This is a genomic window from Microbacterium sp. NPDC087868 (assembly GCF_044900755.1).
Lineage (GTDB): Bacteria > Actinomycetota > Actinomycetes > Actinomycetales > Microbacteriaceae > Microbacterium > Microbacterium galbinum.
This window is the reverse complement of sequence record NZ_JBJDNO010000008.1, coordinates 1-49,922: the sequence shown is the minus strand read 5'-3', so window position 1 is coordinate 49,922 and position 49,922 is coordinate 1. Positions and strand designations below refer to the sequence as shown.

The window sequence follows — 49,922 nt, the reverse complement described above, 5'->3', positions numbered from 1 at the left end:
ACGGGGCCGGGATCCCGGCACCGCGCCGGCCCTGGCTCGATGATCTCTCGGCCACTGTGGACTTGCGCGAGCTCGCCCCGGATTCGGACAGCCGGATCCCGCTGGCCCTGGCCGACATCCCCGAGCACCAGGCCCAGGAAACCGCCTGGTTCGAACCCGATACCGACGGCCACCTGCTGGTCTACGGCACCTCCGGCGCGGGCAAGTCGGCGGCCCTGCGCAGCATCGCGATCGCCGCGGGAGCCAACCCGGCGGCCGGCACCGCGGCGGTATACGCGCTGGAATTCGGCACCAGCTCGCTGCGGTCGCTCGATCCGCTGCCGCATGTCGGCGCGGTGATCGGCGGCGATGACGTGGAGCGCATCCAGCGCGTCTTCCGCATCCTGGCCGAGCACCTCGATGAGCGCTCGGCCCGGTACGCGGCCGCGAACGCCGCCTCCTTGAGCGAATACCGCCAGGTCACCGGCGACTTGTCCGAACCGCGCATCTTCTTGCTGATCGACGGCTTCGGCCAGTTCCGCAGCGACTGGGAGCTGGGCCACGGCCGCGGCGAGTACTACCAGGTGTTCATGCGCATCGTGGGCGAAGGCCGCCCGCTGGGCGTGCACGTGGTCACCACCGCCGACCGCTTCGGCGCGGTGCCCACCGCGATCAGCGCGAACATCACCCAGCGCGTGGTGCTGCGCATGGCCGACGAGCAGGCCTACAACGTGCTGGGCGTGGCCAAGGATGTGCTGGGCGAACGCAGTGCCCCGGGTCGCGCCATCATCAAGGGCCACGAGGCGCAGATCGCCGTGCTGGGCGGCACCGCGAACGTGGCCGAGCAGACCGCGCTGGCCACCAGCTGGGCCCAAGAGCTGGCAGCTTCCGGTGCCCCGCAGGCGGCCGGAGTCGAGTCGCTGCCGCAGGAATTCTCCGCGGCGGCGCTGCCCGACACGGTCAACGGGCAGCCGGCCATCGGCCTGTCGGATGCCACCCTCGCACCCTGCGGCTTCGAGCCCATCGGCACCTTCGTCATCGCCGGGCCGCCGCAAAGCGGGAAGACCAACACCATGCGCGCCATGGTCACCGCGCTGGAACGCGCCAACCCGGCCACCCAGTTCTTCCACATTGGCGGCCGGCGCGCCGAGCTGCGCGGCTGGCGGACTTGGAACGGCGCGGCCTCGGGCCCGGCTCAGACCCGGCAGTTCGCCAAGGACATGCTGGATCTGGTCGCCGACGATTCCATGCCGGGCAAGATCGTGTTCGTTGTGGAGAACTTCACCGAGTTCGCCGATTCGGATGCCGAGCGCCCGCTCAAGGAACTGCTCAAGGCCATCAACCGCTCCGACCACTTCCTGATCGCCGACGGAGACATCAACGCGTTCTCCTCCAGCTTCGGACTGCTCGGCGAACTGAAGTCCAACCGCCACGGCATCGCGCTCAAGCCCGACGCCTACGACGGGGACTCGCTGTTCAAGGTGCCCTTCCCGCGCGTCAAGCGCCACGAATTCCCGCCGGGCCGCGGATTCATGGTGCAAAACGGGCAACGCACCCTGGTCCACCTTCCACTCGTGGAACAGTAGGGCCGCAGGACTCTGCGCCGGTTCAGTTTCCCGCGAACGATCCCGCACTTTCGGCTTCACGCTGCGGGCTGAACACCCCAGCGCCATGGCGCCAGCGGTAATAGGCCAAGCAGGCAAGGGTGAACGGGACACCGAAGTACAGTGCTGGACGCTGCACTGGATCAAAAGCCACGCCCACCAGCGAAGCGCCAAGCAGCACCAAGGCGATGATCGGCAGAATCGGGAACAACGGTGCCCGATAGGGCAGGGAATCGGTGGATCCATGCAGGGCAACGTAGTGCCGGCGGAACGACAGGTGCGATGCGCAGATCACGATCCACACCGCTACTACCGCAAACCCGGCAATGGATACCAAAGCCATGAAGAGCGACTGCGCCGCGATAAAGCTGGAGAACAGCGATACCAGTCCGCCGAGGATCGACAGGCTCAGGGCCAGCATCGGAATGCCCCTGCTGTTGGTCTTGGACAGGGCCTTGGGCGCCTGGCCTGCGGCTCCCATGGAATGCAGCATGCGAGCGCATGAGTACAGTCCGGAGTTGCCTGCCGAGAGCAGGGCGGTGATGATCACGAAGTTCATGATGTCCGCACCGGCTGGCAGGCCGGCGACATCCAGGACCGTGACGAAGGGACTTTCATTCGCGCCAGCCTCGGCAAACGGGATAATTGCGGCTACGACCACGATGGCACCGATGAAGAACACCGCCAAGCGAACCACGGCGGTGCGGATGGCCCGCGGAATGCTCAGCTGCGGGTTCTTCGCCTCGCCGGCCGCTACGCCGATCAGCTCGGTGCCGCTGAATGCGTAGAACACCGAGAGGACGGTGACCAGTACTCCGGTAATCCCCGCAGGGAACAGTCCCCCTTCGGTGCTGAAGTTGGACAGGCCAATCACGCCGGCGTCACTGGCCGGGTTGATGCCGATGATCGTGGCGGCGCCAACGACAATCACCAGCAGCACCGCCGCCACCTTGATCAGCGCAAACCAGAATTCGGTTTCGCCGAAGACCCGCGATGAAGTCGCATTCAGCGCAAACAGCAAAGCAGCGAAAACCAGTGAGAAGACCCAGACGGAAATCGAGGGGAACCAACGTTGCATCAGCAGCCCGGCTGCGGTGAATTCGCTGGCCAGGGCTACCGCCCAGCACAGCCAGTAGAGCCACGCCGTAGCAAAACCCCACGCTGGTCCAAGATCACGGGTGGCGTGTGCATGGAATCCTCCTGCCACCGGATGCCGCGCCGACAGCTCTCCCAGCCCGCTCATCACCATGTAGGCCACCAAGGCTCCGACTGCATAGGCCAGCACCGCGCCCAGCGGCCCGGCTTGGGCAATGGTGTATCCGGAGGAAACGAACAGGCCCGAGCCGATCACCCCGCCCAAAGCGATCATCACCAGATGACGCGAGGTCATGGTTCTTAGCAGTCCGGAATCGGCTGGTGCAGTCTCGTTGGTGCTGACGATGCTCTCGGTCATGGGGCTCCTTGTGGAATGAATGCGCTTGCAGGATATCGAGCTTGGACGGCAGTCCCGGACGGGCATGTCATCTGTGGTCACACGGCGTCAAGGTCGGTCATCCAAGCACTCGCCGTGTACCCTCGATGACGTGCATATCCCAAACCACCCCAGCAATTTCCGTGACGCATTGCGCGCCGAAGGCAGCCCGCCAATCATCCTCGACGGCGGTCTCGGCACCCATCTGGCCGATCGCGGCAATGACGTGACCGGGCACCTGTGGTCAGCGCAGATCCTCATGGACCGCCCCGAAGAGGTCCGCGCGGCACACCAGGACTTTTTCGCTGCCGGCGCCCAAGTTGCCACGACCTGCTCCTACCAGGTCAGCTATGACGGCCTGGCTCAGGTGGGCTCCGAGCAGAAGATGGAACAAATGCTGCGCACCAGCGTGCGCCTGGCGCGAGAAGCCTCCAGCGCTGGGCGCACGGACACAGCACGCTGGGTGGCCGCCTCGGTGGGGCCCTACGGTGCCGGGCCGGGCGCCGGGACCGAATACGACGGCGCCTATCGCAAGACGGCCTCCGAGCTGGCTAACTGGCACCGCAAGCGCTTGGAAATCCTGGCTGACGCCGGTGCCGATCTGGTCATCTTTGAAACCGTGCCCAGCCTGGCAGAAGCAGAAGCATTGACCGTATTGGCTCGGGAGCTGCAACTGCCGGCGTTGCTCAGCCTTGCGGTGCGCGCCGATGACCAAGGCCGAGTGGTTCTGGGTGATGGCACCGATCTGCGAGTCGTAGCCGGAATCGTTCAGGAATCCGGCGTGTGGGACGCAGTCGGCGTGAACTGCTGCCCGGTACCCCAAGCGGTGGCCGCGTTGCAGATCCTGGGAGAAGAAACCGGCTTGCCGCTGTCGGCCTACCCGAATAGCGGTGAAATTTGGGACCACGAAGCTCGTGTGTGGGTCCCAGGAACTGAAGGCAGTGATTTGCCCGGAGCGGTTCCCGAACTCGTGGCCGCAGGCGCTCGCCTGATCGGCGGTTGCTGCCAGGTCACCCCGGGACAGATCACCCGGGTCCGCGAAGCCATCCAGCTCGGCTGAGGCCCGTCCCGGCACTTCGGCTTCCGCTGAGCCAGCGGCTTGTCCGTAGCCCTGGACAGTGCGCGAAAAAGCCGGCAGCAACACGCAGTTGCTGCCGGCTTGAGACCAGTTACTAGAACTCGAAGTCGCCGAAGTCCCCACCGGCACCGCCGAGGAAGTCCCCGAACATGCCTTCGGCCTGGCCGCCCAGGCCTTCACCGGCCGCGGAGAGCTGTTCCCCGGCACCGGATACGGTATCGCCCAGGCCCTCGGCCATGGAACCGAACTCTTCGCCGATGCCGGCGAAACCATCAAGCAGCGGTCCAGCAATGGCCGTGCCGATGAACGCACCTGCCACGCCGCCGAGCAGGCCAACACCCAAGCCGCCGGCCGCGCCGGCAGCCATGCCCATGCCCCGTCCCTTGCCGCCGGAACCCAAGATCTTGTCCATGAACCCGGGACGCGACATCTCCGCGCGGGTTGCCGAACGGGCCAGGTCCCTTGGGTCCTGGCTCATCGGGCGTTCTGCCGGCGGCAACTGCTCGGAGAGTTCATGATGCAGCAGTTCGCGTTGCTGCGGGGTCAGCCGGGCGAAAGCCTCGGCGTGGGCGCGTTCCATATCCTGCGGCGGAGCGGTACGGAGCATGTAGCGGTACTTCTCGATCGCGGCCTGATCCTCGCGCGACGGTGCCGAGGCCGGCTGGTTGCCGTAGCCGCGCTCGCCGTAGTTCTGGTGCTGCGGCTGCTGCTGGTAGCCGCCGGGATTCTGCTGGTAGCCGCGTTGCTGGTTATTGGAGCCGCGCTGATTGCTATTGGAGCCGCGCTGGTTGAGCTGTTCCCGGACGTACTCGCCGGCCATTTGCTTGCCCTTGCGCAGCAGCTTGTCGAACATGGACATGGAATTGGCCTCCTAGACGTTGCGGGCGCGGTGCACGAAGCACCGCTCTCCCCTGTTTAAACTCCCCGGCATTGCTCCTTGTTCCCCACGTTAGACAATTCTCATAATCGCCCGTCGGCCCCGCATCTAGGCGCTGCGCACCGGCTGCTTTGCCCCGGACGTGATCCTCGCCAGCAAGTCGGCAGCCACGGACACCGCAATCACCGCCGGCTGCTTGCCCCGCACCTGCTCGATCCCAATGGGGCACTGGATCGCCGCGATCTGTTCGTCGCTGAAGCCGCTGGCACGCAGATTCTTCTGGAAGCGGGCCCACTTGGCACTCGACCCGATCAATCCAATCGATCCCAAGCCCGGGTGGCGCAACGCGGCATCGCACAGGTGGAAATCCTCGGCATGATCGTGCGTCATGATCAGCACGTGCGTTCCCCCAGGCAGGCAGCTGAGCACCTGCTCCCCGAGCACCGCCACCGCCGAATGGATCCGCGCCACGCTGGGTTCAAGGGCCGGCAGGTCCTCCAGGAATTCCGGGCGCGAATCAACCAGATGCAGCTCCAGGTCATGGCGGGCGAGAATGCGGGCCAATTCCATTCCCACATTTCCCACCCCGAAGATCGCCACCGTGGCAGGAACCGGCAAGGGCTCTAGCAGCACCGTGATCTCGCCGCCGCAGCATTGCCTGCCGTACTTGGCCGGGGCCTTGTCGCTGAGCTTCATGGTGATGCTCTGCGGCTGGTTCCCGCCCGCGCTGATCATCTGCCGGGCCCGTTCCATGGCCGCCATTTCCAGGTTGCCCCCGCCGATGGTCCCGAAGATCTCCTGGCTGGCAATCACCATTTTCGCGCCGGCCTCGCGCGGGGCATGCCCGCGCACCGCGGTGATGGTGGCCAGCACCGCGGGACGCCGTTCATTGCGCAGCGCGGTGACAGCTTCAATCCACGACAGCATGGCTACCGCTCCTCCCGCGCCGCTTCGATCGCCCAGAACACCGCTTCCGGAGTCGCCGGGGACGCCAGCGGCACCGAACGCCCGGAGCGGCCGAAGGAGGCAATGGCCTGACGCAGTGCCTCGCGCACCGAGAAGGCGAGCATCAGCGGCGGTTCTCCCACGGCCTTGGATCCGTAGACCGCGCCTTCCTCATGCGCCTTGTCCAGCAAGCTGACGTTGAAGACGTCGGGCATCTCGGAGAAGCTCGGGATCTTGTAGGTGCTCGCGGCTTGGGTGGACACCCGTCCTCGGCCCGGGCCATCGGAGGTGTCCCAGCGCAAATCCTCCAGGGTCAGCCAGCCAGCCCCCTGCACGAACCCTCCCTCGATCTGCCCCAGATCCACCAGCGGCGAGAGGGAATCGCCCACGTCATGGACGACATCCACGCGGCGCAGCACATAGGAGCCGTCAAAGCCGCTGACTTCCACCTCGCTGGCCGCCACCCCGTAGGAGAAGTACTTGAACGGGCTGCCCGTCATCTGCGACAGGTCCCAATGCAGCCCTTCGGTCCGGTAGAAGCCGGCGGCCGAAAGCTGGACCCGCTGGAAGTACGCGGCGTTGACCACTTCTTCCCACCCCAGCGATTCGCTCTTGCCCAGCGCGGTGACCCTGCCGCCGCTGAAGCGCAGGTCTTGCGCCGGAACCCCCAATTTTCCGGCGGCCACCTGCGCGAGCCGGCCGCGGATCTGCTCGCACGCATCCTTGACCGCGCCGCCATTCAGGTCGCTGCCCGAACTGGCTGCGGTGGCCGAGGTATTGGGCACTTTGTCGGTGCGCGTAGGGGCAATGCGCACCTTGGATAGCGGCACGCCCAAGGCGGTGGCGGCCACCTGCAGCATCTTGGTATGCAGGCCCTGTCCCATTTCGGTGCCGCCGTGGTTGACCAGCACCGAACCGTCCTTGTAGACCAGCACCAACGCGCCGCCCTGGTTGAAGGCGGTGAGGTTGAAGGAGATGCCGAATTTCACCGGCGTCATCGCCAGCGCCCTTTTGGCGTGCTCGTGCCCGGCATTGAATTCTGCGATCTGCTCCTCGCGTGCGGCGATATCTGCCGAGCCGAGCAGCTGGGTCCAAGCAGCCTCCAAGCGCTCGGGATGCCGGACCGGCTGGTAGTACGGGGTGTCCTGTCCCTGGGTGTAGAAATTGCGGCGGCGCAGTTCCCGGGCGTCCAATCCCAGCTGCGGGGCCACCCGGCCCAGGATGTCTTCCATGACCAGCATGCCCTGCGGACCGCCGAAGCCGCGGAACGCGGTCTGCGAGGTCTTATGGCATTTGGCGATGCGCCCGTTGACCCTGATATTCGGGATCCAATAGGAATTGTCGATATGGCACATCGCGCGGGTCAGCACCGGTTCGGACAGATCCAGGCTCCACCCGCCGTCAGCGGTCAGCTGGGCCTGCAGGGTCAGGATCTTGCCCTGCCCGTCGAAGCCGATTTTCCAGGTTGCATGGAATCCGTGGCGCTTGCCGGTCATGGTCATGTCCAGGGTGCGGTCCAGCCGCACCCGCACCGGCCGTCCGGTGAGCACCGCACCGAGGGCCGCCACCGCGGCATAGCCATGGGGCTGCATTTCCTTGCCGCCGAAGCCGCCTCCCATGCGCAATACCTGCACGGTGACCTCGTGGGCGCCGATGCCCAGCACATGCGAGACGATGTCCTGGGTTTCGGTGGGATGCTGGGTGGAGCAGTGGATCATGATCTGCCCGCTCTCATCCACGATCGCCAGCGAGTTCTGCGTTTCCAGATAAAAGTGCTCCTGGCCGGCGAACTCGAAATCGCCCTCGAAAACATGGGCCGCCTGCGCGAAGGCTGCCTCCGGATCTCCCTTGGAGATCTCGGGCTGGATGCCGTGGAAGCTGTTGGCCCCGATCGCGTCCTTGATGGTGATCAGCGAATCCAGTGGTTCGTACTCCACGCGCACCGCCTTGGCCCCGGCCTTGGCAGCTTCCAGGTCTTCGCCCAGGACCCACGCCACCGGCTGGCCGAAGAACATGACTTCTTCCACCGGGAGCAGCGGTTCGTCGTGCTTGGCGCCCTGGTCATTGACCCCGGGGATGTCTTTCGCGGTGATGACCCGGACCACCCCGGGTACCTGCTGCGCCGCACTGGCATCCAGGCCCAGGATTTTTCCATGGGCGCAGGTGGACTGCACCGGGTAGGCATGCAGGACCCCGGCCAGACGCGCGGCCAGGTCGTCGGTATACAACGCGGTGCCGGTAACGTGCGCGGCGGCGGATTCGTGGCGGTGGCGCTGGCCGACTACCGGAGCGTCGGGGCGTTGGGATAGCTGGCTCATGAGTTCTGCTCCTGTCCTGCTTCCAAGCTGCGTTCAAGCTGCTGGGCATAGAACCGTTCAAGCGAGGAGGCCAGCATGGCCTTGCGGTAGTTGGCGCTGGCCCGGTGGTCATCCATCGGGGTTCCTTCGGTGCCCATGGTGCGTGCCGCGGCCCGGATGGTTTCCAGGTTCCACGGCTGGCCTTCCAACAGTGCTTCGGTGGCCACGGCGCGCAGCGGGGTTGCGGCCACGCCGCCCAGCCCGATCCGCGCCGTGGTGATCATGCCGTCCGACACCGTGAGCGCATAGCCGATGGCTACCGAGGAGATGTCATCGAAGCGCCGCTTGGAAATCTTCTGGAAGCTGGTCAGCGGTGCTAGCGGCAGCGGGATGCGGATCGCGGTGATCATCTCCCCCGGCTCGCGCACGGTCTGCCGGTAGCCGGTGAAGTAGTCCGAAAGCGCCACCATCCGGTTGCCGCGGATGCTGGAAAGCACCAGCTCGGCCTCCAGCGCCAGCAGCGCCGGCGGGGTGTCGCCAATGGGCGATCCGGTCCCCAGATTGCCGCCGATGGTTGCGCTATTGCGGATCAGCCTTGACGCGAACTGCCCGAAGAGCTGAGAGAGCAGCGGAACCTGCCCGGCGAGCTTGCGTTCCAGTTCGCTCAGGGTGCAGCCTGCACCCAATTCAAGGTACTGCTCGTTCCAGTGGATCTGGCGCAGCTCGGGCAGCCGGTCGATGGCCAGCACCGAGCGGGCGCGGGCGCCCTTGATGTTGACCTCCACGCCCCAGTCGGTGGCACCGGACACCAGTACGGTCTGCGGTTCGGTTGACAGGATCTGCAGTGCCTGGTCCAGGTCCGCCGGCCGGCGGAAGCGGCCCAGGTCCCCGGTAGGGGTATCGGCGCGCTGGATGTCGGTGGCCACCGGTGCCGGGGCCCGGTGCTGGGTCCGGGCAGTCAGCGGGTCATCCGGCTCGGGCTCGCCCAGCGCGTAGGCGGCGTCGCGGATCGGGCGGTATCCGGTGCAGCGGCAGAGATTGCCCGACAGCGCGTGCAGGTCGAATCCATTCGGTCCGCACTCGTGCTCCCCGCCATCACCCGCGCTGACTGCGGGATTGGCGGTCCGCTCGGGGCGGTAGTATTCGGCGGCCATGGAGCAGACGAATCCGGGGGTGCAATAACCGCACTGGGATCCGCCGCGGTTGGCCATCTCTTCCTGCACCGGATGCAGCGCCGCGACGCTGCCCAGCCCTTCGGAGGTGATGATTTCCTGGCCGTCGAGCGCCGCGGCCGGCAGCAGGCAGGCGTTGGCCGCCGTCCACCTGCTGCCTTCCCCATCGCTGCGGGCCACCAGGATCGAGCAGGCGCCGCACTCGCCCTCGGCACAGCCTTCCTTGCATCCGATCAATTGCTGCCCGCGCAGGAAATCCAGCGCGTTGGTATGCGGCGGCCCGTCGAATTCCCGGACCTTTCCGTTGACCGTAACCTGGCATTTTGTCTCTTGCGTTGCCTCGGCGCTCATGCCGTTGACACCTCCTGCGCCCGGGTATCGCCGGACGCACCATGAATGAATTGGATGATGGGTGGGATCTGGCGCCCTGCCGGAGGTTCCAGGCTCGTCCAGGGCGCCGCCGCGTGCTGCGGCGGGATCAGTTTCCGTGCGCGATCTGGCCCTTGGACCAGGCGAGGCATCCGCCCATGATTACCCTCCAGAATTCGGATCATTCACTTCCATGCAAACCATCAAGGTGAGCCACCTCACCTCAGTGGATCCTTACTATAGCCCGTATCAGCTCAGGCCAGTAGGGCCGTAATCGGGCCCCGTGCGAAGTACACCAGGAAGCCCAGCGCCACCACCCACAGCAGCGGGTGGATCTTGGCATACCGCCCGGCCGCGGTGTTCACCACCACCCAAGCGATGAACCCTGCGCCAATGCCATTGGCAATGGAGTAGGTCAACGGCATGGTGATCAGGGTGAGGAACGCCGGCATGGCGCTGGAGAACCGCTTGAAGTTGATCTCGCGGATCTGCGCGCACATCAAGGTGCCCACCAGAACCAGTGCCGCGGCAGCCACCTCGATGGGAACCACGGAGGTCAGCGGCGTGAAGAACATCGAACCCAGGAACAGCACGCCGGTGATGACCGAAGCCAGCCCGGTGCGCGCTCCTTCCCCGATGCCGGCCGCCGAATCCACGTAGACGGTATTGGAGGAGGACGAGCCCATGCCTCCGGCCACCGCGCCCAGGCCCTCGACCACGAACGCGGCCTTCAGCCGCGGGAAGGTTCCGTCCTTGCGCGCCAGACCGGCATTCTTGGCCAGTCCGGTCATGGTGCCCATGGCGTCGAAGAAGTTCGTGAACACCAAGGTGAACACCAGCATCGTCGCCGCCAGCGCGCCGATCCGCCCGAAGGATCCGAACAGGTCGAACTCCCCGGCCAGCGACAAATCCGGCAACGAGACGATATTTCCCTGCAGCACCGGCATGTTCAGGTGCCAGCCATGCGGGTTATCCGCGCCGGCTGGCCCGATCCTGAACACCAGCTCGGCGATCATCGCCAGCACCGTGGAGATCACGATGCCGATCAGGATCGCGCCCTGCACCCCGCGGGCCACCAGCGCACCCATGATCAGCAACCCCACCACGAAGACCATGGTCGGGATCGAGACGATCGACCCGCCATCGCCCAGCTGCACCGGAGGCCCGGCGGCGGTACGGGTAACGAAGCCGGAGTCCACGAACCCGATGAAGGTGATGAACAGCCCGATGCCCACCGTAATGGCGGCCTTCAGATCCTTGGGGATGGCCCGGAAGATCGCGGTGCGCACCCCGGTCATCCCGAACAGGACGATCAGCACGCCGTTGACCACCACCAGTCCCATGGCCTCGGGCCAGGTGACGTCCTGGATCACCGAGACGGCTAGGAAGGAGTTGATGCCCAGCCCGGCGGCCAGGCCGAAGGGCAGGTTGGCGATCAGCCCGAACAGGATGGTCATGGCCCCGGCAGTCAGCGAGGTCATGGCCCCGACCTGCGCGGCCGGAAGCCAGTTGCCGGCCACATCCACGGGTGCGGCCTCGGCGCTGAATCCGCCGAGGATCAGCGGGTTGAGGATCACGATGTAGGCCATCGTGAAGAAGGTGACGATCCCGCCGCGCAATTCCCGCGCCAGCGTGGACCCGCGTTCGGTGATGCTGAAGAACGCATCCAGGATGCCGCCCGGCCCACCCGGCCGGCGCGGCTTGCTGCCGCGCTGCGCGCCCTGGGGGCCAGCTGGCAAGCGACTTGTCGTGGTCATGGTCCTGGACCTTTAGTAGTCGGTCCGGGATTCTTGCGAATCCCATGCCTTGAACGGCAACAGGTGCTCGCCGCCTTCGGACTGGAAGCAGTTCACCGGCATCAGCGAGCGGTTGGATTTTGCTTCGAAGTAGTCGTAGAACACCGCGTCGTCGAATCCGGCGGCAGCCGCATCATGCCTGTTGGCCGCGAAGAAGACCTTGCCGATGCGGGCCCACAGCGAGGTGGCCAGGCACATTGGGCAGGGTTCGCAGCTGCTGTAGAGCACGCAGCCGCTCAAGTCGAAGGTCCCCAAGGCGGCGGCCGCGGTACGGATGGCCACCACTTCGGCGTGCGCCGATGGATCATTGTTGGCCGTGACGCGGTTGACCCCTTCGAAGACCTGGCCGTCGGGGGCGACCACGACGGCGCCGAAAGGCCCGCCGGCGTTGTGGACATTTGTGGTGGCAATATCGATGGCCATCGAAAGATAGTCTTGGCCAGTGGTAGTAACGCTCATCGCGTGGCTCCTCATGCTTTGGACAAGAGAACCGCAGCGCGCTGCTTGGCGCTAGCTACCGGTTGCGCTTGTCACCTGAAATCGATCAGTTGCATGCCCGGTAGATAGCGACCCATCAGGTGGGTGCCCGCCATAGACAGCTACGAGATTATCAGCGGATTGTGACGCACGCAACAATTCTTTTGAAATCTCTTTTTCGCATCATGAACAAAAACTTGCCGTCTTGCCGCTCATCCCCTCTCCCACTAGCAGCGATCCGACGGGACTGGCCCCTCCCTCCAGCGCCGCGACTCCCGAAGCTGGATCCTTGCCCCGGCGCTCGGGTTTCCAACACATTACAGCCGCCTATCGGCGCACCGATCCGGCGGGTGAATTTAAGTTCCCTTCGGCGCAACAACCTGAGCACCTAGGCGAAATACCTCTTTGAGAAGCTCAGATGCATCAAGTGCTAGAGAAGGGATCGGATAACGTGAGCGCACAGCTAGAAGCATCTGACACATCGCAGGCACTGCAGGTGCAACCGGGACGCTGGGTCAGCAACTGGACCCCGGAGGATCCAGAATTCTGGAAGCGCACCGGATCTGCGGTAGCCAGCCAAAACCTCAAGTGGTCCATCTTCGCCGAGTTCCTCGGATTCAGCGTTTGGCAGCTTTTCGCCATTGTCGTGGTCTATCTTCCAGTAGCGGGATTCAGCTACAGCACCACGCAGCTGTTCTGGCTGATCTCCATCCCGAGCCTCGTCGGCGCCACCCTGCGCATCCCCTACACGTTCATGGTGGCCCGTTTCGGCGGGCGCAACTGGACGGTCATTTCCGCGCTGCTCCTGCTGATTCCGGCCGGCGGCATTTCCCTGGCCCTGGCTGATCCGTCCACGCCATTCTGGGTCATGCTCAGCCTTGCGGCGCTGACCGGCTTCGGCGGCGGAAACTTCGCTTCCTCGATGGCTAATATCACCTACTTCTACCCCGCTTCCCGCAAGGGATGGGCATTGGGCCTCAACGCCGCCGGCGGCAACCTCGGCGCGGCGGTCGCCCAGCTGCTTGTACCGGTCATTGTCACGGTCTTCGCCGCCGGGGCGTTGCAGCTACCGCTGGCAGGGATGCTCTGGATCCCGTTGATTCTGCTCTCCGCATGGGGTGCCTGGAAATACATGCACAACCTGTCATCGGCACGCTCAGATATCCGCGGCGCCATTGCCTGCCTGAAGGTAAAGCACCTGTGGATCATCTCCGCACTGTATGTGGGAACCTTCGGCTCCTTCATCGGATTCTCGGCAGTATTCCCCAAGCTGATCGTTGACACTTTCCCCGAATACGCGGCCTTGCCGTTGGGCACCGCAACCATCACCTTGGCCTTCCTCGGCCCGCTGGTCGCGTCCCTGGCCCGTCCATACGGCGGCAAGATCGCTGACAAGCTCGGCGGCGCACGCATCTCCGTGGCGACCTTCGGAGCCATGGCCTTGATTACCGCTGCGCTAGTGCTCAGCCTGCCACGGGCCAACTTCTGGATGTTCCTCTTCCTGTTCTTGCTGCTCTTCACCGCAAGCGGCATCGGCAATGGCTCGACCTACCGCATGATCCCGGCAGTCTTTGCCCTGAGCGACGAGGGAAAACAGGCAAGCCAGGTGGATTCTTCGCGCAAGGCGGCCGCAGCCCTCGGTTTGATCTCGGCCATTGGCGCCTACGGCGGCTTCCTGATTCCCCAGGCCTTGGGCCTGTCCGTATCCAGCACCGGCGCCTACACCACGGCGTTCATCATCTTCATCGCGGTCTACCTGCTGCTCATGGCCACCGCATGGTTCGCCTATGCACGCTCAGGCACCCGTTTCGCCCAGCACGGAGTCTAGGATGACCGACACTCATTGCCCCTATTGCGCCCTGCAGTGCGGCATCACCTTGGAACCCAACCAGCAGGATCACGGCACCGAACCGGTGAGCCTGAAGGGACGGGACTTCGAGACCAATGGCGGGGCGCTGTGCCGCAAAGGCTATAGCGCCGCCACGCTGCTCGATCACCCAGAACGCCTGCAATCACCCCTGCTCCGCCAGCCCGATGGAAGCTTTGCCCCGGTTAGCTGGGAGCATGCGCTGGATCTGGTTGCCGAAAAGGCGCTAGGCATCCGGGCCGAATCCGGAGCCAACGCACTCGCGGTCTTCGGTTCCGGGTCGCTGACCAATGAAAAGGCCTACCAGCTGGGCAAGTTCGCGCGGCTGGCCCTAGGTACCTCGCGGATCGACTACAACGGACGGTTCTGCATGTCCTCGGCAGCCGCCGGCACCAACCGCGCCTTCGGCTTGGACCGGGGATTGCCTTTCCCGCTGGCTGATCTGGATTCGGCCGGGATGATCCTGATGCTCGGTTCCAACGTGGCCGATACGATGCCGCCCTTTGTCCGGCATCTGGCCGGAGCCCGTGAGAACGGCGGGCTGATCGTGGTTGATCCTCGCCGTTCAGCTACAGCCAAGCTCTGCGCCGATAATGCTGGCTGGCACCTGCAGCCGACCCCGGCCACCGACCTACCGCTGCTGCTGGGCTTGGCCCACGTGCTGGTGGCCGAGTCCCTGGCCGACACCAGCTACGTGGCCGCCCGCACTAACGGTTTCGATGCAGTGAAAGCGTCCTTGGCCAGCTGGTGGCCAGAACGCACCGCCCAGGTCACCGGCGTTCCTGCCGAGCAGATCCGGCACACCGCCCGGGCCTTGGCGCAGGCGGCCAGCGAAGCGAAGGCCGGCGGCAAGCCCGTCTACATCCTCACCGGCCGCGGCATCGAGCAGCATTCCAACGGCACCGATACGGTCACCGCCGCGATCAACCTCGCGCTGCTGCTCGGCTTGCCCGGAACCTTGGCCGGCGGCTACGGCACCATCACCGGCCAGGGCAACGGGCAGGGCGGTCGGGAACACGGGCAAAAGTGCGACCAGCTTCCCGGCTACCGCAAGATCACCGACCCGGAACACCGTGCACAGGTTGCCCGCGTCTGGGGCGTTGCCCCGGAAACCATTCCCGGTCCCGGGCTTCCCGCCGTTGAACTCCTCGACGCGCTAGGTACCCCCACCGGTCCGCGCATGCTGATGGTCCACGGGGCCAACCCGGTGATCTCCGCACCCGATGCGTCGCGCGTGATCCACGCACTGTCCAGGCTGGATTTCCTGGTGGTCTGCGACTTCTTCCTCTCGGAGACTGCAGCCCGAGCGGACCTGGTCTTGCCGGTGCTGCAATGGGCTGAAGAAGAAGGCAGCATGACCAACTTGGAGGGGCGGATCCTGCGCCGCCGCGCTGCCTTGGCGGCACCGGAACATGCGCGCGGCGAACTGTGGATCCTCGCCCAGCTCGCCCAGCGGCTGGATGCTCCCGGCCACTTCTCCCCCGATCCGCGGGAAGTTTTCGAAGAACTCAAATTGGCTTCGGCCGGTGGCCTGGCGGACTACTCGGGGGTGCGTTGGGATGACCTCGATGCCGGGGCGGCCATCTACTGGCCGTGCCCTGCAGGCACCGAAGTGAAGGCCGGGCGCGGCATCCGCAATGGAACCCCTCGGCTATTCCTTGACGGTTTTGCGCATGCGGATCGGCGTGCAGTGCTGGTGCCAGTTGCTTTCCAACCGGAACCCCGGAAGAACAACGCGGCCGTGTCCCTGGTGACCGGCCGGCTGCTGGAGCACTACCAGTCTGGCGCCCAGACGCGCAGGGTCCCCGAGCTGGCCCAGGCCGCACCGGAACCGCTGCTGGAAATCCATCCGGCAACCGCGCTGGCCCACCGAATTGCCCAGGGGCAGAAGGTCATGATCAGTAATGAACGCGGTGCAGTCACCGCCCGCGCGCTGCTGACCGCTGATGTCCGGCTGGACACGGTCTTCCTGCCCTTCCACTACCCGGATTCCGGTACCGCAAACCTGCTGACCGAGGCGAAGGTCGACCCGTACAGCAAGATGCCGGAATTCAAGCACGCCCATGTTTCGCTGAGCGCTGTGAAAGAGGAACAATGAACGAGCAACGCCCGCAACGCATTATCATCATTGGCTTCGGCCCCGTCGCCGCGTCCCTTGTCGAAGGGCTGCTCCCGGCAGCGGCGGCCGGCCACTGCGCCATCACCATCATCAGCGCCGAAGACCACCTGGCCTACAACCGTGTGCTGCTCGCTGAACTGGCAGCCGGAGCCGCCGAGTTCGGGCATTTGGGCATGGTGGATCCGCAACGCCTGGCCGATGCCGGAGTCGACGTGCGCTTGGGCGTGCAGGCTACCGGCATCGATCGCTCACGGCGCCGGATCCATCTGGGCGGCAACGACTATGTGTCCTACGACCGGCTTGTTTTCGCCACTGGCGCCCGAGCGGTGATCCCCACGCTCAACGGCCTGAATTTCGATCCGCACGCTGATGCTTCACTGCCAGTCGGAGTTTTCGCCCTGCGCACGGTGGATGACGCCCACCAGCTGCGCAAATCTATCGATCTTGGCCAGCGCATTTTGATTCTCGGCGGCGGTGTTCTGGGTATCGAGGCGGCCTTGGCCATTGCGCGCACCGGGGCGCAGGCGGTGCTGGTGCATCATGGTCCGGCGCCCTTGGGACGCGTCGTGGATGCGGATGGAGGGGCGCTGCTGACACGTAATCTGCGTGAAGCAGGTGTCGAGGTGATCCCCGGTGCGAAGGCCAGTGGCATTCAGAAGGATGCACAGGGTTTCACCGGCCTGATGACTTCCACCCACGGACTGATCCAGGCTGATGCCCTGCTCATTTCCACGGGTGTGAGAGCCAGAACAGAGCTGGCCTCGGGCTGCGGATTACCGGTGGGCCGCGGTATTAAGACTGATGAATTCCTTTGCGCCGATACCGAGCAGCGAATTTTCGCCCTCGGTGACTGTGCCGAAGTTGCAGGACAGCCACCGGTCGGATTGCTGGCCCCGGGCTGGGCCCAAGCCGCATGGTTGTCCCAGCAATTGTTGCTGCTGGCTGGTTCCTCTGGCTCCGAGCCGCTTGCTGCCCCGGACTTCTCTGCTTCTGATGTATTGATGCTCAAGGGACAAGGCATCGAGCTGACCGCCGCCGGCGATATCAGCGCCGGTTATTGGGACGATACCGATCTGCAGGCAACAATCTATGCGGACCCTGCGCGCGGACGCTATCTGAAGATCGTCACCCGGCAGGATACGGTCACCGGATTCCTGGCCATGGGATTGCCGCAAACCAGTGCCGAACTCGTGCTGGCCTATGAACGGGCCACCGCCTTGCCTGAAGACCGCTCCAACCTGTTGCGGCTGGATGATCCGGCAACGGATCAAATCGCTGCTATCCCCAGCGATGATGATCAGCTGTGCCGCTGTTCGGGCGCTACCTACGGCCAGGTCGCCCATGCTGTAGGCGCTGGTTGCACCACCGTCGCCGAGGTCGGCGAGAACTGCCGTGCGGGCACCGGATGCGGCGGGTGCAAAGCGAAGATCGAAGAGTTGCTGGCCAAGGCGCCTGCCCTGGCGCAATGACTCCAATGGGCGGTCGGCTCCCAGCGAGCTGGCCGCCCTTGCCTATGCCCGGCCGGAACGCCAAGACGCAGGGACGAAAGCCATGAGCTTTCGTCCCTGCGTTTGGATGATGATGCGAGTTGCCTTATTCTTGCACGCCACCGCTGGAAAATGCGATAGCCGGAGCTAATTGGTTGCAAGCGAATCCGTCTCGTCGTTCAGTTCGTACCAGCCTTGCCAGGCCGAATGCTCGACGTTCAGGCTGCGATCTGATTTGATACTCATTTGCTCTGCTCCATCCATAGCTGTCCCTCGATTTCCATGAGCCGCTGCACTGGCAGCGGCAGCGAATCGGCGTTCAGGCATTCGCCGGTATCCAGTCGGTACACTTCCTTGTGCAGCGGGCAGGCAACGGTGGCCACGCTGGTTCCTTCGACCATGGTGTCGCCCAGAATGCCGCGGGCCATGACCTTCGCGCCGCTGTTCGGGCAGTGATGCGAGGTTGCGTAGAAGGCATCTTCTTCGGTACGGAACAGGGCTAGCTGTGTGGCCTCAAGCCACAGCGCTTCTCCCCATCCACGCTCCAGCTCTGCACTGCGGCAAAGCGGAGCCAAGCTCAAAGTAGCTTCACGGGTGTCTTCTGCAATTTGCGTGCTCATGAACGTAAGCCCTTCGTGGTTGGCATCTGCTGACATACCGAGCTTAGAAGCCGCATGTTTCGCCCGATGCTTCCAGTCGTTGCCAGTCCGTAAAGCATGCCTAACAGCAAAAATGGGCACCGTGAATCCTGGATTCTCCCGTAAATCCGCTGGTTTATCCTGTCCAATTGCCTTTGCGCAACGATTGCCCATTGCGAATGATTCGAATATGTTTCAGCCGCTTCACCTGGCTTTCGTCTGATGGTGGAGAGAATTGCTCCGGCCGAAACACAAGGGTAATTGCGGCGCAAAGCATGCTTTCTACAGTGGACTCATCAGCCTGAAACTCACCGTTTCCCAGCGAAAGTCGAAATTGATCATGGGTACTCCACACAATGCACGCAACATCCTGGTTATCGGCGGCGGTCCCGCAGCCCACCGCTTCACCGAAGCCCTGGCCAGCCGCGCACCGCAGGATCTGAGCATCACGGTATTGACCGAAGAAACCCACCTTCCCTATGATCGCGTGGCGCTCTCCCAGGCGTTGACCAACCCCGGAGTCGATCTCACCCTCGGCGATCCGAAGCTCTGGGAAACCGAGCATGTCACCTTGGAAACCAACGCCAAGGCCATCGCTATCGACAGCACCAAGCGCACGGTCACCACGGAAGACGGACGCATTTTCAGCTACGACGAATTGGTGCTGGCCACCGGTTCCAACGCGGCCACGTTGCCAATCGCCGGCAACGAGCACACCTTTGTGTACCGCACGCTGGAAGATGTCTGGTCCATCGCGCAGAAGGTCAAGGAACTTTCAGCTTCCCTGGGCCGCACCCCGGTGGTAGCTACCATCGGTGGCGGGCTGCTCGGTTTGGAAGCTGCCGCGGGTGCCCAAGCACTGGGTGCGGAGGCAGTGGTCATTGATGGCGGCAAATGGCTGATGGGCACCCAGCTGGATGAAGGCGCTGGCCAAGCCATGGGCCGGCTCATCGAGCAAACCGGATTCACCGTCCACAACGGCGTTTTCCCGCAGGAAATCCTGACCAGCCAGGAGTCCGGCAGCACGGCTGTCACCGGCGTGCTGATGGCTGATGAACGCACCATCGATGCGGATATGGTGGTCGTTTCGATCGGTGTTCGTCCCCGCGATGAACTGATCCGCAATTACAACGCGGCCCTTGACGAAGCAGGAAGCCCGGCACCCCGTTTCGGCATGGGCCCACGCGGCGGCGTGGTCATCGACGCGCATTGCGCCACCGATATCGAGCACATCTGGGCTATCGGCGAGGTCGCGAACTACGAGGGTTTCTGCATTGGCCTGGTCGCTCCGGCCAACGCCATGGCGGAAATCGTGGCCGAACAGCTGGCCGGGGGCGAAGCCGAATTCGCCGGCTTCGACACCGCCACCAAGCTCAAGCTCTCCGGTGTGGATGTGGCCAGCTTTGGCGATGGCTTCGCCCGCGCCGAGGGGGCGCTGGAAGTGGTCTATGCCGATGCCCCGCGCGGCCTGTACCAGAAGCTAGTGGTGTCCTCCGATGCCAAGACACTGCTCGGCGGCATTTTCGTTGGAGATGCCACCCCGTACCAGTCGCTGCGTCCTTTACTCGGACGGGAGCTGCCCGGCGAACCAGGCGCGTACCTCAGCGCCTTGGGCGGCGAAGCGCCGGAGGGCGAACTGCCCGATGATGCGGTGCTGTGCTCCTGCAATTCGGTCACCGCCGGCACCATCCGCGATGCAGTCTCCGGTTGCGGCTGCTTCGAGGGCGAAGCGCCGGTGACCACCGTTTCCGGGCTGAAGGGGTGCACCCGTGCCGGCACCCAGTGCGGGTCATGCGTGCCGATGCTCAAGAAGCTCATGGAAGCGCAGATGCTCAAGGACGGCGCGGAAGTTTCCACCGCCCTGTGCGAGCATATTTCCTTCTCCCGTCCGGAGCTCTACGAAGCCATCCGCGTGGCCGGGTTGCAGGCCTTCGGCGAGGTGATGGAACGCTTCGGCACCGGCCAGGGCTGCGATATCTGCAAGCCGGTGATCGCCAATATCCTCTCCTCGCAGACCAGCGCCCACCCGATGGATGCAGGTCTTGCCGGCGCCCAGGACACCAACGACCGCGTGCTGGCCAATATGCAGAAGGACGGCACCTACTCGGTGGTGCCGCGCATCCCGGGCGGGGAGATCACCCCCGAGAAGCTCGGCGTGATTGCCGCGGTGGCGCAGAAATACGGCCTGTACACCAAGCTCACCGGCGGCCTGCGCATCGACATGTTCGGCGCCCGCTTGGAGCAGCTGCCCGAGATCTGGCGCGAGCTGGTGGACGCCGGCTTCGAATCGGGCCAGGCCTACGGCAAGTCGCTGCGCAATGTGAAGACCTGCGTCGGTTCATCCTGGTGCCGATACGGCATGCTCGATTCCACCGCGCTGGGCATCGAAATGGAGCTGCGCTACCGGGGCCTGCGGGCACCGCACAAGCTGAAGATGGGCGTTTCGGGCTGTGCCCGCGAGTGCGCCGAAGCCCGGGCCAAGGACATCGGCGTGATCGCCACCACCGATGGCTGGAACCTGTATGTGGGCGGCAACGGCGGCGCCAACCCGGCCCATGCCCAACTGCTGGCCGGCGGGCTGGATGATCAAACGCTGTTCAAGTACATCGACCGCTACCTGATGTACTACATCCGCACCGCTGACAAGCTGCAGCGCACCGCGCATTGGCTGCAGGACCTGGATGGCGGATTGGAACGGGCCAAGCAGGTGGTGATCGAGGATTCGCTGGGCCTGGCCGACGAGTTGGAAGCGGCCATGGAAACCCACGTGGCCAACTACGAGGACGAGTGGGCCGCCACCTTGGCCGACCCGGTGAAGCTCAAGCGCTTCCGTTCCTTCGTGAACACCGCCGCACCGGATACCGAGCTGGAATATGTTTCCGAGCGCGGACAGCAGCGCCCCGCCGAGCCGGTGGCACTAGGTGCCAGCATCCCGGTCGGGGCGCCGCAAGGCTAGGAACGGCATCCCACCCGTGCTGCTACCAGCGCGGGTGGATCTGTTCGCGCAGCTTGGCGTCGTAGAGGTCGCGGACCGAGGTGTTGAAGCCCTCGGAGATCTGCAGCGAGCCGGCAGCCGCGTTGGCGCGGGCCTGCTGCGCATTGCGGGCTCCGGGGATGATGGTGCTCACCCCGTCCTGGGCGGCCAGCCAAGCCAAAGCCACCTGGGCACTGGTGGCTTCGGGCGCCTCGGCGGCAGCTAGCTTGGCGAACTCGCCAGCGGCTTGAAGACCGGTGGCGTAGTCCACGCCGGAGAAGGTCTCCCCGACATCGAAGGAGGAGCCATCGCGGTTGAAGTTGCGGTGGTCGTCCTTGGCGAACTCGGTCTGCAGGGTGTAGCGGTTGGTCAGCAATCCGCTGGCCAGCGGCACCCGGGCGATGATCCCCACCCCTGCCTCGCGGGCTGCCGGAAGCACGGTTTCCAGCGGCTTGTGGCGGAAGGCGTTGATGATGATTTGCACGGTGGCGATGTTCGGGCGGGCAATAGCCGCCAGCGCCTCGTCCACGGTTTCCACCGAAACGCCGTAGTTGGCCATCCGGCCTTCATCCACCATGGTGTCCAGCGCATCGTAGATCGCATCGGTGGAGTACACCGGGGTTGGCGGGCAGTGCAGCTGGACCAGGTCCAGGGTGTCCACGCCCAGGTTCTTGCGGGAGCGGTCATTCCACGCGCGGAAGGCATCCAGGTTGTAGTTCTCCGGCAGCTGCTCGACACGGCGGCCCATCTTGGTGGCCACGGTGACCCCGGCGTCCGGGTTGGCCTTCAGCCAAGTGCCGATCAGCTGCTCGCTGCGGCCATCGCCGTAGACATCGGCGGTGTCGAAGAAGCTCACGCCGGCTTCATAGGCGGCATCGAGTACGGCTAGCGCGTCGGTCTCGTCTACCGAGCCCCAGTCAGCGCCTAGCTGCCAGGTGCCCAGGCCAATGGCCGACACGTTGCGGTGGGTACGTCCAAGTTCTCGTTTTTGCATGCCTCCGAGTCTAGTGCCCGAAGTGCCTATTTCCGGTCGATAGCAGATCATATTTCTGTGTTGCGGTGTCTGAATTTGTTCTCAATTATCTAAACGATAGAATATAAATTACCGTCACACCATCGAGGAGATCATGTTCCCCACTATTCTTGCGGTCATTTGCGCCGTCGTTGGATTGCTCGTCATGCTTGCCAGCAAATCCATGAAGCCAGAAAACAAGAACCGCTCTTCCACGCGCTTCACCGGAATCAGCATCTTCATCGTCTCGCTGATTGTGCTGGCCATTATGTCCACCACCATCGTGCAGCCACGCACTGTAGGCGTGAAGGTCGCGCTGGGCAAGCCGACCTCCGTGGTGAGCAACGGCTTCCACCTGAAGTGGCCATGGGAAAAGGTCGAGAAGCTGGATGGCTCGGTGCAGAACGACGTCTACTCCGCCAGCAGCGCCATCCCGGTTCGCCTGGGCAACAACGGCCGAGCCGACGTTGACGCCTCGATCCAGTGGCAGCTGAAGACCGACGATGCGATGGACGTGTTCCTGGATTACCGCACCTTCGAGGGCATCCAGTCCAACCTCGTCGACCGCAACTTCCGCGCCGCTTTGAACGAGGTCATGGCCACCTATGATCCGCTGGAATACGGCGAACCGGCCAGCGGCGGCCAGGACCTGGAAGGCCTGGCGAAGTCCGTCCAGGAAAAGATGCAGGCCAAGGTCAAGACCCAGATCGAGATCCGCTCGGTTACCTTGCCGATCATCAACTTCGACGAGCCGACGCAGAACCGCATCAACGAGCTGCAGGCGGAAACCGCCAAGACCCGCGTGGCCCAGCAGCGCAAGCAGACCAGCCAGGCTGAAGCCGAAGCCAATAAGATCCTGGAACGCTCGCTGACTCCGGAAACCTTGACGTCCAAGTGCCTGGATATCGTCGCCGAATCCGGCCAGAGCCCTATCGGCTGCTTCCCGAATTCAGGGGTCCAGCCCATTACGATGACTGGCGACAAAGACAGCAAATAGCCCCCTTTGATCATCGCCCCCGTCCACAGGACAGGGGCGATGATTAGCTTAATTTTGGACCTGCACCAATGAACTACGTTGCGCTGGTGTTTAGGGGGTGACTCGTGGGGAAAAGTTTTATGGATCGCTACTTGCTAATGAGATGAGCGGGTCAAGTTTCTGAAACAGAGTCGTTGATGATCCCTCAATACTTTCAAGCCGCGAACCTGTCGGCGATGTCTGAGGCGTTTTCCACTGGCTGTTCAGCCGAGTCGTCTTAGAAGGTCTTGTCGTGTTTTTCCGAGTCTCTTTCTATCAATTGGTTGGAAGTCCTACACAGTTCATCTGGCTGGCTTCGCGCGAGTGCAGGCATGGTTCAGATCCATCTCGCGTGAAAGTGCTGAAAGGGATCATCGAGACTGCTCTCTACAAGAACTCAGTATTTGATCTGGAGGAAGACCTGCTCTCCGCAAGCCGGAGCAGGTGGCAGCCGATGAGGTCAATGAATTTGAGCACGCCCCAGTGCCAAGTTTCTACGACACCGAAAATCGGCGTGACTCCTATGTGTTCGCGTCTGAAACTGAACGGTCAATAACCGTGCGGGCGCGCTTCGAATTTGACTACACAAATTCTGCACTGATCTAGTCGGGTTCCATTAGGAGCAACAGAACCCCTAACCGTATTGGCCAGGGGATTCTGTTGTTCTCAACCACGTGATAGCTCAAGAAACTTTGGTCACACAGCGGTCACTCGCAGCTTTGAGCTCGCCACTCGTAGCGGATATTTCCGACAACAGAAAAGCTTTTCGATGATTTCAAATCTGTCTTATAAATAACCCGAAGCTGTGAAACTTCAGCGTTTTCCACACCATTCTTCACGGCACCTTCGAGACCTACCTGCACATTTTCCCCGGCAGGGACTTCGATGGGACTATCTAAAGGTGCTAATCTCTTAGCGATTTCTTTGAATTCTGCCTCTTTGAGGCTCTCATTAGTCCATGCCATCAAGCTAGTCTCACCTTCGGGTAGCAGTGCTGCCACGGATCGCTTTGACTCCCAGCCCGTAGCCTCTACAGCTTGCACGTCAGTGATCCATAGCAGATCTTCTGAAGTGCTGGATGCTACATCGCCGACAAAGTTCTGCTCGTGAAATACTCCGCACAAAGTGTTTTCGACGTCGCCTTCAGGAGCGCCTAGGGCCAATGCCCCAGTCTGCGTGGCTTGAACCCCGCCGCAAGCGGAAAGGGCACAAATAGTTGCTAAAGCAAGACAACCTGAATAGATCTTACGTATCATCATTTGAGCTAATGCTACCGGGATTCTGTCCCGGCCAATCGCGATGACCGCACGCGATTTACCTTTGATTAAAGTCATGTTCTTGTCGAATTTTAAACGTGGCTAAAATGTCCCACATTCTAGGCGAGCGCCAACGCGTCTGAATCCTCAGAATCTACCAGAATCCGACCGATGGATGGCTTGGAAACTGTTCATATTCAAGGTCAGGATGAACGGCTATGCGCCCAATCCTCGATTCAGATTTGGGCTCGGTAGACGAATGCTTTCGCGGGGCTAGCCCTGCGGCATCGGACGGTCACCGGCGTGGCCTGGCTGCTCCGAGATGACCTGGATTTCCAGGCCCTTCGAGTCGTACAGCTTGCCATCGATCAGGCGGTCGCCGTCTTCAAGGCCGGCCAGCTGGTACTTGTAGACGGTGCGCAGCGACGTTTCCTTCTTGCCCCAGTTCAGCTCGTTGAAGATGATGTTCAGCAGCACCGCCATGATGGTGGCCGAGGAGATGCTGGACTGGAAGATGGTGCCAACCCAGGCAGGGAATTCGGCGTAGAAGTCGGGCTTGACCATGGGAATGCAGCCGAAGGCCAGCGAGGTCGCGATGATCAGCATGTTCATGTTGTCATCCTTGGCCTTGGCCAAGGTGCGGATGCCTGCGGCCGCTACCGAGCCGAACAGCACCACGCCGGCGCCTCCCAGCACCGGGGAGGGGATGGAGGCGACCACGCGGCCAAGCACTGGCAGCAGGCCGAGGACCACCAGGATGCCGCCACCGGCGGCCACCACGAAGCGGCTCTTCACACCGGTAATGGCCACCAGCCCGACGTTCTGCGCGAAGGCCGACTGGGTGAAGGTGTTGAAGATCGGGGCGACGGTGGAGGAGAGCATGTCGGCGCGAAGGCCGTTGGCGATGCGCCGCGAATCCACCTTGGATCCGGTCACCTCGGCCACGGCGAGCATGTCTGCGGTGGTTTCGGTATAGGTCACCAGGATGACGATCATCATCGAGATGATGGCTCCGATCTCGAAGACCGGGGCGCCGAAGGCGAACGGAGTGGGAACCGCGAAAATGTCGCCGGTGAGCACCTGCGAGAAATCGGCCATGCCCATGAACACTGCCACCAGGGTGCCAAGCGCAATGGACAGCAGGATGGACAGCCGCGAGAGCGCAGGGATGCCGGACTTGGACAGCGCCAGCAGGATCAGCAGGGTAATGGCGGCCAGGGCGATGTTCTTGATCGAGCCATAGGAATCCCCTGCGCCCGCCCCGCCCATGGCCCAGTCGGCGGTGACCGGGAAGAGCGAGACGCCGATAATCGTGATCACCACGCCGGTGACCACCGGCGGGAAGAAGCGCAGCAGCTTGGCGAAGAACGGGGCAATGACGATGCCTATGGCGCCCGAGGCGAGCACCGCGCCGAAGACTGCCGGCATGCCTCCCCCGCCGTTGAGGATGGCGATCATGGTGGCCACACCGGAGAAGGACGTGCCCTGGACCAGCGGCAGCTGGGCGCCGAAGAATGGCACGCCCAGGGTTTGCAGGATGGTGGCCAGGCCGCCGATGAACAGGCAGCTGGCGACGAGCACGCCCATTTCGGCCGTGTCCATTCCCGCAGCCCCGCCCATCACCAGCGGCGGAGCGATGATGCCGCCGTACATGGTCAGCACATGCTGGAAACCGTAGGCCACGGTTTTCGGCGCAGGCAGGCGTTCGTCTTCGGGTCTGATGCTCTCAGCGGATTGGCTGCGGGCAGCACTCATGGGGAATTTCCTCTTCGGTGGACTGCGGATTGGCGCACCCCATGCGTTCGGGATGCGCCCCGCCGTCAATTCTCCCGCACAAGCCCGCCAGGTTGACAGCTGGTGAAGCGCAGATGGCTGCGAGGTGCATTACGTCAAGCGCTTAGCACTGCTCCACGTCAGCTATCCAGCGTGCGTCCAGGCTGCTGGGTGTGCTCGACGAAACGCACCATCATCGCCTTGAAACCCGGGGTGTTGGACTCGCGGGCCACCAGATCGCGGTGCACCAGCGCGTTGGCCTCCGGGTAGTAGGCCGCCACGCAGCCCTTGGCCGTCGGATAGGACACCAGGCGGAAGCGGTTCGCGCGGCGCTCGGAGCCGGCGAAGGTGGAAATCACGTCCACCAGGTCCCGGTCGCTGTACCCGGTCTCAGCCAGGTCCTCCGGGTTGATCAGGATGACCCGGCGGCCGTCCTTGATCCCGCGGTAGCGGTCATCGAGCCCGTAGAAGGTGGTGTTGTACTGGTCGTGGCTGCGCATGGTCTGCAGGATCAAGTGGCCTTCGGGAGCTTCCAGCGCTTCAAAGTCCGATACGGTGAAGCGGCCCTTGCCGATGTCCGTGGCGAAGGAGCGGGTATCGCGCGGCGGATTGGGCAGCACGAAGCCGTTCTTCTCCCGCACCCGGGTGTTGAAGTCCTCGAAGCCGGGCAGCACCTTCTCGATGTGGTCGCGGATCACGTCGTAGTCCTCGGCCATGGCACGCCAGTTGACCGGGTGCCCATCGCCCAGGATGGCCTGGGCCATGCGGGCAACGATGACCGGCTCGGCCAGCAGGTGCTCGGAGACCGGGGTGAGCCGGCCGCGGGTGGACTTGATCACCGACATGGAGTCCTCCACCGAAAGGAACTGCGCACCGGTGGGGTGCTTGTCGTCCTTGTCGGTGCGGCCCAGGGTCGGCAGGATCAGCGAGGTCTTGCCGTGCACCACATGCGAGCGGTTGGGCTTGGTGGAGATGTGCACGGTCAGCTTGGCACGCTGCATGCCCGCCTCCAGCGCTTCGGTGTCCGAGTTGGCCAGGGCGAAGTTGCCGCCCATGGAGACGAATACGTCCACTTCGTCCTTCTCGAAGGCATGCAGGGCCTCGGTGGAATCGTAGCCGTGGGCGCGCGGGGATTCGATGCCGAATTCGGCGTCCAGCGCTTCGAGCAGCTGCTCGCCGGGCTTCTCCCAGATGCCCATGGTGCGATCGCCCTGCACATTGGAGTGCCCGCGCACCGGGCAGGCGCCAGCACCTGGCTTGCCGAAGTTGCCCTGCAAAAGCAGCAGGTTGATGATTTCCTTCAGCGTCGGCACCGAGTGCGGCTGCTGGGTCAGGCCCAGCGCCCAGCAGATGATGGTGGCCTTGGACTTGGCCAGCAGCATCGCGATCTCGGTGATCTGGGTGCGGGTCAGTCCGGTGGCCTCCTCGGTAGCTTCCCAGTCCAAGGTGGCGCGCGCGGCCTGGTAGGCCTCGAACCCGTCGGTGACCGCGGCGATGAACTCGTGGTCCACCACGGTGCCCGGATGCTTCTTCTCTTCTTCGAGCAGCAGGTGGCCGAAGGCCTGGAACAGGGCCAGGTCGCCGCCGACCTTGATCTGCAGGAAGTCGCTGGAAATCGGGTCGGCCTTGCCCAGCATGCCGCCCACGGTCTGCGGGTCCTTGAACCCGAAGAAGCCTGCCTCCGGCAGCGGGTTCACGGCAACGATGCGGGCGCCGCGCTTGCGCGCATCGGCCAGCGCGGAGAGCATGCGCGGATGGTTGGTGCCGGGGTTCTGGCCCACCACGAAGATCAGGTCCGCATGATCGAAGTCTTCCAATGACACGGTGCCCTTGCCGATGCCGATGGTCGGGTTCAGTGCGCTGCCCGAGGATTCGTGGCACATGTTCGAGCAGTCGGGCAGGTTGTTGGTGCCCAGCGAGCGGGCGAGCAGCTGGTACATGAACGCGGTCTCGTTCGCGGTGCGCCCGGAGGTGTAGAACACGCACTTGTCCGGGGTGGTCGCGTTCACGTGCTCGGCGATGGTCGAGAAGGCCTGCGCCCAACTGATCGGGGAGTAGTGGGTCTCCCCCTCGCGAATGATCATCGGAGCGGTGATCCGGCCCTGCGAGCCCAGCCAGTATTCGGTCTTGTCGCGCAGGTCCTCGATGGAGTGCTGCGCAAACCACTCCGGGGTGACGGTGCGGGCGCTGGCTTCCTCGGCGATGGCCTTGGCGCCGTTCTCGCAGAACTCGGCGGGCTTGCGCTTGCCGGTGATGGATTCAGGCCACGCGCAGCCCGGGCAGTCGAAGCCGTCGTGCTGGTTGACGCGCAGCATCGAACGCAGGGTACGCGACGGGCCGGCTTCGGCGAAGCCGCGCTCCATGGATACCATCACGGCCTTCAAGCCGGCGGCGGCGTGCTTGGGTTCGCTGACCTTCAGTTCATCTTCGTTGATGTCCTTTTTGGGTGCCGAACGATGCATGAGACCCTCCTATTGGTAGCGCGGCCGGTACTGATATCCAGCTCACATATTACAAGGCTACGCCCTGATCACCCGATCCGCATGTGTATAAATGTTCACGCTGTGCCTGCGGGAAAAAGCGGCCAGCGTCAGACCCGATTCTTCGGCCAGGTCAGCGGCCAGCGACGAGGGCGCACTGACCGCTGCGAGCACCGGAATTCCAGCCATCGCGGCCTTCTGCACCAGCTCGAAGGAGGCGCGTCCGGAGACCTGCAGGACGGTGTCGCCCAGCGGCAGCAACCCGTCGCGCAGGGCCGCTCCGATGACCTTGTCCACCGCATTATGACGCCCGACGTCTTCGCGCAGGATCAGCAATTCCCCGGCGGTGGAGAACAACCCGGCCGCGTGCACTCCCCCGGTGGCGGAGAACAGCTGCTGCGATTCGCGCAAGGTGTCCGGCAGGCCCAGCAGCGTTTCCAGCCCAACCCGCCCCGACTCAGGGGAGGGTGCGAAGGCGGCTTTCTTGCGCACTTCGTCAATGGAGTTGGTGCCGCAGATCCCGCAGGCTGAACTGGTGACCACATTGCGGGCAGCCAGGAGATCAGGATGCTCCGCCCCCGCGCCCAGCTGCACCTCGATGACGTTATAGGTCTGGTTGCCTGCTTCATCGGTGCCGGCGCAGTAGCGCAGGGAGGCCAGATGCTCGGGCGCGGAAATGATTCCCTCGCCCACCAGGAATCCGGTGACCATGTCGAAGTCGTCACCCGGGGTGCGCATGGAGGTGGTGTAGGAGGTATGGCCGAAGCGGATCTCCAGCGGCTCCTCGCCAGCCAGCTTCTCCTCGCGGACGCGCGATCCCTCCAGCGTTGCCCTGACCACGCGGCGGCGCACGATCTTGCGACCCATAATCTTCTCCTGCCTGCTGCTTTCCTCCCCTGAGTGTGGCACCGTTGGCGACCCGAGGCAAAGTGGAGGGGTCGCGACCGTAAACTATGCAGATGGATACCGATCATGACCGCTTTCTCCGGCTCTACGACGAACAGCTGCGCACTGATGCCGAGACGCCGGGCGCACTTTCCGTTGCCCGGCTCGGTCCGCTGCGCTTGGCAACCTATGCCGGCGGGCGTGGTTTCATCACCTACCCGCACTTCAGCGGGCAAGAGCCCCAGGCATTAGCCCAGCTGGCAGGACCGGCACTGGAGCATTTCTCGGCGCAGCCGCAGATCCGCGAGGTGGAATTCAAAACTCGCGGGCACGATCACGCACCTGGCCTGGCCGAGCGCCTGCATGCCCTGGGCTTCATTGCCCAGCCGAGCGAATCGATTATGATCGGGCCCCTTCAGTCGCTGTTCAGCGATGGGCCCGATCCGGCAGGGCTGGAATTGCGGTGCGTGAGCACTTCGGACGAGATCGAAGAAATGTGCCGGATGGTCGACCGGGCCTTCGGCGAACCCTACGATCCGGCGACAACCCAAGCCCTGGTTTCGCGCATGTCGAGGAATGACGGGATGGAGCTGTGGGTCGCGTGGGCCCAGGGGCGGATGGTGGGCGCTGGCCGCCTGGAGCCGGTGGCCGGCACCGAATTCGCGGGCCTCTGGGGTGGCGGGGTGCTGCCCGCATTCCGCGGACGCGGCGTCTACCGGGCCTTGGTCGATGCCCGGGCGCGCAGCGCGGTGGCCAAGGGCTGCAAATACGCGCACAGCGACAGCACCGAGTACTCCCGCCCGATCCTTGAACGCCAGGGGCTGCTGAAGGTTTCCGCCACAACCCCTTACCTGTGGAAGCGCACGGAGACCGGCAGCCAACTGCCGCCAGCTAATTGCGCGACGGGGCGATGATCGCGAACTCTGCGCCGGTGACGTCGCTGAGCACGGCCATGCGGCCAAAGTAGGAATCATGGGGCTCATGGATGATCGTGCCGCCGAGCTTCTCGGCGAGCGCCACGGTCTGCTCGGCATCCGCCACCGCGAAGTAGGCGCGCCAACCGGCCTTGGACTCCGGATAACTGGAGATGTCGAAGATTCCGGCCACCGCCTCGGAACCTTGGCCGTAGGTGTGGTAGCGGAATTCATCCGTGTCCGAGACCGGGGACAGGCACCAGCCCAGGGCCACACGGTAGAAACGGGCCACTGCCTCGAAGTGCCTGGTGTGCAGCTCGTTCCAGATGCGGGTGCCCGGTGCACGGCTGGCGGTTGTGTCTGCTGATTGGAATGCCTGGAAGAGTCCAACGCCGGTTCCCGCTGGGTCCCCGATGATGGCCATGGTTCCCTGGCCGGGAATGTCGATGGGCTTGAGGTAGACCTTGCCGCCGTGCATCTTGGTGGCATAGGCGGCGGCGTGCACATCGGTCACATTCAGGTAGGTGGTCCAGGCATCTTGCACCTCGGAATCCGGGTCATTGGCAATGAAGCCGGTGACCATTTCCCCGTTGAGGTAGACCTCGGCATATCCTTCGTCGCGGGTTTCCTCGTCATGGCGGACTTCCCAACCGAAAAGCTGCCCGTAGAACTGCGTGGAGCCCTCCATGTCGCTGGTGAGCAAATCGACCCAGCACGGCTCGGCTCGAGGATCCCTTGGTGCCGGCATCGCTTCCCCATTCCACAATTCATCCAGCTCGTTTGGGCTGAGTCTATGTCCTTTTTATCCAGATCAGCAACGGAAATTTTCCATCGGTCAGGATATTGCGAAACTCAATACCTCGCACTGAACCGCAGTTCCAATATGGTTTAATGTGACACGGCACACAATGCACTGCTGGGCAACCCGAGGAGTTCACCATGAGCGTTTCCACATCCAATCTCACTGTTTCAGTGGCGGCCATCCTCGCAGAAGGGGCTGCCCGCTACGGCGAGCTGAACGCCATCACCGTCGATGGCCGCAGCACCACCTATGAGCAGCTGTGGGAGCAGGCCCGGCAATACGCCGGAGCCCTGCAAGCCCAAGGCATCGAGGCGGGCGACCGGGTGGCCTTGCTCATTCCCAACGTCACGGACTTCGCCCGCGCCTACTACGCGGTTCTGGCCCTGGGCGCCGTAGCGGTACCGGTCCACGCGCTGCTCAAGGCGCGCGAGATCTCCTACATCCTGGAGGATTCCGAAGCCAAGCTGATGATCTGCGCCGCACCGCTGCTCGCAGAAGGAGCAGCGGGGGCCGCCGCTTCCGGGGTGCCGGTGCTCAGCGTGCTGGCTCCGGAGGAATCGGGCGCCATCCGGTTGGAAGACCTGGCCCGGCACGCCGCGCCGATTGGCACCTACCTGCCGCGCCGCCCCGAAGACCTGGCCACGATCCTGTACACCTCGGGCACCACCGGCAAGCCCAAGGGGGCGCTGGGCACGCATCTGGCGTTGATCGAGCAGACCCACACCACGTTGCTGAACACCATGGAATTGCGCCGCGGCGACAAGCTCTTCGGCGGGTTGCCGCTGTTCCACACCTTCGGCCAGACCTGCGTGCTCAATACCGGGCTGCGGGTGGGGGCCGAGGTCATGCTGCTGCCCAAATTCACCGCCGAAGGGGCCCTGGAACTGTTGCTGGAGGCTGGCATCGACGTCTTCTTCGGGGTGCCCACGATGTATGTGGCCCTGCTCGAAGCGGGCAAGCAGCGCGAAGGGATGCCGGAAAAACTGCGCTACGCCATTTCCGGAGGGGCCTCGCTTCCGGTATCCATCCTCACCGCCTTCGAGCAGCGCTTCGGCGCGCGGATCCACGAGGGCTACGGGCTGACCGAGACCTCTCCGGTGGCTTGCTTCAACCATGTGGGCGTCGACCCGCGGCCCGGAACCGTGGGCACCCCGGTCTGGGGCGTGGATGTGGAAATCGCCGATCCTGCCTGCCCCGATGAAATCCGGCTGCTGCCGCGCAGGGAGCTGGGCGAGCTGGTGGTGCGCGGGCACAACTTGTTCTCCGGCTACCTGAACCGGCCCGAGGCCACGGCCGAAGCGGTGGTTGATGGCTGGTTCCGCACCGGGGATCTGGGGACCAAGGACGAAGATGGCTACCTGCGCATCCTGGACCGGACCAAGGACATGATCCTGCGCAACGGCTACAACGTGTACCCGCGCGAAATCGAAGAGGTGCTGGTTTCCCATCCGGAGATTTCCAACGCCGCCGTGTACGGGGTGCCGCACGAAACCCACGGACAGGAGATTGCCGCATCGGTGACCTTGGAGGCCGGCTCCACGCTGGGCGCGCAGGAGCTGGTGGCGTGGGCCAGCAAGCAGATGGCCGCCTACAAGTATCCGCGGCTGATCGAGATCGTCCAGGAATTCCCGCTGGGTCCCAGTGGGAAGATCCTCAAGCGCGAACTGGTTGCGCAGTTCACTGCCGAGCAGGACTAGCGAACACTACTGGGGCAGTCCACCGTAATCCGGTGTGCGGCGCGAGCAGAACGCGGATCTGCCTTCGGCCAGGTCCGCGTTCGCCCCGTTCTCTTCCCACATCGCTTCCCACCAGCCCTCGGTGGCTTCTCCCTGGCGCACCAAGTTGATGGCCTCATTGGTGCGCGCAATGGAATATGGCGAGTTCGCGGACAGCTTGCCCAGCAGTGCGGCCAGCTCTTCTTCGAGCTGCCCATGGGCAATCACGCGGGTGAACATGCCCCAGCGTTCCGCCTCGGCAATGGAAATCTCCGCGCCGGAAAACAGCAGGTACTTGGCCCGGTGCTCCCCCACGGTACGCACCAGCCGTTCGATGCCCGGCCGCGGGAAAACCAGCCCGATTCTTGCTGGGGTGATCGCCAGGCGCACGTTATCCGAGGCCAACTGGATATCGCAGGCCGAGGCCAGCTGCCAGGCCCCGCCAAAGCAATGGCCTTCCACCACCGCGATGGTGGTTTTCGGGCAGCCCACGATGATCTTGTCGAGCAGGTCGAAATGGTTGATCAGCTCGCCGTCGGCGTCCCGGTCGAAGAGCACCTGGTCCATCTCGTCGATGGCAATTCCAGCGCAGAAGTTCCCTTCCGCGCCGCGAACCACAATGGAACTGACCTCGTCGTTGGTCGAAAGGCCGGCAAAGGCGCCCACCAGCTGCAGGCACATGTCCTTGGTGAGCGCGTTGAGTTGGCCCGGGTTATCCAGCAGCACTACGGCAGTGGACCCGGCTATTTCTACGCTGACCCGTGCTTCATTGTCCTTGCCCATCAGGTTCCTCCCAGTCGCGTGCAAGCCGCAGAAGTTCGAGGGGCAATAGCAATGCCCCCACTTCGCAATCTATCGCGAAATGGGGGCAAGCTGTTGTCCAGGCTGGAAATTATTACTTCCCGGTTCGTTGTACGCGAATTGGAGCTAGGTGGCTGGATACGGCTCAGGGCCCGGTACGCTAATACCGGGCCCTGGGCCCTTCCCTTCCGGGCTTAATTTCGCCGCAAGGTAAGAATTCGTTGCAAGACCACGAAGATCAGCAGCAATCCGCCGATCACGATCTTGGTCCACCAGGAACTCAAGGTTCCCTCGAAGGTGATGATGGTTTGGATCAGTCCCAGCACCATCACGCCAACCACCGAGCCGAGAATGAAGCCCATGCCGCCGACCAGCAGTGTTCCACCGATAACTACTGCGGCGATCGCGTCGAGCTCCATGCCCACACCGGTCAGCGCATAGCCCGAGCGCGAGAACATGGCGAAGAGGATTCCGCCCAGCGCCGCACAGGTGCCGGAGATGACGTAGACAACCACCTTGGTGCGTGCCACACGCAATCCCATCAAGGTGGCTGATTGCTCGCCGCCGCCCACCGCGTAAACGGTGCGGCCGAAACGGGTGCGGTGCAGCACCCACCAGGACCCGGCAATCACCAGCACGGCGATGACCACGGCCGCGGTCAACCGCCAGCGCCCCGCAGAAACGCCCCAGCTCGACAGCGCCACGAAACCCTCATTGCGGATCGGCACGGATTCCGGGGCGAAGATGAAGCACAGGCCGCGGGCCAAGAACATGCCGGCCAGGGTAGCCACGAAGGGCTGCACCTCGAAGTACTGGATCATCACTCCCATGCCCAGGCCGATGATCGATCCGCTGAGAATCGCGATAGGCAGCACCAGGGACAACGGGATCCCGGCATTGAGCATGGTTGCGGTGATGACCGAGGACAGGGCCAGCACCGCACCGACGGACAGGTCGATGCCGCCGGTGAGAATCACGAACGTCATTCCTGCTGCCAGCACGATCAAGTGGGCATTGTTGATGAACAGGTTGGATAGTACAGCGGGTGAAAGGAAATTCTCGTAGCGCACTCCGCCGATGACGAGCATCAGCCCGAAGACGACCACAGTGCCCAGAACCGGCAGGTAGCGCCGGTCCACATTCAATTTGGATATGGACTTGTGCGGAACACTGAGGATGCTCATGCTCCCACCTCCTGGTAGCGGCGGCGTTCGCGCAAGGAACCGAGCATGGCGCGCAGCCGGGTTGACATCATCAAGGTCACGGCAATGACCACGATGGCTTTGAATAGCGAAGTGACCAGCGGTGAAACGCCCAGAACGGTCACAGCCAGGCTCAGGGTGGTAATGATCAGCACGCCAATCATGGTGCCCGCGAGGTTGAACTTGCCGCCGGCCAGGGACGTGCCGCCGATAACCACGGCGAGAATGGCATCCAGCTCTATGAACAGCCCCGCATTGTTGGCATCAGCGGCCATGGTGTTGCCGGCGAAGATCAGTCCAGCCAGGCCCGATAGCAGGCCGCACAACACATAGACGGTGAATACCAGAGTTCTTGATTTCACCCCTGAAAGCCGGCTGGCTTCCGGGTTGATGCCTACCGCTTCGAGCAGCATGCCCAGCGCAGTACGCCGTACCACGAGGGCCACCACCGCAAACACGCCGTAAGCGATGATCGCGGCCACCGGCAGGCCCAGCACATAGCCCGAGGCCAGTTTGCTGAAAGGTGCGCTATTGACCGTGGTGATCTGGCCGTTGGTGATCAGCATGGCCACACCGCGGCCGGCAGTCATCAGGATCAGCGTGGCGACGATCGGCTGGATGCCGAAGTTCGCCACCAGCACGCCGTTGAATGCGCCGAGGATCAGGCACAGCCCCAAGGCCACGATGACGGCGCCGACGGCTGTACCTGCGGATCCCGGATTGGCCGAGCTGGCGATGAATGTCAGCGCCACGGCTCCGGAGATCGCGACGGTGGCACCCACCGACAGGTCGATGCCGCGGGTGGCGATCACCAGAGTCATGCCCAGGGCAACCAGCAGCAGCGGCGAGCTATTGCGCAGGATGTCTATGGGGGCACCGAACAGGTGCCCGTCCAGCACGCTGATGCCCAGGATGTCCGGGCGCTTGATGGTGCAGGCTAGCAGCAGCGCGAGCAGCGCAATCGCTGGCCAAAACAGGCGATGCTTGTAAATACGGGTCATTTGTTTTCTTCCCCGGTGGCGATGATTTCGATCAGGCGTGGCACATCCACATCTGGAGTGCTTGGAATTTCGGCAACCTTGGCGTGATCGCGCATCACAACGATGCGATCCGAGAGGCGCAGGACTTCTTCTAGCTCAGCGGAGATGAAGACCACCGACATGCCCTGTTCAGCTAGTTCGGAGACCAGGTTCATGATTTCGGTCTTCGCGCCGATGTCGATTCCGCGGGTGGGCTCATCGAGGAGCAACAGCTTCGGCGCGGTGGCGAGCCAGCGGGCCAGCAGAACTTTCTGCTGATTCCCGCCCGAGAGGTTCTTGAGCAGGGCGTTCGGATTGGCCGGACGGACGCCCAGTGCCTTGATATAGGCGTCCACGATTTGGGTGGCTTTGGTCTTGGGCAGCGGGCGGATCCATCCGCGCGCTGCCTGCAGGCCGAGGATGATGTTCTCGGCCACGGTCAGCTCGCCCACAACCCCTTCACCCTTGCGGTCTTCGGATGTGTAGGCGATTTTGCGGCCCAGGGCCTGCCGGGGAGTTCGCAGCTTCACCGGTTTCCCGCCCAGCTTGATCACCCCGTCATCTGCCTTGTCCGCTCCGTAAAGCAGGCGCGCGAGTTCGGTACGGCCTGAGCCCAGCAGGCCGGCCAAGCCGATGACTTCCCCGGGATAGAGGTCCAGATCGAAAGACTGCACCGCTCCCTTGCGCCCGAGTCCCACTGCCTGCAGCAACGGTTCGGCGTCGGCCGCGCGTTCGGTTGCGGCGGTGCGTTCGTTGGCGCCGCCCACTTGGGCATCGGAGGTGCCAGCGATCATCAGCGAGACCAGTTCACGTTGCGGCAGCTGGTCCTTCTCTCGTTCTTCCACCAATTGCCCGTTGCGCAGCACGGTAATGCGGTCGGCAATGGCGTAGATCTGGTCCAAGAAGTGCGACACGAAGAGGATCGCCACACCATCATCACGCAACTTCCGCATGACTTCGAAGAGCTGGGCCACCTCGTCGGTATCCAGGCTCGAGGTCGGTTCATCGAGAATCAGCACCTTGGCGTCGACCACCATGGCGCGGCTGATGGCCACCAGCTGCTGGACGGCCAATGAATGGGACCCCAGCGAGCTGGCCGGGTCTATCTTCAGCCCCATCCGTTCCAGATAGGTTTTGGCCTGGCGCCGCATGGTTCGCCAGTCAAGACCACCGAAACGGCGAGGCTCGCTGCCGAGCATGATGTTTTCGGCCACGGTGAGATTGGTGCAGAGATTCACCTCTTGGTACACCGTAGAGATGCCGCGCTCGCGGGCATCGGCGGGGCCTGTGAAGCGGGTGTCGTTGCCGTTGACCGTGATGGTTCCGGAAGCGATCGGATTCACTCCAGTCAGAGCCTTGATCAGGGTAGACTTTCCAGCGCCGTTCTCCCCCATCAGGGCGTGGACTTCACCGGGAAAAAGCCGGAAGCCAACGTTGTCCAATGCTTTGACCCCGGGGAACTCCACGGAAATTCCAACCATTTGAACGATGGGCTTCGTTGTAGGGGAATGCTGCACGGTGATTTCCTCAGTCCGTGACATGGGTGTTGAATCAATCATTAACTTGCCTCTGCGAGTTGCTTGTCCTGCCACCTGGTGGTGAACCGGCGGGCCAGCTTGTGGCCCGCCGGTTCGTGCTCTTGCCTGCGTTTCTAGTAGGTGCGATCGGCCAGGACCTCGGCCGCTTCATCCTGGGTGAAGGCGGCGTCTTCAACGACGATGCGCTTCTCCACAGATTCGCCGGCTACAACCTTCTTGGCGATTTCTGCCAAATCCTCGCCCAGCAGCGGGTTGCATTCGACGATGTAGTTGATCTTGCCGTCAACCAATGCCTGCATGCCGTCCTTGACCGCGTCAATGGTGACAATCTTGATGTCCTCGCCTGGCTTCTTGCCTGCTGCCTCGATGGCTTCAATGGCGCCCAAGCCCATGTCATCGTTATGGGCGAAGACCAGATCGATATCGTCATGGGAGTTCAGGAAACCTTCCATGACCTGCTTGCCGCCTGCGCGGGTGAAGTCACCGGTCTGCGAGTCGATAATCTCGATGTCCGTTCCCTCAATGGCCTTTCCGAAGCCTTCCTTGCGGTCGATGGCCGGTGCCGAGCCGGTAGTTCCCTGCAGTTCGACAACCTTCAGGTCCTTGTCCAGATTCTCTACAACCCAATCCCCGGCCCGCTGTCCTTCTTCAATGAAGTCGGAGCCGATGAACGAGGCAAAGAGCGTGTCATCGGTGGTGTCAACGGCGCGGTCCGTGAGGATCACCGGGATATTGGCGCTCTTGGCTTCTTGCAGCACAGCATCCCAGCCCGTTTCTACCACTGGGGAAAACGCCAGGACGTCAACGCCCTGCGCGATGTACGAGCGCAGAGCCTGGATCTGGTTCTCCTGCTTCTGCTGGGCATCAGAGAAGCTGAGCTTGAAGCCGTTTTCTTCGGTCAGGGTGTCTTGGATGTCCTTGGTATTCGCCGCGCGCCACCCGGACTCGGCGCCAACCTGCGAGAAACCGATGGTAATGGTCTCAGAACCGGATCCTCCGCCTTCGCTGCCACTGGAATCCGAGCCGGCGCATGCGCTCATGGCTGCCATAGCTGCGATGCTGAGCGTTGCCAAGCCAGTGCGCAAAAAGGTCTGTCGTTTCATCGTGAGTTCCTCCTCGTAGGTCCCCGCCGGATAATGGTGGAGTGAATGGTCTCCGGCACCAGAAAAATGTGTTGATGGTCACAATGTTAGCGCTAACAATTTAGGGTGTGAAGAGCCTTCCGGCTTTTGATTTCTTTTTCCATTGCCAACGGGCGACGGTTTTCAATCTAAATCGATATCCGACTAGGTAAAAAGGAATCAATGAGAGAAGGGAAATTATCCGGATTTAATCAATTGTTTGTTCGTCAGCTCGGCATTCGGAACAAATATCCCTGAATTCTTGTCCTGCTTGACGGTGCGCCTCATGTAAGGATGCAGTGTGCGAAACTGGGCATGTGGATGCACAAATTATTTACACGATTATCGCCGGGCTGCTGCTAGTTGTATCGGCATTGGGCACCATCTTCCCGGTGCTGCCCGGCTCGTTGCTGACGATCGGCACGCTCTTGGGCTGGGGCTGGCTGCTGGGTTCCGGCGCTTCCTGGTGGGCGGCCGGCCTGGGCATGGCGATCGCCCTGCTGGGCTGGTCCGCCTCTGCGATCCTGACCGGCAAGAAACTCAAGGAACATCAAATCCCCAAGGGTTCCATTCTCTTTGCGGTCGTGGGTGCCATCGCCGGTGCTTTCCTCATTCCCGTGATCGGCATGTTCGTCGGTTTCGCAGTGGGCCTATTCGCCGGTGAAAGCGTGCGCCGGCGCGAAGTCTCCGGCGCGCTCGGCTCATCCTGGGCCGCGTTGAAGGCCATGGGCCTGGGCATCGTCGTGGAATTCGGCTGCGTGCTGCTGGCCTCCTCAATTTGGGTCATCGGCCTGATTACCCACTTCGTAACGCGCTAGATCCAGCCCATCTCGCGGGCGTAGCGCGCGGCCTCGATGCGGTTGGCAGTGCTGGTTTTGCCGATCGCATTGGACAGGTGGTTGCGCACGGTTCCCACCGACAGGTGCACCGCCGAGGCAATCTGCGATACCGGCGAGCCGGAGGCGGCCAGTGAAAGGATCTCGCGCTCACGCCCGGTCAGCGGGTTGCTGCGGCTCTCCACGCTGAGCATGGCACGCTGCGGATCCACTACCTTGTCCCCGCAATAGACCCTGCGGATGGCGGCAATCAGCTCGGCCGGCGGAGAATCCTTGACCAGGAAGCCGTGCGCTCCGGCTTCGAAGGCCTGGCGGAAATATCCGGGACGGTCAAAGGTGGTCAGGATCAGCACCTTAACCCCGGCGTGGCTGGCCTTGAGTTCTGCTGCGGTGCGCAGCCCGTCGTGCCGCGGCATCTGCACATCCAGCAACGCGATGTCGGCGGGGTGCGCATCCAGTGCGGCGGCGACCTCGTCACCGTCGGCGCATTGCGCAACGACGTGGATGTCTTCTTCGAGGCTCAGCAAGGCTGCCAGCGCGCCCCGGACCAGGTGCTGGTCATCGGCGATGAGAATCCGGATCACGCTGCATTCCCCTCTGCCTCGAAGGCTACTTGCACGCTGGTTCCGCCCAGCCGCGATGCCCCTACTGTACAACTGGCACCGAATTGCTTGGCGCGTTCCTGCATTCCGCGGATGCCGTGGCCTGGCGTGCTGGCTTGCAGGCCATCCCCGTCGTCATCGACGCTGACTTTTCCGGGTTCCAGATGCAGCACGATGGTGCTGGCGTGCGCGTGGCGCAGCACATTGGTGACCGCTTCGCGCAGGATCCATGCCACATGCGAACGCAGCTGCATCGGGACTTGCTCGGCGGTTCCTGCCACCGTGAATTCGAGGCTGTTGTCGTCGCACGCCTGCTGCAGCTCGGCCAGTTCCCCGGCCAGGTCCTGGCGGCTGAGCCCCTGCACCGTCGTGCGCACGGAGTCCAGCGCGTCCACGGCCAGGGCGCTGAGTTGTTCCAGTTCCCCGCGGGCCTGGGCGTACTGTTCCTGGTCCATCAGGCGCAGGGCCAGCTGCGCCTTCAAATTCAATGCGGTCAGCGAATGCCCGATGCCATCATGCACGTCCCTGGCCACGCGTTCCTGCTCTGCGACCAGCAGGTAGTCGCTGCGGATCTTTTCTGCTGCGGCCGAGCGCCGAATGGCGGCCACGGTAATCGCGTACACCACCATCAGCACGAGGTTCAGGCCGATCAGGAAGATCGCGTCCATGAACTGCCCGAAGATGATCGGCAGCGCGAAACTGAGCACCAGCACCGCGGCGTAGGCCGCGATGGCCCACTTCCTGCTGAGCAAGAAGATCGCGAAGGAGGTGATGAAGGGGAAGAGCCCCATGGTGGTCAGCCCGATGACCGGGATGCCCAGGGCGATAATCGCGCAGAGGACCAGGAAGTTCGCATGCGCCCTGCGAGCGCTGGTTCCGCCTTGCCCGATGTTCTGGGAGAATTTGGCGTACGACTGCAGGTAGACGGCGGCGAAGAGGGCGATCAGCGCCAGGCCGATGATCCGGGTGGGCAGCGTGTAGTCTTCCACGAGAAGGTCCAGCACCGGGAAGACCAGGAAGATCACCCAGACGCCGGCGATCAGCCAGCCTCGGCGATCCCAGAATTTCTGGTCCTCGTCGATCTCGCAGAGCGGATCGTCCGCTGGCGCGGCGCCGGGCAGGTTGCGGCTCACTGGCGTGCCTTGGCCTTCCTGGTGGCGAGTACCGCGAAGAGAACGAAGATGAGTGCCCATGCCACTAGGTTAGCGGTTGGGATCCACAATGCGTCCGGGGCCATTTCGACTCCGGCGGGCATGTCCTTGAGCAATGGGTAGCGGGCCAGTGCTACGTAGCCGTACATCGGGGTGAAGCGGGCCGCGTCGAGCATGCCTCCTTCCAGGGGCATGAAGACATTGCCGAAGAAGGCGAAGAACACCATCAAGCCTGAGGCCAGGCCCAGGGCCGATTCGGATTTGAACACCATGCCCACCCCGATGCCGTAGCAGGCGAAGACCATGGCGCCGAGCAGGATGATCAGGTAGCTCGCTCCCCAGATCCACCCTTCTTGCACTTCGGCTCCAGTCGCGGCGCCCAGGGCGAAGACTACTGCTGCCGAGGCACCGGCTACCGTGGCCGCGACGATCATCTTGCTGCTGACGAACATGGCCGGCGGCATTTTGGTCAAGGCAATTTGCCTGCCCCATCCCTGCATGGTTTCGGTGGCCACGGTCCCGGCGATTGCCACAGTGCTGACCGCCGCCCCGTAGGCTGCCATGGAAATCATCAGATAGAACTTCACGTTGCCTGCGCCCAGCTCGAACTCGGTGTAACTGGGGATGTTGCCGAACAGGATGTACATGGCTGCGGGCAGCAGCAGGGCGAAGATCAGGTTGTACCCATCGCGGAAGTGCCGTGCGAATTCCACGCGGATGTAGGTGCTCATCATGATGCGTCCTTGGTCAGCTGGATGAAGGCCTCTTCCAGGCTCGGTGAGGAAATTTCCAGGTCGTAGCCCTGGTAGTCGGCGAGCAGGGCGGCCGCGAAGCGGTCCGAATCGGCGCTGTGGAAAGCGAAGCGCAATCCGTTGCGTTCGGCTACCTGCACCGAATTATCAAAAGTCCCGGCTCGTTCGGCATGCTTCGCCGAGGGGAAGGAAGCGCTGACGGTGCGTCCGGAGATGAGCTTGCGCAGCTCTTCGGTGGCGCCGTCGGCGACAATGCGGCCTTGGCTCATCAGCACAGTGCGTTCTGCGAAGTTCTGGGCTTCTTCCAGATAGTGCGTGGCGAAAATGACGGTGCGCCCTTCGGTGGCTTCTTCTCGCATCGTGGCCCAGAAATCCCGGCGGGCCATCACGTCCATTCCGGCAGTTGGCTCATCGAGGATCAGTACATCCGGGTCGGGCAGCAGAGCCAGAGCGAACTTGATGCGCTGCTGCTCGCCGCCAGAGCATTTGCCCACGCGCCGCTTGGCGATCTTATCCAGCCCCGTGCGTTCCATGACCGGCCCAACGCGATCTGCTTGCTCATGCATGTGGGCGATGACTGACACTGTCTCCTTGACGGTCATATCGCGCAGCAACCCGCCGGTTTGCAAGACGGCAGAGACCCGCCCAGCGGAGATGGCTTGGCGCGGATCCAAGCCGAGGATCTCCACCGACCCTCCGGTGGGTTGGGTCAGGCCCAGGATCATGTCCACGGTTGTCGTCTTGCCAGCTCCATTGGGACCCAGGAAGGCCACGATCTGTCCGGTCTGGATCTGCAGGTCAATGCCCTTGACTGCTTCAACTTTGCTGCGCGGCGTTGAGAAGGTCTTCTTCAAGCCGCTGAGCGAAACTGCATTCGTTCTAATCAGCGTTTCCATGCTTCATAGTCTTCACCCTTTGCCGGGTGTGCAGAAGAGCAGAAAGTCATGCGTTGCCCATGACCGTTGTCATGGACCGATTCCAAGTGGCTCGATGCAACCTCGCCGACTTTTACGTCGAATCCCGCTGTGAGCTTGGCAACTTGCCGCTTCCCATTGTTCCCCCGGCTCTCGTTGCTGGCCCCGTGAAAAGCCATGATCACTACGGGTCAACGAACAACTTGGAGATTTTCGCCCTTGTGGCCGGGTTGTCCCCCATCAGAGATTACGGATGGCACTCTGGGAAACTCACAGCGTACTCACGTAGGATTTTTGCTGTGCTAGATCATTCTTCGTTTCTTTCCCTTGTGACCGATTATGCGGCTCCAACCATGGGCGCGGCTTTCCTGCCCGACTGGTTGAACCCAGTCGTCTTCCTGAACAACCCCGCGCTTGGCCCATGGGTCTTGCTGCTGGTTTGCGCCATTGTCTTCGCCGAGACCGGCTTGCTGGTGGGCTTCTTCCTGCCAGGCGACTCGATGCTCTTCACCGTTGGCATGCTCATTGCCACCGGCACCATCCAGATTCCGTTGTGGCTCTTCGCCGCCGCGATCTTTGTCTGCGCCTTCGCAGGTGACCAGACCGGCTACATCATTGGCAAGAAATCCGGACCTGCCATCTTCAAGAAACCGGATTCCCGCTTCTTCTCGCAGAAGAACGTTGAGCGGGCCCACGAGTTCTTCGAGAAGTTCGGCGGCCGCGCGGTGATCCTGGCACGCTTCGTTCCAGTGGTCCGCACCTTCGTCCCGGTAATCGCTGGCGTAGCGAAGATGAACCACAAGACCTTCATCCTCTACAACCTGATCGGTGCCGCCCTGTGGGGAATCGGCGTCACATTGCTGGGTTATTGGCTGGGCCAATTCACCTGGATCGAAGAGAACATCGACCTGATCTTCATCCTGATCGTCCTCATCTCGGTGATCCCTATCGGTGTTGAACTGCTCAAGGCCCGCAAGCCGAAGAGCAAGACCCCGGAAAACTGATCTTCAAGCACTTCGGCGGCGGAACTGACCGCCGCCCCACTGTACGCCGCGGCGCATCAACCAATGTTCACATGGTTGGATTGTGCCGCGGCGTACTCCTTTGCAGACAAGATTTTCGTCATTATCCACGGCTTGAATCGCTTCACGCGTGATCGGGCGGATGGCATTGGCCAGCACTTCGCAGTCGCAGAATCCGCCCAGCAGCTGCATTTTCCGGTCAATCGCGGTAGCTCGCGGAGCGCTCGCATCGCGATAAGACAAGAGGAAGAGATGGGTCCCGTCGCATCCTTGCGCGCAGACCGCACGATACAAATAGCACGCAAGGCATTCATGTTCTACAGGTTCGAGTACTGCAGGCATTGGTGGCTCCTTGAAACAGTGGATGGCAGTAACGAAGCGTTACTGCCATCCACTGTCCATTTTGAAGCGCCGCGCGCAGCGCATTGCTCACCCAATGTGGAAAACTAGCTCCCTGCCAAGCTCTGCCGGAGGAAAGCCGCAACGCGTTCCAGCGCTTCTGCCACACGCTCATATCCGGCCGCGAAGGACAAGCGGATAAACAGGTGGCCTTCGAACGGATCAAAATCGCCGCCAGGGGTCAGCGCCACATGCGCATGCTCCAAAACCGCTTGGCAGTACTTGCCCGCAGAACCGAAATGCTCCAAGACTTCGGGGGCCAACCGGCCGTAGAGGTAGAAAGCCCCATCGGCGGGAGCTGCCTCGCTGATGCCCAAGCTGCTGAAGTGCTCCAACACGTGGCCTCGGGTGCGGGCGAACTCGGCCACACGCTCATTAGCTTCATCGAGGCTCTGCTGTTCAAAGGCAGCTACCACCGCGCGCTGTGCTGGCGCTGGAGCGCACAAGGCGAGGTTCGAAGCCAGTGCGTCCACCGTTGGCACTAGCTCATCGGGCACGATCATCCAGCCCAGGCGCCAGCCAGTCATCCCCCAGTATTTGGAGAAGGAGGAGACAACGATGGACGAGGGGGAGAACTCCCACGAGGTGTGTGCCTTGCGGTCTGGGACGAATTCAATGCCGTGATAGATTTCATCGCTAATCAGCCGCACATCATTGGCCTCGCACCAGGTGGCCAAGTCCGAGAGCTCGCCGGCGCTGAACATGGTTCCGGTGGGATTATTCGGCGACGCGACAACCAGCCCGTCAAGGCGTCCATGCTCGTTCTTGGCCGCCTCAAGCAGCTGCACGGTGGGCTGGTAACGCTGCGCTGCACCGGTGGGCAAGTCGACAACTTCCAGCCCGAGGGCACGCAGAATATTGGCGTAGGCCGGGTAGCCGGGACGGGCCAGCGCCACCACGTCTCCGGCATCGAAGGCTGCCAAGAACGAAAGCTGGAATGCACCGGATGAACCAGTGGTCATCACGAAGTTCTTTGCGGGAATCTGCACCCCGTAGGTGTCGTGGTAGTGCTTCACCAACGCTTCACGAGTCTGTGCCAGGCCCGCGGTTGAGGTGTATCCGAAGTCGGCATGGTCGGCATGCAGTTTCGCGGCCAGATCATTCACGGCCGCTGGAGCACCACCGCCAGGTTCTCCCACGCACAACGAGATCACGTCGTGGCCGGAGGCCCGCATCGTGGCGACCTGATCAACAATTTGCATCACTTCAAAGGGAGCTACTTTGGAACGCTGGGAGGCTTGCACCGTTTGTCCTTCTTTTCGCAGGCGTGGAAAACCGAAGCGCCCTCGCTTTGGTCTTCTCAGCTATCTGCTTCAAGGCTATCGGCTCCAGCTTGGTATTAGTGCGCGAGACAGCCGGTGAGCAGGCTCACCGGCCCAGTTCACCCTCCGTTTGCCTCATATCCACTCTTGGGGCACACGCCCCGGGCATCCTCAAGGTACCCGCCTTTTGCAGGCGACACCTCGCACAGGAGAACGCACTATGAACAACAAGCCCCTCTCGGCCGCACTTGCCGCCGCTGTATTGATCCCGTTGGTCTTGGCGCCGGCAGCCAGCGCCGCTGCTCTGCCAGGAACCGCTGCTTCCGCGCTTCCAGCGGCAACGGCCAAGTCCCCAGAACCGGGTTTCCGCGTACTGCCCTACCTCCAAGCTCCTGCTGCCACGTCGATGACCATCAACTGGATCAGCGAAACCGATGAGCCGGGCACCATAAGCCTCTCGGGACCGGGACTGGGAAAGTCCGGGAAGCAGAGCAGCGCACCACAGTACCTAGATCTCATGGAATACACCCGGGCCGAACTCGATCAGCAGATCGAGGGCTTGGAACAGCGCTCGTGGTTGAAGTCGAATTCGAACTACAAGCACTCGGTGACCTTCCAGGGCCTGTTGCCCGGAAAGTCCTACAACTACACCGTGACCCAATCAGGAGAAACCCACAGCGCGGCTTTCAAAACAGCTCCCAAGGGCGAGGCGTGGAAGAACGTGCGCATCATTGCGTTCTCCGATTCTGAAACCGAACCACGCGGACGCACCGAACACCGCGAGTGGGAGCTCTCCCCGGTCAACGGCTACACCGCAGATTCCATCCAGCGTCCGGGCGCGGGGTCCAAATGGGACCAGCAGTTCGGCATGACCACCCGCAACGGCGAGCCGACCCTGCGCTACCGCTGGACCAGTCCACCGCATTCAACGAGAACCTCAAGCACATCGAAGCTGCCGATCCGGACCTGGTCATGATGGCAGGCGATCTCACCCAGGGTTCGGGCTACCAGCCGGCGTGGGATGAGTTCTTCGGCCATGTGGCCGGCGAGCATTCGGACTTGGCCTCCAGCGTTCCGCTGCTTCCAGCTTTGGGCAATTGGGAAACCTATGCGGCGCTGAACGGCGGCTACGGCACGGAAGCCGACCGCACCCCCGCGGTCATCTCACGCAACCGCTTCCTGGATTACTTCTCCTTGCCGCAGGACCCCGAGCACCCCGAGTACAAGGGCTCGTACTACCGGGTGGATCATGGACCGGTGACCGTGCTGACTCTGGATTCCACCAACGGCCGTCCGGACGAGGACACCAGGACCGGCCAGCTCTCCGGAGAGAAGTTCTCTGGCGATGATACGAATATGGCCGCAGGGAATCTGTCCACCGACACCCAGGGCGAGTTCACCTTCGAATCCTATGTCCAGGGATTCAAGGACCTGTTCCCCGGAGCTACCGCGCAAGACGTTGACCTGCCCAACATGGATGCCGCATCTGCGCAGTGGAATTGGGCCGAAAAACAGCTAGCCGACGCCCGCGCCAACGGCCAAATTGTGCTGGTCCAGTTCCACCACTCGGCCTACTCCAACGGCGTGCACGGCACCCCACCGAACCACGAGCACCCTGACAACCAGTCGGGCACCGCGATGCGCGCCTACACCCCGATGTTCGAGGAGCATGGCGTGGCAGCGGTCATCTCCGGCCACGATGAAATGTTCGAGCGTTCCTGGGTGGACGAGGATGGGGATGGCCGCGGCTTCCACTCCTATGATGTCGGTGTAGCCGCCGATGGCTTGCGCGGCGAGAAGCTGGTGCAGAATGCCGAAGGCAAGTACGAGCCGCTGCGTTTCAACTCGCACTCGCAGTGGTCAGCTCCTGCCGACGAGCCAGAGACCTGGGCCAAGGATGAGGACGGCGTTCCACAGCTGGTCTCCGGTGGACTGCACTACGGGCACCTGCAGATCGATATCGCCAATACCGCGAAAGGCGCAGAACTGACCTTGACCCCGGTTCACATTTTCCCCCAGCTGGATTCGGAATACCAGTTGGAAGAGACCGAGCGACGCGTCTATGACGACGTCGTGAGCTTCGCGGTAGGCAAGGATGGCGTGCCGCTGGCGAAGTAGCAGCACTGCAGATGGCCAACGGCCCGGAACTGCCAGTTCGGAGCCATTGGCCATCTTCACCCCCCAAAGCCCAGCTCTCTAGACTGGTTGACGGCGTACGGTTCGCAGGACCGTCTTGACAAGCATCAGCACCAGCAGCAATATGCCCACATAGCCGTTGATCACATAGACGATGTTCACCATCTGCGAGAACGGTAGGACCAGTCCGATGACGGTACCCAAAAGGGCCAACGTGATGGTCAGGTACTTGAATTTCGGTGTCTTGTCCGCAGCGAAGCGCGAGGAAACCGTCCACAGCAGCGGTACCGCGGTGGTGTATATTCCAGCGAGGATCATTACCGAAATGCCCCCGGCCAACACTGGGCTGATGTCTTCGGCCAGGACCAGCATCGGAATTTCGGTACCACCCACACGGGTAATATTGGCCAGCAGTCCCAGCCCGACGACGATGCAAGCCAGCGAGAAGATCGCCGCGCCGACAAAGCCACCGGCAGCGGCTTCCTTACGATTGCGCGCATTCTTTCCCAGGGCGGTGAGGAATGCGGCCAGCCACAGCATGCAGAAGCCAACGTAGGACAGTCCAGCCATGAACCAGTTCGTCGATGCCTGGGTCAAGTCCAGGTCGGGCAGCAAGGCTTGCCCCTCGGCGATCCCAGCAGGGTTCCGAAAAATGCCCAGCAGTCCCAATCCAACGGCCACCACAACGATCAACGGACCGATCTTGCCAATGACATCTACCAGGCTCTTGAGGCCAAACCAGACGCTGATGCCGACTGCGACTGCCAGCCCGATGCCGCCAAGGAACTTGGACAGGCCGTAATGCTCCTCGAAGACGGCGCCCGCTCCGGCAACCATCACGGTGAAGCTCAAGAAGACGAACAGGATCGAGAAGTAGTCGAAGAACGAGCCCAGATATTTGCCGCAGTAATAGTGGAATATCCGCGAAGGGCGGTCAAATTTCCGAGCTTGGCCAACGACGAAGAATTCAACAGCCACGTAGGCCATGAGCAGCAGCACCAGAATTCCGGTTCCAAAAACTCCCCAGTAGCCGTAGGAAGTGAAGTATTGGAGAATCTCCTGGCCCGTTGCGAATCCCGACCCGATCAGGAAGGCAATAATCGCACCGGCATAGGTAAGCACGCGGAAGACGCTTCCCTTTTCCACCGTATCCAGATTCGCGCGAGTAGCTGAAACTTTTGACATGACGATCTCCCTCTTCGTACGGCATCGCGGCGCACATATTCAGCATCTCGCGTGATATATCAATTTGCATTTAAAGATATATGTGAACTGCGACACCGTCAATGATTTCCCGATGGACCGCGAAGCCACCGCACCCTACGGCGCAGACGACTTGTCGCCACGGCTGCACGTAGTGGAGTATTGAAGCAGACGGCAAGACGCTGGTCAGAGCATCGTAGAGAGTAAGGCAGCAGATGAGTGAGCAACGCGTTTTCAAGGCAGTAGTCGGCAAGGAAGGCGGCTGGTGGAACATCTGGGTTCCGGAATTGGACCATGTGACGTCCACCCGGAAATCACGCAAGATCGCCCTTTACACCCGCTCACTGATCGCTGCAGTTCTGGGGATTGACGAGTCTTCCTTCCGCGTGGAACGAGAAGTGGTCAGCGCCGAAGAATTCGAACGCCGCTACACCGAAGCCGTGCGCAAAGCCAACGCCTGAGTTGGTATTGGCCGCCGTTTCCCCTACCGGGCAAACGGCGGCCTTTTGCTATTTGCCCGTCTTTTCCAGTTCGCGTTCCTTGACCCGGTGACGGGAAAGGATCGAAATCCGGTTGAAGGCGTTCATGGCGACGGCGATCCATTGGATGGCTGCCACTTGCTCCACGCTGAGCACCAGACGGGCCGATGCCACCGCGGCGATACGCTCTTCTGGCTTGGGCAGGTCGGTAGCGGCTTCAGCGATGGCTAGTGCTGCGCATTCTTCTTCGCTAAACAGGCCGCCGCATTCATCCCATGTGCTCAGCAGGTTGATGCGTTGCAGGCTCTCCCCTGCGTCCAGTGCCTTGCGGGCATGCAGGTCCAGGCAGTAGGCACATCCATTGATCTGCGAGACGCGCAGGTTGACCAGCTCGGCGGTGCGGTCGCTGATTCCGGCTGCGCGGTAGGACTTGGCGACATCTTTGGAAAATCTGCCAATCGAGTTCCATAGCTCTGGATTGGT

Annotated in this window: 41 protein-coding genes; 14 read left to right on the top strand and 27 right to left on the bottom strand. The window is 62.7% G+C overall.

Annotated elements, in window-relative coordinates; translation table 11 throughout:
• The coding region (locus tag ACI2JZ_RS17835; protein ID WP_404598770.1) for an FtsK/SpoIIIE domain-containing protein at nucleotides 1-1,565 on the top strand (1,565 nt) is incomplete at its 5' end.
• A gap of 22 nt (nucleotides 1,566-1,587) precedes the next feature.
• On the opposite strand, the gene ACI2JZ_RS17830 is transcribed toward ACI2JZ_RS17835, so the two are convergent.
• Nucleotides 1,588-3,036, bottom strand: a complete 1,449-nt coding sequence (locus ACI2JZ_RS17830) for an amino acid permease (protein ID WP_105656203.1) — start codon at nucleotides 3,034-3,036, stop codon at nucleotides 1,588-1,590.
• Between the two features lie 130 nt (nucleotides 3,037-3,166).
• Between ACI2JZ_RS17830 and mmuM the strand changes: the two genes are divergently transcribed.
• Nucleotides 3,167-4,114 carry a homocysteine S-methyltransferase gene (gene mmuM / locus ACI2JZ_RS17825; protein ID WP_404598769.1) on the top strand — a complete coding sequence of 316 codons (948 nt, stop codon included), beginning with the start codon at nucleotides 3,167-3,169 and terminating at the stop codon, nucleotides 4,112-4,114.
• 112 nt (nucleotides 4,115-4,226) lie between these two features.
• Here mmuM and ACI2JZ_RS17820 read toward each other — a convergent pair whose 3' ends face one another.
• The 6 genes from ACI2JZ_RS17820 to ACI2JZ_RS17795 all read right to left on the bottom strand — a co-directional run bounded on the left by ACI2JZ_RS17820 (nucleotide 4,227) and on the right by ACI2JZ_RS17795 (nucleotide 12,047).
• Nucleotides 4,227-4,991 (bottom strand): hypothetical protein, encoded by a 765-nt coding sequence (locus ACI2JZ_RS17820; RefSeq protein WP_105656202.1) that lies wholly within the window; start codon nucleotides 4,989-4,991, stop codon nucleotides 4,227-4,229.
• Nucleotides 4,992-5,117: 126 nt separating this feature from the next.
• Entirely contained in the window at nucleotides 5,118-5,936 is an 819-nt protein-coding gene (gene xdhC, locus ACI2JZ_RS17815) for a xanthine dehydrogenase accessory protein XdhC (protein WP_105656201.1), read from the bottom strand.
• Nucleotides 5,937-5,938: 2 nt separating this feature from the next.
• Nucleotides 5,939-8,272 carry a xanthine dehydrogenase molybdopterin binding subunit gene (gene xdhB, locus ACI2JZ_RS17810; RefSeq protein ID WP_404598767.1) on the bottom strand — a complete coding sequence of 778 codons (2,334 nt, stop codon included), beginning with the start codon at nucleotides 8,270-8,272 and terminating at the stop codon, nucleotides 5,939-5,941.
• The gene (locus tag ACI2JZ_RS17805; protein ID WP_105662033.1) at nucleotides 8,269-9,774 is read right to left on the bottom strand and encodes a xanthine dehydrogenase small subunit; all 1,506 of its coding nucleotides are present in this window, start codon (nucleotides 9,772-9,774) and stop codon (nucleotides 8,269-8,271) included. Before ACI2JZ_RS17805 ends, xdhB begins: the two co-directional genes overlap by 4 nt.
• 272 nt (nucleotides 9,775-10,046) lie before the next feature.
• Nucleotides 10,047-11,549, bottom strand: coding sequence for an NCS2 family permease (locus ACI2JZ_RS17800; RefSeq protein ID WP_105662034.1), 1,503 nt, complete (start codon nucleotides 11,547-11,549; stop codon nucleotides 10,047-10,049).
• 12 nt (nucleotides 11,550-11,561) lie between these two features.
• A complete protein-coding gene (locus ACI2JZ_RS17795) occupies nucleotides 11,562-12,047 on the bottom strand; it encodes a nucleoside deaminase (protein WP_105656196.1) in 486 nt (161 codons plus the stop codon).
• 436 nt (nucleotides 12,048-12,483) lie between these two features.
• Here ACI2JZ_RS17795 and ACI2JZ_RS17790 point away from each other — a divergent pair, with 436 nt between their 5' ends.
• Genes ACI2JZ_RS17790 through ACI2JZ_RS17780 form a run of 3 tightly spaced genes read left to right on the top strand, consistent with a single transcriptional unit; the run spans nucleotide 12,484 to nucleotide 17,520 of the window.
• On the top strand, nucleotides 12,484-13,893 hold the full coding sequence (locus ACI2JZ_RS17790) for an MFS transporter (protein WP_404598766.1): 1,410 nt from the start codon (nucleotides 12,484-12,486) through the stop codon (nucleotides 13,891-13,893).
• Nucleotide 13,894: 1 nt separating this feature from the next.
• Nucleotides 13,895-16,030 (top strand): molybdopterin oxidoreductase family protein, encoded by a 2,136-nt coding sequence (locus ACI2JZ_RS17785; protein WP_404598765.1) that lies wholly within the window; start codon nucleotides 13,895-13,897, stop codon nucleotides 16,028-16,030.
• Nucleotides 16,027-17,520 carry an FAD-dependent oxidoreductase gene (locus tag ACI2JZ_RS17780; protein ID WP_404598763.1) on the top strand — a complete coding sequence of 498 codons (1,494 nt, stop codon included), beginning with the start codon at nucleotides 16,027-16,029 and terminating at the stop codon, nucleotides 17,518-17,520. The genes ACI2JZ_RS17785 and ACI2JZ_RS17780 overlap by 4 nt, the downstream gene beginning before the upstream one ends.
• Nucleotides 17,521-17,780: 260 nt before the next feature.
• Here the strand turns inward: ACI2JZ_RS17780 and nirD are convergent, their stop codons facing one another.
• On the bottom strand, nucleotides 17,781-18,158 hold the full coding sequence (gene nirD / locus ACI2JZ_RS17775) for a nitrite reductase small subunit NirD (RefSeq protein WP_105662151.1): 378 nt from the start codon (nucleotides 18,156-18,158) through the stop codon (nucleotides 17,781-17,783).
• Between the two features lie 358 nt (nucleotides 18,159-18,516).
• On the opposite strand from nirD, the gene nirB reads away from it, so the two are divergent.
• Nucleotides 18,517-21,132 carry a nitrite reductase large subunit NirB gene (gene nirB, locus ACI2JZ_RS17770; RefSeq protein WP_404598762.1) on the top strand — a complete coding sequence of 872 codons (2,616 nt, stop codon included), beginning with the start codon at nucleotides 18,517-18,519 and terminating at the stop codon, nucleotides 21,130-21,132.
• Nucleotides 21,133-21,154: 22 nt separating this feature from the next.
• Here the strand turns inward: nirB and ACI2JZ_RS17765 are convergent, their stop codons facing one another.
• Nucleotides 21,155-22,144, bottom strand: coding sequence for an aldo/keto reductase (locus tag ACI2JZ_RS17765; protein WP_402735081.1), 990 nt, complete (start codon nucleotides 22,142-22,144; stop codon nucleotides 21,155-21,157).
• 133 nt (nucleotides 22,145-22,277) lie between these two features.
• Here ACI2JZ_RS17765 and ACI2JZ_RS17760 point away from each other — a divergent pair, with 133 nt between their 5' ends.
• Nucleotides 22,278-23,159: an SPFH domain-containing protein gene (locus ACI2JZ_RS17760; RefSeq protein WP_105662040.1), complete on the top strand. Its 882-nt coding sequence runs from the start codon at nucleotides 22,278-22,280 to the stop codon at nucleotides 23,157-23,159.
• A 725-nt stretch (nucleotides 23,160-23,884) separates the two neighbouring features.
• Here ACI2JZ_RS17760 and ACI2JZ_RS17755 read toward each other — a convergent pair.
• The 4 genes from ACI2JZ_RS17755 to fdhD all read right to left on the bottom strand — a co-directional run bounded on the left by ACI2JZ_RS17755 (nucleotide 23,885) and on the right by fdhD (nucleotide 29,553).
• Nucleotides 23,885-24,511, bottom strand: coding sequence for a hypothetical protein (locus ACI2JZ_RS17755; RefSeq protein WP_404598761.1), 627 nt, complete (start codon nucleotides 24,509-24,511; stop codon nucleotides 23,885-23,887).
• A 195-nt stretch (nucleotides 24,512-24,706) separates the two neighbouring features.
• Nucleotides 24,707-26,188 carry a nucleobase:cation symporter-2 family protein gene (locus ACI2JZ_RS17750; protein ID WP_105656189.1) on the bottom strand — a complete coding sequence of 494 codons (1,482 nt, stop codon included), beginning with the start codon at nucleotides 26,186-26,188 and terminating at the stop codon, nucleotides 24,707-24,709.
• Between the two features lie 158 nt (nucleotides 26,189-26,346).
• Nucleotides 26,347-28,668 (bottom strand): FdhF/YdeP family oxidoreductase, encoded by a 2,322-nt coding sequence (locus ACI2JZ_RS17745; RefSeq protein WP_105662043.1) that lies wholly within the window; start codon nucleotides 28,666-28,668, stop codon nucleotides 26,347-26,349.
• A gap of 57 nt (nucleotides 28,669-28,725) precedes the next feature.
• Complete coding sequence (gene fdhD, locus ACI2JZ_RS17740; RefSeq protein ID WP_404598760.1) at nucleotides 28,726-29,553, bottom strand: formate dehydrogenase accessory sulfurtransferase FdhD; 828 nt, start codon at nucleotides 29,551-29,553, stop codon at nucleotides 28,726-28,728.
• Between the two features lie 92 nt (nucleotides 29,554-29,645).
• On the opposite strand from fdhD, the gene ACI2JZ_RS17735 reads away from it, so the two are divergent.
• Nucleotides 29,646-30,485: a GNAT family N-acetyltransferase gene (locus ACI2JZ_RS17735; RefSeq protein WP_404598758.1), complete on the top strand. Its 840-nt coding sequence runs from the start codon at nucleotides 29,646-29,648 to the stop codon at nucleotides 30,483-30,485.
• Here ACI2JZ_RS17735 and ACI2JZ_RS17730 read toward each other — a convergent pair.
• Nucleotides 30,463-31,233 carry a VOC family protein gene (locus tag ACI2JZ_RS17730; protein WP_404598757.1) on the bottom strand — a complete coding sequence of 257 codons (771 nt, stop codon included), beginning with the start codon at nucleotides 31,231-31,233 and terminating at the stop codon, nucleotides 30,463-30,465. The genes ACI2JZ_RS17735 and ACI2JZ_RS17730 overlap by 23 nt on opposite strands.
• 191 nt (nucleotides 31,234-31,424) lie before the next feature.
• Between ACI2JZ_RS17730 and ACI2JZ_RS17725 the strand changes: the two genes are divergently transcribed.
• Entirely contained in the window at nucleotides 31,425-32,984 is a 1,560-nt protein-coding gene (locus ACI2JZ_RS17725; protein ID WP_404598755.1) for a long-chain fatty acid--CoA ligase, read from the top strand.
• A 6-nt stretch (nucleotides 32,985-32,990) separates the two neighbouring features.
• Here the strand turns inward: ACI2JZ_RS17725 and ACI2JZ_RS17720 are convergent, their stop codons facing one another.
• From ACI2JZ_RS17720 to ACI2JZ_RS17700, 5 genes are all read right to left on the bottom strand, one after another.
• Nucleotides 32,991-33,785: an enoyl-CoA hydratase/isomerase family protein gene (locus tag ACI2JZ_RS17720; RefSeq protein ID WP_404598754.1), complete on the bottom strand. Its 795-nt coding sequence runs from the start codon at nucleotides 33,783-33,785 to the stop codon at nucleotides 32,991-32,993.
• 212 nt (nucleotides 33,786-33,997) lie between these two features.
• Entirely contained in the window at nucleotides 33,998-34,987 is a 990-nt protein-coding gene (gene yjfF, locus ACI2JZ_RS17715; RefSeq protein ID WP_404598753.1) for a galactofuranose ABC transporter, permease protein YjfF, read from the bottom strand.
• A complete protein-coding gene (locus ACI2JZ_RS17710) occupies nucleotides 34,984-36,006 on the bottom strand; it encodes an ABC transporter permease (protein WP_133834125.1) in 1,023 nt (340 codons plus the stop codon). Before ACI2JZ_RS17710 ends, yjfF begins: the two co-directional genes overlap by 4 nt.
• Nucleotides 36,003-37,565 (bottom strand): sugar ABC transporter ATP-binding protein, encoded by a 1,563-nt coding sequence (locus ACI2JZ_RS17705; RefSeq protein ID WP_404598751.1) that lies wholly within the window; start codon nucleotides 37,563-37,565, stop codon nucleotides 36,003-36,005. The genes ACI2JZ_RS17710 and ACI2JZ_RS17705 overlap by 4 nt, the downstream gene beginning before the upstream one ends.
• 110 nt (nucleotides 37,566-37,675) lie before the next feature.
• Nucleotides 37,676-38,665, bottom strand: a complete 990-nt coding sequence (locus ACI2JZ_RS17700; RefSeq protein WP_105656171.1) for an ABC transporter substrate-binding protein — start codon at nucleotides 38,663-38,665, stop codon at nucleotides 37,676-37,678.
• Between the two features lie 335 nt (nucleotides 38,666-39,000).
• Here ACI2JZ_RS17700 and ACI2JZ_RS17695 point away from each other — a divergent pair, with 335 nt between their 5' ends.
• Nucleotides 39,001-39,501 carry a DUF456 domain-containing protein gene (locus ACI2JZ_RS17695; RefSeq protein ID WP_208294262.1) on the top strand — a complete coding sequence of 167 codons (501 nt, stop codon included), beginning with the start codon at nucleotides 39,001-39,003 and terminating at the stop codon, nucleotides 39,499-39,501.
• Here the strand turns inward: ACI2JZ_RS17695 and ACI2JZ_RS17690 are convergent.
• The 4 genes from ACI2JZ_RS17690 to ACI2JZ_RS17675 are packed head-to-tail and all read right to left on the bottom strand — an operon-like array spanning nucleotide 39,498 to nucleotide 42,920.
• Nucleotides 39,498-40,103, bottom strand: coding sequence for a response regulator (locus tag ACI2JZ_RS17690; RefSeq protein WP_404598748.1), 606 nt, complete (start codon nucleotides 40,101-40,103; stop codon nucleotides 39,498-39,500). The genes ACI2JZ_RS17695 and ACI2JZ_RS17690 overlap by 4 nt on opposite strands.
• A complete protein-coding gene (locus ACI2JZ_RS17685; RefSeq protein WP_404598747.1) occupies nucleotides 40,100-41,254 on the bottom strand; it encodes a sensor histidine kinase in 1,155 nt (384 codons plus the stop codon). The genes ACI2JZ_RS17690 and ACI2JZ_RS17685 overlap by 4 nt, the downstream gene beginning before the upstream one ends.
• Nucleotides 41,251-42,003 (bottom strand): ABC transporter permease, encoded by a 753-nt coding sequence (locus ACI2JZ_RS17680; protein ID WP_286134633.1) that lies wholly within the window; start codon nucleotides 42,001-42,003, stop codon nucleotides 41,251-41,253. The genes ACI2JZ_RS17685 and ACI2JZ_RS17680 overlap by 4 nt, the downstream gene beginning before the upstream one ends.
• Nucleotides 42,003-42,920: an ABC transporter ATP-binding protein gene (locus ACI2JZ_RS17675; protein ID WP_404598746.1), complete on the bottom strand. Its 918-nt coding sequence runs from the start codon at nucleotides 42,918-42,920 to the stop codon at nucleotides 42,003-42,005. Before ACI2JZ_RS17675 ends, ACI2JZ_RS17680 begins: the two co-directional genes overlap by 1 nt.
• A 371-nt stretch (nucleotides 42,921-43,291) precedes the next feature.
• Here ACI2JZ_RS17675 and ACI2JZ_RS17670 point away from each other — a divergent pair, with 371 nt between their 5' ends.
• On the top strand, nucleotides 43,292-43,942 hold the full coding sequence (locus tag ACI2JZ_RS17670; RefSeq protein ID WP_133834181.1) for a DedA family protein: 651 nt from the start codon (nucleotides 43,292-43,294) through the stop codon (nucleotides 43,940-43,942).
• A 3-nt stretch (nucleotides 43,943-43,945) separates the two neighbouring features.
• Here the strand turns inward: ACI2JZ_RS17670 and ACI2JZ_RS17665 are convergent, their stop codons facing one another.
• The gene (locus ACI2JZ_RS17665; RefSeq protein WP_105656164.1) at nucleotides 43,946-44,302 is read right to left on the bottom strand and encodes a DUF2695 domain-containing protein; all 357 of its coding nucleotides are present in this window, start codon (nucleotides 44,300-44,302) and stop codon (nucleotides 43,946-43,948) included.
• 104 nt (nucleotides 44,303-44,406) lie between these two features.
• Nucleotides 44,407-45,603, bottom strand: coding sequence for a pyridoxal phosphate-dependent aminotransferase (locus tag ACI2JZ_RS17660; RefSeq protein ID WP_404598745.1), 1,197 nt, complete (start codon nucleotides 45,601-45,603; stop codon nucleotides 44,407-44,409).
• Between the two features lie 238 nt (nucleotides 45,604-45,841).
• On the opposite strand from ACI2JZ_RS17660, the gene ACI2JZ_RS17655 reads away from it, so the two are divergent.
• Nucleotides 45,842-46,597 carry a fibronectin type III domain-containing protein gene (locus ACI2JZ_RS17655; protein ID WP_404598744.1) on the top strand — a complete coding sequence of 252 codons (756 nt, stop codon included), beginning with the start codon at nucleotides 45,842-45,844 and terminating at the stop codon, nucleotides 46,595-46,597.
• Nucleotides 46,594-47,739, top strand: coding sequence for a metallophosphoesterase (locus ACI2JZ_RS17650; RefSeq protein ID WP_404598742.1), 1,146 nt, complete (start codon nucleotides 46,594-46,596; stop codon nucleotides 47,737-47,739). Before ACI2JZ_RS17655 ends, ACI2JZ_RS17650 begins: the two co-directional genes overlap by 4 nt.
• A 78-nt stretch (nucleotides 47,740-47,817) precedes the next feature.
• Here the strand turns inward: ACI2JZ_RS17650 and ACI2JZ_RS17645 are convergent, their stop codons facing one another.
• Nucleotides 47,818-48,942, bottom strand: a complete 1,125-nt coding sequence (locus tag ACI2JZ_RS17645; RefSeq protein ID WP_404598740.1) for a hypothetical protein — start codon at nucleotides 48,940-48,942, stop codon at nucleotides 47,818-47,820.
• Between the two features lie 233 nt (nucleotides 48,943-49,175).
• Between ACI2JZ_RS17645 and ACI2JZ_RS17640 the strand changes: the two genes are divergently transcribed.
• Nucleotides 49,176-49,421, top strand: a complete 246-nt coding sequence (locus tag ACI2JZ_RS17640; RefSeq protein WP_105656161.1) for a hypothetical protein — start codon at nucleotides 49,176-49,178, stop codon at nucleotides 49,419-49,421.
• A gap of 48 nt (nucleotides 49,422-49,469) precedes the next feature.
• On the opposite strand, the gene ACI2JZ_RS17635 is transcribed toward ACI2JZ_RS17640, so the two are convergent.
• Nucleotides 49,470-49,922 (bottom strand): carboxymuconolactone decarboxylase family protein (locus ACI2JZ_RS17635; RefSeq protein ID WP_404598739.1); only part of this gene is annotated, 453 nt, incomplete at its 5' end.

Coding starts and splice junctions, on each gene's coding strand:
- nirB (WP_404598762.1), top strand. CDS start 18,517: ATGGGTACTCCACACAATGCACGCAACATCCTGGTTATCGGCGGCGGT.
- ACI2JZ_RS17730 (WP_404598757.1), bottom strand. CDS start 31,233: ATGCCGGCACCAAGGGATCCTCGAGCCGAGCCGTGCTGGGTCGATTTG.
- ACI2JZ_RS17800 (WP_105662034.1), bottom strand. CDS start 11,549: ATGACCACGACAAGTCGCTTGCCAGCTGGCCCCCAGGGCGCGCAGCGC.
- ACI2JZ_RS17795 (WP_105656196.1), bottom strand. CDS start 12,047: ATGAGCGTTACTACCACTGGCCAAGACTATCTTTCGATGGCCATCGAT.
- ACI2JZ_RS17665 (WP_105656164.1), bottom strand. CDS start 44,302: ATGCCTGCAGTACTCGAACCTGTAGAACATGAATGCCTTGCGTGCTAT.
- ACI2JZ_RS17725 (WP_404598755.1), top strand. CDS start 31,425: ATGAGCGTTTCCACATCCAATCTCACTGTTTCAGTGGCGGCCATCCTC.
- ACI2JZ_RS17680 (WP_286134633.1), bottom strand. CDS start 42,003: ATGAGCACCTACATCCGCGTGGAATTCGCACGGCACTTCCGCGATGGG.
- ACI2JZ_RS17655 (WP_404598744.1), top strand. CDS start 45,842: ATGAACAACAAGCCCCTCTCGGCCGCACTTGCCGCCGCTGTATTGATC.
- ACI2JZ_RS17805 (WP_105662033.1), bottom strand. CDS start 9,774: ATGAGCGCCGAGGCAACGCAAGAGACAAAATGCCAGGTTACGGTCAAC.
- fdhD (WP_404598760.1), bottom strand. CDS start 29,553: ATGGGTCGCAAGATCGTGCGCCGCCGCGTGGTCAGGGCAACGCTGGAG.
- ACI2JZ_RS17670 (WP_133834181.1), top strand. CDS start 43,292: ATGGGCGCGGCTTTCCTGCCCGACTGGTTGAACCCAGTCGTCTTCCTG.
- ACI2JZ_RS17720 (WP_404598754.1), bottom strand. CDS start 33,785: ATGGGCAAGGACAATGAAGCACGGGTCAGCGTAGAAATAGCCGGGTCC.
- ACI2JZ_RS17820 (WP_105656202.1), bottom strand. CDS start 4,991: ATGTCCATGTTCGACAAGCTGCTGCGCAAGGGCAAGCAAATGGCCGGC.
- xdhC (WP_105656201.1), bottom strand. CDS start 5,936: ATGCTGTCGTGGATTGAAGCTGTCACCGCGCTGCGCAATGAACGGCGT.
- ACI2JZ_RS17780 (WP_404598763.1), top strand. CDS start 16,027: ATGAACGAGCAACGCCCGCAACGCATTATCATCATTGGCTTCGGCCCC.
- ACI2JZ_RS17830 (WP_105656203.1), bottom strand. CDS start 3,036: ATGACCGAGAGCATCGTCAGCACCAACGAGACTGCACCAGCCGATTCC.
- ACI2JZ_RS17675 (WP_404598746.1), bottom strand. CDS start 42,920: ATGGAAACGCTGATTAGAACGAATGCAGTTTCGCTCAGCGGCTTGAAG.
- ACI2JZ_RS17760 (WP_105662040.1), top strand. CDS start 22,278: ATGTTCCCCACTATTCTTGCGGTCATTTGCGCCGTCGTTGGATTGCTC.
- ACI2JZ_RS17790 (WP_404598766.1), top strand. CDS start 12,484: ATGCATCAAGTGCTAGAGAAGGGATCGGATAACGTGAGCGCACAGCTA.
- yjfF (WP_404598753.1), bottom strand. CDS start 34,987: ATGAGCATCCTCAGTGTTCCGCACAAGTCCATATCCAAATTGAATGTG.
- ACI2JZ_RS17750 (WP_105656189.1), bottom strand. CDS start 26,188: ATGAGTGCTGCCCGCAGCCAATCCGCTGAGAGCATCAGACCCGAAGAC.
- ACI2JZ_RS17710 (WP_133834125.1), bottom strand. CDS start 36,006: ATGACCCGTATTTACAAGCATCGCCTGTTTTGGCCAGCGATTGCGCTG.
- xdhB (WP_404598767.1), bottom strand. CDS start 8,272: ATGAGCCAGCTATCCCAACGCCCCGACGCTCCGGTAGTCGGCCAGCGC.
- ACI2JZ_RS17650 (WP_404598742.1), top strand. CDS start 46,594: ATGATGGCAGGCGATCTCACCCAGGGTTCGGGCTACCAGCCGGCGTGG.
- ACI2JZ_RS17745 (WP_105662043.1), bottom strand. CDS start 28,668: ATGCATCGTTCGGCACCCAAAAAGGACATCAACGAAGATGAACTGAAG.
- ACI2JZ_RS17755 (WP_404598761.1), bottom strand. CDS start 24,511: ATGACTTTAATCAAAGGTAAATCGCGTGCGGTCATCGCGATTGGCCGG.
- ACI2JZ_RS17700 (WP_105656171.1), bottom strand. CDS start 38,665: ATGAAACGACAGACCTTTTTGCGCACTGGCTTGGCAACGCTCAGCATC.
- ACI2JZ_RS17765 (WP_402735081.1), bottom strand. CDS start 22,144: ATGCAAAAACGAGAACTTGGACGTACCCACCGCAACGTGTCGGCCATT.
- ACI2JZ_RS17785 (WP_404598765.1), top strand. CDS start 13,895: ATGACCGACACTCATTGCCCCTATTGCGCCCTGCAGTGCGGCATCACC.
- ACI2JZ_RS17640 (WP_105656161.1), top strand. CDS start 49,176: ATGAGTGAGCAACGCGTTTTCAAGGCAGTAGTCGGCAAGGAAGGCGGC.
- nirD (WP_105662151.1), bottom strand. CDS start 18,158: ATGAGCACGCAAATTGCAGAAGACACCCGTGAAGCTACTTTGAGCTTG.
- ACI2JZ_RS17705 (WP_404598751.1), bottom strand. CDS start 37,565: ATGTCACGGACTGAGGAAATCACCGTGCAGCATTCCCCTACAACGAAG.
- ACI2JZ_RS17645 (WP_404598740.1), bottom strand. CDS start 48,942: ATGTCAAAAGTTTCAGCTACTCGCGCGAATCTGGATACGGTGGAAAAG.
- ACI2JZ_RS17735 (WP_404598758.1), top strand. CDS start 29,646: ATGGATACCGATCATGACCGCTTTCTCCGGCTCTACGACGAACAGCTG.